This window comes from Aequorivita capsosiphonis DSM 23843, from assembly GCF_000429125.1.
GTDB lineage: Bacteria > Bacteroidota > Bacteroidia > Flavobacteriales > Flavobacteriaceae > Aequorivita > Aequorivita capsosiphonis.
On sequence record NZ_KE386850.1, the window covers coordinates 252626 to 295609 of the forward strand.

Annotated in this window: 36 protein-coding genes (1 of these 36 running past the window's edge); 22 read left to right on the plus strand and 14 right to left on the minus strand. The window is 38.7% G+C overall.

Features of this window, described 5'->3' with window-relative positions; translation table 11 throughout:
- A protein-coding gene (locus tag G440_RS0118520) for a HipA family kinase (RefSeq protein WP_026452659.1) crosses the window boundary here: on the minus strand, positions 1-492 show its 5' portion. It extends 306 nt beyond the left edge of the window; the window shows 492 of its 798 coding nt (coding positions 1-492); it begins with the start codon at positions 490-492; the stop codon falls past the left edge of the window.
- 545 nt (positions 493-1037) lie between these two features.
- On the opposite strand from G440_RS0118520, the gene G440_RS0118525 reads away from it, so the two are divergent.
- The 5 genes from G440_RS0118525 (at position 1038) to G440_RS0118545 (ending at position 7819) form a co-directional block, all read left to right on the plus strand.
- The gene (locus G440_RS0118525) at positions 1038-2513 is read left to right on the plus strand and encodes a potassium/proton antiporter (RefSeq protein ID WP_026452660.1); all 1476 of its coding nucleotides are present in this window, start codon (positions 1038-1040) and stop codon (positions 2511-2513) included.
- 129 nt (positions 2514-2642) lie between these two features.
- Positions 2643-3881 (plus strand): alpha/beta hydrolase-fold protein, encoded by a 1239-nt coding sequence (locus G440_RS0118530; protein WP_169718977.1) that lies wholly within the window; start codon positions 2643-2645, stop codon positions 3879-3881.
- 166 nt (positions 3882-4047) lie between these two features.
- The gene (gene yaaA / locus G440_RS0118535) at positions 4048-4809 is read left to right on the plus strand and encodes a peroxide stress protein YaaA (protein WP_026452662.1); all 762 of its coding nucleotides are present in this window, start codon (positions 4048-4050) and stop codon (positions 4807-4809) included.
- Positions 4810-4892: 83 nt separating this feature from the next.
- Complete coding sequence (locus tag G440_RS0118540; RefSeq protein WP_026452663.1) at positions 4893-5552, plus strand: uracil-DNA glycosylase family protein; 660 nt, start codon at positions 4893-4895, stop codon at positions 5550-5552.
- 140 nt (positions 5553-5692) lie between these two features.
- The gene (locus G440_RS0118545) at positions 5693-7819 is read left to right on the plus strand and encodes a M3 family metallopeptidase (RefSeq protein WP_026452664.1); all 2127 of its coding nucleotides are present in this window, start codon (positions 5693-5695) and stop codon (positions 7817-7819) included.
- Between the two features lie 305 nt (positions 7820-8124).
- Here G440_RS0118545 and G440_RS0118550 read toward each other — a convergent pair whose 3' ends face one another.
- Both G440_RS0118550 and G440_RS0118555 read right to left on the minus strand, forming a co-directional pair.
- A complete protein-coding gene (locus G440_RS0118550; protein ID WP_026452665.1) occupies positions 8125-10293 on the minus strand; it encodes a S46 family peptidase in 2169 nt (722 codons plus the stop codon).
- A gap of 58 nt (positions 10294-10351) precedes the next feature.
- On the minus strand, positions 10352-11194 hold the full coding sequence (locus tag G440_RS0118555; RefSeq protein WP_026452666.1) for an alpha/beta hydrolase: 843 nt from the start codon (positions 11192-11194) through the stop codon (positions 10352-10354).
- A 423-nt stretch (positions 11195-11617) separates the two neighbouring features.
- Between G440_RS0118555 and G440_RS0118560 the strand changes: the two genes are divergently transcribed.
- The gene (locus G440_RS0118560) at positions 11618-12454 is read left to right on the plus strand and encodes a cyclase family protein (protein WP_026452667.1); all 837 of its coding nucleotides are present in this window, start codon (positions 11618-11620) and stop codon (positions 12452-12454) included.
- Between the two features lie 104 nt (positions 12455-12558).
- The gene (locus tag G440_RS0118565) at positions 12559-12996 is read left to right on the plus strand and encodes a nucleoside deaminase (protein WP_026452668.1); all 438 of its coding nucleotides are present in this window, start codon (positions 12559-12561) and stop codon (positions 12994-12996) included.
- Positions 12997-13066: 70 nt separating this feature from the next.
- Here G440_RS0118565 and G440_RS0118570 read toward each other — a convergent pair whose 3' ends face one another.
- The 4 genes from G440_RS0118570 to G440_RS0118590 all read right to left on the minus strand — a co-directional run bounded on the left by G440_RS0118570 (position 13067) and on the right by G440_RS0118590 (position 18534).
- Complete coding sequence (locus G440_RS0118570; protein WP_026452669.1) at positions 13067-13570, minus strand: GreA/GreB family elongation factor; 504 nt, start codon at positions 13568-13570, stop codon at positions 13067-13069.
- A gap of 583 nt (positions 13571-14153) precedes the next feature.
- Positions 14154-16370: a PepSY domain-containing protein gene (locus G440_RS0118580; RefSeq protein ID WP_026452671.1), complete on the minus strand. Its 2217-nt coding sequence runs from the start codon at positions 16368-16370 to the stop codon at positions 14154-14156.
- A gap of 186 nt (positions 16371-16556) precedes the next feature.
- The gene (locus tag G440_RS0118585; protein WP_026452672.1) at positions 16557-17042 is read right to left on the minus strand and encodes a DUF2271 domain-containing protein; all 486 of its coding nucleotides are present in this window, start codon (positions 17040-17042) and stop codon (positions 16557-16559) included.
- 1 nt (position 17043) lies between these two features.
- Positions 17044-18534, minus strand: coding sequence for an ankyrin repeat domain-containing protein (locus tag G440_RS0118590; RefSeq protein WP_026452673.1), 1491 nt, complete (start codon positions 18532-18534; stop codon positions 17044-17046).
- A gap of 478 nt (positions 18535-19012) precedes the next feature.
- On the opposite strand from G440_RS0118590, the gene G440_RS0118595 reads away from it, so the two are divergent.
- The 5 genes from G440_RS0118595 (at position 19013) to G440_RS0118615 (ending at position 22022) form a co-directional block, all read left to right on the plus strand.
- A complete protein-coding gene (locus tag G440_RS0118595; RefSeq protein WP_051285466.1) occupies positions 19013-19996 on the plus strand; it encodes an endonuclease/exonuclease/phosphatase family protein in 984 nt (327 codons plus the stop codon).
- Positions 19989-20291: a DUF6804 family protein gene (locus G440_RS0118600; protein WP_026452675.1), complete on the plus strand. Its 303-nt coding sequence runs from the start codon at positions 19989-19991 to the stop codon at positions 20289-20291. Before G440_RS0118595 ends, G440_RS0118600 begins: the two co-directional genes overlap by 8 nt.
- Before the next feature lies 1 nt (position 20292).
- Positions 20293-20490 carry a hypothetical protein gene (locus G440_RS0118605; RefSeq protein ID WP_026452676.1) on the plus strand — a complete coding sequence of 66 codons (198 nt, stop codon included), beginning with the start codon at positions 20293-20295 and terminating at the stop codon, positions 20488-20490.
- Positions 20487-21101: a CHAP domain-containing protein gene (locus tag G440_RS0118610; RefSeq protein ID WP_034259969.1), complete on the plus strand. Its 615-nt coding sequence runs from the start codon at positions 20487-20489 to the stop codon at positions 21099-21101. Before G440_RS0118605 ends, G440_RS0118610 begins: the two co-directional genes overlap by 4 nt.
- Before the next feature lie 345 nt (positions 21102-21446).
- Entirely contained in the window at positions 21447-22022 is a 576-nt protein-coding gene (locus G440_RS0118615; protein WP_051285467.1) for a DUF4256 domain-containing protein, read from the plus strand.
- A gap of 253 nt (positions 22023-22275) precedes the next feature.
- Here G440_RS0118615 and G440_RS0118620 read toward each other — a convergent pair whose 3' ends face one another.
- From G440_RS0118620 to G440_RS21285, 3 genes are read right to left on the minus strand one after another with little or no spacing between them, the layout of a single operon-like run.
- Positions 22276-22941 carry a response regulator gene (locus tag G440_RS0118620; RefSeq protein WP_026452679.1) on the minus strand — a complete coding sequence of 222 codons (666 nt, stop codon included), beginning with the start codon at positions 22939-22941 and terminating at the stop codon, positions 22276-22278.
- 2 nt (positions 22942-22943) lie between these two features.
- Positions 22944-24593 (minus strand): tetratricopeptide repeat-containing sensor histidine kinase, encoded by a 1650-nt coding sequence (locus G440_RS20850; protein WP_157418067.1) that lies wholly within the window; start codon positions 24591-24593, stop codon positions 22944-22946.
- Positions 24594-24635: 42 nt separating this feature from the next.
- Positions 24636-24779 (minus strand): hypothetical protein, encoded by a 144-nt coding sequence (locus tag G440_RS21285; RefSeq protein WP_157418069.1) that lies wholly within the window; start codon positions 24777-24779, stop codon positions 24636-24638.
- 242 nt (positions 24780-25021) lie between these two features.
- Between G440_RS21285 and G440_RS21625 the strand changes: the two genes are divergently transcribed.
- The 3 genes from G440_RS21625 to G440_RS0118640 all read left to right on the plus strand — a co-directional run bounded on the left by G440_RS21625 (position 25022) and on the right by G440_RS0118640 (position 26890).
- Entirely contained in the window at positions 25022-25150 is a 129-nt protein-coding gene (locus G440_RS21625) for a hypothetical protein (protein ID WP_281170780.1), read from the plus strand.
- Complete coding sequence (locus tag G440_RS0118635; protein WP_157418071.1) at positions 25128-25850, plus strand: hypothetical protein; 723 nt, start codon at positions 25128-25130, stop codon at positions 25848-25850. Before G440_RS21625 ends, G440_RS0118635 begins: the two co-directional genes overlap by 23 nt.
- A gap of 584 nt (positions 25851-26434) precedes the next feature.
- On the plus strand, positions 26435-26890 hold the full coding sequence (locus G440_RS0118640; protein WP_026452681.1) for a flavodoxin: 456 nt from the start codon (positions 26435-26437) through the stop codon (positions 26888-26890).
- A 197-nt stretch (positions 26891-27087) separates the two neighbouring features.
- Here G440_RS0118640 and G440_RS0118645 read toward each other — a convergent pair whose 3' ends face one another.
- Entirely contained in the window at positions 27088-27294 is a 207-nt protein-coding gene (locus G440_RS0118645; RefSeq protein ID WP_026452682.1) for a hypothetical protein, read from the minus strand.
- Positions 27295-27327: 33 nt separating this feature from the next.
- Positions 27328-27468 (minus strand): hypothetical protein, encoded by a 141-nt coding sequence (locus G440_RS21290; RefSeq protein WP_157418073.1) that lies wholly within the window; start codon positions 27466-27468, stop codon positions 27328-27330.
- Between the two features lie 444 nt (positions 27469-27912).
- Between G440_RS21290 and G440_RS0118655 the strand changes: the two genes are divergently transcribed.
- A complete protein-coding gene (locus tag G440_RS0118655) occupies positions 27913-28221 on the plus strand; it encodes a hypothetical protein (protein ID WP_026452683.1) in 309 nt (102 codons plus the stop codon).
- 603 nt (positions 28222-28824) lie between these two features.
- Here G440_RS0118655 and G440_RS0118660 read toward each other — a convergent pair.
- Positions 28825-30213: an MATE family efflux transporter gene (locus G440_RS0118660; protein ID WP_026452684.1), complete on the minus strand. Its 1389-nt coding sequence runs from the start codon at positions 30211-30213 to the stop codon at positions 28825-28827.
- Positions 30214-30931: 718 nt separating this feature from the next.
- Between G440_RS0118660 and G440_RS0118665 the strand changes: the two genes are divergently transcribed.
- Positions 30932-35272, plus strand: coding sequence for a carboxypeptidase regulatory-like domain-containing protein (locus G440_RS0118665; protein ID WP_026452685.1), 4341 nt, complete (start codon positions 30932-30934; stop codon positions 35270-35272).
- Positions 35273-35405: 133 nt separating this feature from the next.
- Here the strand turns inward: G440_RS0118665 and G440_RS0118670 are convergent, their stop codons facing one another.
- Positions 35406-35645 (minus strand): hypothetical protein, encoded by a 240-nt coding sequence (locus G440_RS0118670; RefSeq protein WP_026452686.1) that lies wholly within the window; start codon positions 35643-35645, stop codon positions 35406-35408.
- A 96-nt stretch (positions 35646-35741) separates the two neighbouring features.
- Here G440_RS0118670 and G440_RS0118675 point away from each other — a divergent pair, with 96 nt between their 5' ends.
- The 5 genes from G440_RS0118675 (at position 35742) to G440_RS0118695 (ending at position 42531) form a co-directional block, all read left to right on the plus strand.
- Complete coding sequence (locus G440_RS0118675; protein WP_157418075.1) at positions 35742-36179, plus strand: PepSY-like domain-containing protein; 438 nt, start codon at positions 35742-35744, stop codon at positions 36177-36179.
- Positions 36180-36548: 369 nt separating this feature from the next.
- On the plus strand, positions 36549-36902 hold the full coding sequence (locus G440_RS0118680; RefSeq protein ID WP_026452688.1) for a helix-turn-helix domain-containing protein: 354 nt from the start codon (positions 36549-36551) through the stop codon (positions 36900-36902).
- Entirely contained in the window at positions 36896-38197 is a 1302-nt protein-coding gene (locus tag G440_RS0118685; RefSeq protein WP_026452689.1) for a type II toxin-antitoxin system HipA family toxin, read from the plus strand. The genes G440_RS0118680 and G440_RS0118685 overlap by 7 nt, the downstream gene beginning before the upstream one ends.
- Positions 38198-38981: 784 nt before the next feature.
- Positions 38982-40352 (plus strand): Gfo/Idh/MocA family protein, encoded by a 1371-nt coding sequence (locus G440_RS0118690; RefSeq protein ID WP_026452690.1) that lies wholly within the window; start codon positions 38982-38984, stop codon positions 40350-40352.
- A gap of 337 nt (positions 40353-40689) precedes the next feature.
- Positions 40690-42531: a tetratricopeptide repeat protein gene (locus G440_RS0118695; protein WP_026452691.1), complete on the plus strand. Its 1842-nt coding sequence runs from the start codon at positions 40690-40692 to the stop codon at positions 42529-42531.
- The last annotated feature ends 453 nt before the right edge of the window (positions 42532-42984 follow it).

A 42984-nucleotide genomic window follows, 5' to 3' on the forward strand; every position in this document is an offset into this window, starting at 1 on the left:
ATAGAAGGTGGCGCCGTGATCTATCAACCACAGTTCTTTATGCCAAATAAGCATATTGGTGTTTTTTACGGAGCGGTCTATATTTGTAGTAAACGCATCCAACCATACGATTTTTGAAGCCAGCCTTTCATCTACTTGAGTAACAACGGGATCAAAAGTAAGGGCTCCGGAAAGAAAATGAAGCGCTAAGTTAAGGCCTTGGCTTCCTTTTAAAAGATCTTGAATTTCCTCGTCTCCTTCACTTCGGCCAAAGGCTTTATCTAGGTTGGCGAAAACCAGCTCAGGGATCTTTAGTTTTAAAGTTCGAGCTATTTCGCCGCCCAATAATTCTGCAATTAGAGCTTTTACACCGTGGCCGGCTCCGCGAAATTTTAAAACATATTTAAAATCGTCGTCCGCTTCGGCCAAAGCAGGCAAGGAACCACCTTCCCGAAGTGGGGTGATGTAACGCGTAACATTAACAGTACGAAGTTCTATTTTATTGGTCGTCATTGCCCTTAAGCTATTTGCTTGTAAAATTAGGCTTATTTGTGAATATGCAAACCTATTTAAATACTTGTTTCAATTAATGAATCTTAGTCGTGTCCGAATAAGATATAAGACCTTCATTCGAGTTGGCCTGAGATCACGAACTATATCTAGCTTCGGTAATTGAACCTTCTCTTTATTAAAGCTCTTTTTTCTTTGCGAACCTCTGCGCCTCCGCGGTCAATTTTTACCGCAAAGCCGCAAAGAACGCAGAGTTTAAGAATTTTGAATTTAGTTAGATGATAGACTTGATTTATAAGAAGTTGATGATCAGGTTAAACTGAGTTAGCACACTTTTAATTTGATGTTTCAGAATACCCATTTTTCAAATTAAGTTTCCGATGAGTTATTTACTAATCTTGTAAGTGTCCTAAGTCCTACGTCCTATCGTCCTACGTCATTTTTAGAAATTAATTGTATTTTCATCATCTCAGAAAGCCTTTGATGCTATTTTTAAAACCTTTTAATTCGTATTTTGCGTAAATGCGAAACTTTTAAACTTAGACTTATTGGATATTACAATTGAAAACATTTTGCTTGTAGGTTCTCTCCTACTTTTTATAAGTATTATAGCGGGTAAAACTTCCTATAAATTCGGCGTTCCCACCTTAGTCCTTTTCTTAGGAATTGGGATGTTGGCAGGTGAAGATGGGATAGGTATTAGTTTTAACGATCCGCAAATTGCACAACTAATTGGAATAATTTCCTTAAACTTTATTCTATTTTCCGGTGGACTTGATACCGATTGGAAAGCGGTAAGACCTATTATGAAGGAAGGTTTTGCGCTTTCAACATTAGGGGTATTATTGACAGCAGTCGGCTTGGGAACTTTCGTCTATTTCGTTACCGACTTTACAATTTATGAAAGCTTGCTTTTGGGAAGCATCGTTTCCTCGACAGATGCGGCTGCGGTATTTTCCATTTTACGCTCCAAAAACCTTGCGCTCCGTGCCAATTTGCGGCCAACCTTAGAAATGGAAAGTGGTAGTAACGACCCGATGGCGTATGTACTTACCATTGCATTTCTCGGCTTGGTAATAAATCAGGACAAAGGGATTGCATCTATGATTCCGTTGTTTTTTCAGCAAATGATTGTGGGAACAATCGCTGGATTCGGTTTTGGAAAACTCAGCAAGGTTATCATCAATAGAATAAAACTGGATTTTGAAGGACTCTATCCAGTACTTGTAATTGCATTGATGTTTATCACTTTTTCCGTTACAGATTTTGTGGGAGGAAACGGCTTCCTAGCCATATATATCTGTGCAGTCTTTTTGGGGAATCAATACCTAATTCACAAGAAAACAATCCTTAAAATGTATGATGGTCTAGCGTGGCTGATGCAGATTGTTCTTTTCCTTACTTTGGGACTTTTAGTATTTCCATCGCATATTGTTCCTGTGATTGGCATTGGATTAATAATATCCTTGTTCTTAATCTTTGTGGCTCGTCCTCTTGCTGTTTTTATAAGTTTAATTCCGTTTAAAATGAAAATGCGCAGACGTGTATATATTTCTTGGGTGGGATTAAGAGGTGCTGTTCCAATTGTGTTTGCAACTTATCCATTATTGGCAGGAATAGATAAGGCTGGGATGATTTTTAATATCGTATTTTTCATTTCTCTTACCTCTATTTTAATCCAGGGAACCACACTTTCCATTGTGGCAAAATGGTTGAAAGTGAGTATTCCCAGCGAGGAGAAAATATTATCACCTTCAGAAAAATTTATGGAGGAACACCCTAAGACCGAGATGCGTGAAATAGGAATTGCCTCAGGCAGTAAAGTGGTTGGAAAACAAATTGTCGATATTGAATTTCCTCGAACTGCGATTATTGCAATGATACGTAGAGATGACAAGTATATTACGCCAAATGGAAGTACGGTTATTAATGCCGACGATGTTTTGATCGTCCTATCTGAAAATGAGAAAGGAATTAAAAAGGTGTTCAAAGCGCTTAAAATTAGAGAATTCTCAGCTGCGTAAAAAAAAGAATATCCAGTGGTAGTATTATCAGGCAGTAAGAGATTCTGAATTTTTAATTTATTGCTAGATATTGAGATTTTTATTTAAATTTAATGATTGAAGGTCTAACTCTCGTTTATTTAGATGATTATGAAAAATCCTATCTACCTACTCCTGTTTACATCATTATTCTCATTGAATACTTTTTCCCAAGAAATTTCCATCGGAAAAAGAGATAAGCTGCATTCCGAAATTCTTCAAGAAGACCGGGAGTTTTCAGTCTATTTTCCGCCTTCCTATAACACTACTGTAAAGGAGAAATATCCAGTATTATATATTTTGGACGGGGATTATAACTTTCAGTATGTAGCTGGTTTGTTGGAATTGCAAGGCGCCATAAGTGAAATTATTCCCGAAATGATTTTAGTGGCAATTTCAGGAAAAGGAACCAACGAGTACCGTAAAAATTGCAAACCACAGGTTAAAGGCGTCGCCGATAGCGGTAATGCCGAAGAAATGGCAAGGTTTATTGAAAAGGAATTGATTCCGTATGTCAATAAAAACTACAAAACTGCAGATTATAAAATTTTGGGTGGACACTCTGTTGGCGGGATATTCGTTATTAATACCGCGATAAATCACCCTGATCTTTTCAATAATTATATAGCCATCAGCCCGGCGCTGTATTGGGGGAAGAATGCAATAGAAACCATAATGAAAAATACTTGGGGGAAAACCGAAACCACCACCGCAAACTTATTTATTTCACTTGCGAATGAAAAGGGAATGGATGTGGACAAGTTTCTTAAAAAGGTGCCGAAAAGCATTATGGAGAAGAATATTCATTATAAAGAGTTTCCAGGTGAAATTCACAATTCCGTAGGCCTCCCAACCTATAAATGGGCGTTGACAGATATTTTTAGCACTTGGCACGTCAAGCAAGGCTATTTTGATTCTGCCGAAGCTTTAAAAAAACATTATGCCGAAGTGCAAAAACAATACGGCAGTGTTTTTAATATTCCTTTAGGTGTTCTTGGGTACACGAATTATACAATTCAGAAAAATGATAAGGAGCGTGAAAAAATTCAAACTGCACTTAAGGAAATTAACCCAAATGCCTTCGTTCTTTTTAATACATATCTGGCAGGAAAACTGGTTTCTGATAAAAAATATAAGGAAGCAGAAGAGTTGCTAAACGATGCTCTGGCTATAAATCCAAATAATTTTGACAGTTACAATGTGCTTGCCAAGATAAAAATGGAGCAGGGGAATACTGCCGATGCCACTCTTAATATGGACAAAGCAATTGATTTAGCAAAAGCGCAATATGCAAGGCAATGGCAAATCAATGAATTGTTGGAAACTAAGGAAGTAGTCAGTGGTCAGTAGCAGTGAGCAGTTGGCAGTATGGGAAGCTCCAAGCTCACGGCTCACAACCCATAGCTTATTATTCCGCGGTGGCCGAGTGAATTTGAAGGAGCGATAGCGGATTCAAATTTGTATCGAGACCCCAAATCCCCGATTCTTTTCGTTATTTTTGAAGAAAAGAATTTTAATGAAAATAGTAGTTTCCCCTGCAAAAACGCTGGATTATAAATCCAAACTTCCTACAACTCGTGCTACGCAACCGAAATTTTTAGAAGAAGCTGAATTAATAAACAACAAACTAGAGCGAAAAAGCAAAAAGGCCATTTCGGAACTGATGGACATCAGCGATAAATTGGCCGAGCTAAACTATCAGCGCTACAAAGATTTTAACACGCCGTTTACAAAGGACAACGCACGTCCGGCGGTTTACGCCTTTGCGGGCGATGTTTATACTGGATTGGATGCCTACACAATTCCTTCGGAAAAGTTGGATCTCTTGCAGGATTCACTGCGCATATTATCAGGAATGTTTGGCATGCTTCGTCCATTAGATTTGATGCAGCCTTATCGCTTGGAAATGGGCACCAAGCTTCACGTCGATAGAAAAAAAGATTTATATGCTTTTTGGAAAAAATCGCTTACTGAAACTCTAAATGAAGAGTTAGAAGATGATGAGCTTTTTATAAACCTTGCGAGTGTAGAATACTTTAAAGCAATTGATGAAAAGAACCTAAAAGTTCCCGTAATCGCCCCAGTTTTTAAAGATTTTAAAAATGGTAAACTCAAGATCATTTCGTTTTACGCGAAAAAAGCACGTGGAAGTATGACGCGTTTCGCCATAGATAACAACGTGAAAACATTAGACGATTTAAAAGCCTTTGATATTGACGGCTATGGTTATAGCGAAGAATATACTGAAAAGGAAAATGAGCCTGTTTTTATAAGGTAGTTGAAATGAAGATGAAGACGATTGTAATAAGATAATAAGATTATTTAACCTGAAACTTGAAACCTGCAACCTGCAACCCTAATTTGTTCCATCACATCCACCCATATCCGCCTTATATTCCTGAAACCGCTAGAAAGCTAATTGTTGGAACTTTGCCACCGCCGCGTTTTACAACTGGGGAATTAAAAATTGACGATGTAGATTTTTGCTATGGAAGTCGTGATGGGCAGCTTTGGAAGATCTTGGACAAAATCTTTAGATTAGATTTAAAATTTGAAACCACTGCTGAAGCTATTGCACAGCGCGAACATTTTCTTAAAAGTAGAGGGATTGGGGTTTGCGATATGGTTGCTTCGGCCAAGCGCCAAAAAGTGGATGCTTCGGATATTGGAATGCGGGATGTGGAACTGCGGGATTTGGTTGCCATACTTCAGCAAAACCCTAAAATTGATACCTTACTTTTTACCGGAGGCAATAGCAAAAATGGCCCGGAATATTTCTTCCGAAGAAACCTTAAAGAATATAATCTTTCTCTGAAATTGATTTCTAATACAGTGCCTCGTATCCATCAATTTCAACTCCCTACTAACGAAAGAATAATAAGGACCGTTTCTTTAATTGCTCCCTCTGGAGCAGCAAATAGAGCAGTTGGCAGTCTCAAGGCTTATAAAAAGATGAAAGCCGAATTCCCAGAAAAAACGACCATAGATTTCCGAGTAGAGCAATACAAGCCCTTTTTTTGAGATCATCCTAGGCTCCAGTTTTTCTATTCATTTTGATATGTAAACCACTACATATTCTACGATATAGCTTAGATAACGGATCTAGAATTTTGTTAGGTCGTTTTTGTATCTTTACATTTCCATTAAAAAATCAACAAAAAATGAAAAGAGTAATTCCCATTGTTACCATGGCCCTTCTTCTGGTTGCCTGTAATAATTCAAAAGAAAAAGAAGATCAGAACAAAAGTGAACAAGAAATGAGCAACACTGAAAACCCGTTACTTTCGGAAAGTACATTGCCTTATGGTGCGCCTGATTTTTCAAAAATCAAGGATGACAACTTCAAGCCAGCAATGCTTGAAGGAATGGAACAACAAAAGAAGGCGATTGAGGGAATCGTTAATAACGAAGAGGAACCTACTTTTGATAATACGGTTCTTGCACTTGAAAAAAGTGGAGAGCTTTTGAACAGATCTGCCCAAATATTTTATGGGCTTACAGGATCTAATACAAATGAAAAGCTACAAGCCATTGAAGAAGAAATGGCACCTAAATTCGCGGCTCAAAATGATGAGATCTATTTAAATGAAAAATTATTTCAACGTTTTAAAACACTTTACGATCAAAAGGATTCGCTTGACTTAGATCCAGAATCTTTAAAATTGCTGGAGAATTATTACGAAGACTTTGAAATAGCGGGAGCTAATCTTTCTGCCGATGACAAAACCAAATTGAAAGATTACAATTCAAGATTGGCTACGCTTACCACCAAATTTGGAAAAACCTTATTGGATGCAAACAATGCCGGTGCTGTAACTTTTACCGACAAAGAGGAACTGGCTGGCGTTGATGCAGATTACTTAAAATCAATTGAAAATAAAGATGGTGACGGTTGGACTGTTCCTTTGCTAAACACTACGCAGCAGCCGTTGTTGCAGTCTATGGACAACAGAGATAGTAGGGAGAAGCTTTTTAATGCAGCTTGGATGCGTGCGGATGGTGGGGCGAACGACACCAGAGGACTAATTAAGGACTTAGTTGAATTGCGTGCACAGAAAGCCAAACTTTTAGGCTTTGATAATTATGCTGAATGGAGCCTTCAGAAAACAATGGCAAAAACTCCTGAAACAGTAAACAAATTTTTTGCAGGACTTATTGCAGCCGCCACTGCTAAAGCACAAGTAGAATCTGACGAGATTCAGAAAATGATTAAGTCTAAAGGCGAAGATTTCACTTTAGAACCTTGGGACTGGAACTATTATGCCGAAATGGTTAGAAAAGCAAAATACGACCTCGATGAGGATCAAATAAAGCCTTATTTTGAATTGAATAATGTATTGGAAAACGGTGTTTTCTTCGCAGCAACTAAATTATACGGGATTACCTTTAAAGAAAGAACAGACCTTCCAACCTATCAGGAAGATGTAAAGGTTTATGAATTGTTTGAGGAGAATGGAGATCAGCTCGGACTTTTCTACGCAGACTATTTTGCGCGTCCATCCAAAAGAGGAGGCGCGTGGATGTCTAATTTTGTAACACAATCTAAACTGTACAATAAAAAAGCAGTAATCTATAATGTTTGTAATTTTCCAAAACCTTCTGGTAACGAACCTGCGTTATTGACCTATGACGAAGTAGAAACCATGTTCCACGAATTTGGCCATGCGCTTCACGGATTTTTCGCAAACCAGCAATACCCTTCTCTTTCCGGTACTGCAGTGGCACGTGATTTTGTGGAATTCCCTTCACAGTTCAACGAAAACTGGGCGTTATACCCAGAGGTGTTGAAAAACTATGCAGTTCATTATAAAACAGGTGAAAAAATTCCTCAGGAATTAATTGATAAAATTAAGAAGTCGGGAACTTTCAACCAGGGTTATAGTCTTACTGAAAATTTAGCCGCTTCCAATTTAGATATGCAATGGCATACTATCTCAGCAGATAAGAAAATAGACGATGTTGATGCTTTTGAAAAAGAAGCCTTGCATAAAACAAAACTTGATGTGGTGCATGCAGTACCACCAAGATATCGCTCCACATACTTTGCCCACATTTTTGCGGGTGGTTATGCTGCGGGATACTATTCTTACTCTTGGACAGAAATGCTCGATCACGATGCCTACAATTGGTTCGAAACCCACGGCGGACTTACCCGTGAAAACGGACAGCGTTTCCGTGATATGGTGCTTTCCAAAGGAAATACCCTAAATCTTGAGAAAATGTATAAAGACTGGCGTGGTAGCGATCCAAAAATCGGACCAATGCTGAAGGCTAGAGGCTTGAAATAGAGATTAAAAAATTTGGCCACGAATACACGAATGTTTGTGTAAATGTGAGATATAATGCAAAAGCCCCAACGAAAGTTGAGGGCTTTTTTTGATAATATTATTCGTGCATTAGTGGCAAACCCGCCAAAACTCAAGGTCGAGACTTGAAGTAGAAATATAGTGATTAATATAACCACGAATTCACGAATGTATTTGTGTAACTGTGTAGTCATAATGCAAAAGCCCCCAACGAAAGTTGAGGGCTTTTTTTTAAATAACATTCGTGCACCAACCTACGGCAGGCAGGTTCGTGGCAACCTACACCACTATTTTTTCTTCTTAGATTTTTTATTCCCTTTTTTAGGATGAACCAACTTCATTTCTTCAATCAAGTTCTTTGCTCCTGCATATTTATCTATAATAAACAGTACATAACGAGCATCTACCATAATGTTGCGCGATAGAGCAGGATCATAGTAATAATCGCTCATTGTACCTTCCCAAACGCGGTCAAAATTTAAACCTACTAAGTTTCCGTAAGCGTCAATAGCTGGGCTTCCGCTATTTCCTCCTGTGGTATGGTTGGTACCTATAAAGTTAACGGGCATTCTTCCATCTTCGGCATATTCGCCATAATCTTTAGCGTTATAAAGATCGATTAGTTTCTGTGGGACATCAAATTCATAATCGCCTGGCACGTATTTCTGAATTACACCTTCAAGGTGGGTTACAGGTTCATAATAAACAGCATCGGCAGGTGAATAGCCAGCAACTTTTCCGTAGGTAACACGAAGCGTGCTGTTGGCATTCGGAAAAATACGCGCGTCTTTTGGACTTAATTCCAACAAAGCTTTCATATAATCGCGTTCCAAGCCAGAGATGTTTAATTGCAATTCTTCATATTTTGGAGCGACCTTTTCAAAATAGGCGTCGGCCATATCTTTCACCACTTGATAGCCAGGATCGTTCTTCAAATTTGTTATTACGGTTTCGGCATCACCATCCATTAAGGTTTTAAAGGAATTATAACTTACAAAAGCAGAATTGCCATAAACGTTTTTAGTGAGCGCTTCTACATTCATGTCTTTAAAGGAATCGGGTAGAAATTGGGCAGGTACTTTTTCAGCATAAAAGGCGATCAAGGCATCAAAAACCTCTTCATCTACTTTTTTACTGTAGTTTTTATATTGGCTTGACATTCTATCCACCATATTATCTCTTCTATCTTCAAAAGATTGCTCTCCACGATTTTCGTAAACTTGAACCAATTGATATGCTTGATAAGCAGTACGAAGTAATTCAACATTTCGCAAAGCAGTTTCAAGGAAGTATTCTCTCGCTAAAGCATAAGGTTCTCTTTGCGTATAATAGGTTTCAAACTGAGGAAGAAGTTGCCCGTATTCTTGTTGCTTTCCTTTTTTGTTGATTTGTGCGGTAAGAGCACTTTCTTGTTGCTTTTTAATCCCTACAGCATTCGATTTTTTAAGGCCGAGCGTTTCTCCTCTCCACTTTTTCCAGTAGTTGGCGATACTTGCAAACTTGGAAGCATACTGAATTTTAATCTGCGGATCGGCACGCATATATTTATCCTGAACCGCCAAAGCTTTATCGCGAATAGCAATTCGAGCAGGGTTTAGCGTGTTGATTACTTGCTCGATGGCAACGGCTGGTAGATATTCATCTGTAGTTCCTGGAAAACCAAATACTAAGGTGAAATCATTTTCAGCTACGCCGTCCAAGGAAATTGGTAAAAAGTGTTTTGGTGTGTATGGCACGTTGTCTTCAGAATATTCAGCAGGACGATTATTTTTATCAGCATAGATTCTGAAAAGTGAAAAGTCGCCCGTATGTCTAGGCCAAATCCAGTTATCGGAATCACTTCCAAACTTTCCTATTGAGGAAGGCGGCGCACCCACTAAACGAATATCCTTATACGTTTCAACTACAAAAAGCATATATTGGTTTCCTTCGTAAAAAGTACGAACGCGGTTTTCCTGCCAAGCTTCTTTCACGGAAGATTGTGAAACGGCAGCGATATTGGTTTCTATTTTTGCCTTTTTATCGGCTTCGCTCATTGCATCAGTAATGCCCGCCATAATTTTGGTGGTAACATCTTCAATACGAACAATAAAAGTAGCAGTCACACCGGGATTCGGGAGTTCTTCTTTCTTACTCATGGCCCAAAATCCATCGGCCAAATAATCATTTTCTAAGGTAGAATGGCTCTGTATCTGTGAATAACCACAGTGATGGTTGGTAAGTAAAAGACCTTGATCGCTGATTACTTCGGAAGTACAGCCCCCGTTAAAATGTGGAATAGCATCTTTTAAACTTGCGTTGTTTACATCATAGATATCCTTGGCGGACATTTTCATACCGAGGTTTTTCATTTCGGTTTCGTTCATTCCTTCCAACAAAGATGGAATCCACATCCCGCCTTGCTGAGCAAATAAAGGAACTGATAGAAAGATAAAAAGTAGGCGTAGTAATTTCATAGTAAATTTTTATAATGATAGCGTGCAAGATAACAATATAGGGGGAATTTCAAGAATATTACTTTGCGTTATGGGTATTGATAAAGCTTTTTATCTCATCAAAAGGCTTGCTACACGGGAAAAAATATTGAATAATCATGGAAATGTGTTTTTTAGGAAGTACAATAGGCTCCATATTCGGTTGAAAATCCTTTAACGCATTTATAAATCTGCGGTTGCTGGACTTTATGGAAGTATAGGATTTAGAACCCATATATAGCATTATTGGTGGGGTTTTGTCGTTTATAAAATAAATAGGCGAGGCAGCTTTCCAAGTTTCGGGATCGTCCGTCCAGGTTGTGAGATAATTGTCTTCAGTTGTTGGTGGATCTTTTTGAAGGTAGTTGTACATATCTAGTCCGCCGGCGTCATTAAGAATGATACCGGATATATTCGCAGGATCGATTCCATATTTTGGATTCATAACTACCAATGCCACTAGATGTCCGCCAGCAGAATGTCCTGTTAAATAGATTTGCTTTGGATCTCCATTAAATTCTTCAATGTGCGCTTTAGTCCATTTAATTGCTTGGGCAGTTTGTTGCGCCATATCATCATAATTAGCTTCGGGACTTAAAGTGTAGTCAGGAATAACCGTAATGACACCTTTTTTGGCAAAATTTCTTCCGAAGAAACCATAAGTATCCTTGCTTCCACTGTTCCAATTGCCGCCATACATAAAGATTAAAACGGGTAGTTTTTCTTCAGAATTTTTCCTTGGCGTGAAAACATTGAGTTTGGGAGTTACTGCAATTTTCGGATTGTTTTTTTCAATATAGGAGAGATCCTTATATTTTTTAGCGGCACAACCCGTAAAAAGAATTCCCATAAAAGCAATAATAAGACTGATGGTTAATCGCATTTGTTTTTTTGTGAGGAAGATACTGTTTTGAGGGATTTTATGATAAGAAGGGAATGTTAAACAATGATTGGATCTTCAATATTACACATATTTAATGCCTAACAACATATTGCCATTTGTGGCGGACAAGTTTTTATAATCGAGAAAATACCATTAATAAATGTTAAATAGCATTGGGCGAAGTTTAAAGGGACATTATGTAATTTTTAATCTGAAAACGCTGCTTTTTAATTTATCTACCTCCCTCGAGATTCAAGAATGTTTGGAAAAATCGTAACGTTTTCATTAGCGATAAATGCTTTAAATGATTATTTTTTTTCGTATTTATCAATAAATTCGAATTATCAAGTATTTTAATGCTATTATTTTAGCTTATCTTCCAGTATTCCTTTTAACTTTGAAAAGAACCATAAACCGAAGCACATGAAAATATTGCTAACTTTATCTGCCGTATGTTTACTATTCACGGGATGTAATACTAAGGTAGAAAAAACCTTGCAAGTTCAAACGTCCTCCAGCGAAACCAAACTTCTTGATGGAGATATTATAGACCTTACCCATACTTTTTCAAAGGAAAGTATTTATTGGGTTACAGCGAAGGAATTTAAACTAGACACCGTTGCTTTTGGCGAAACCGAGAAAGGATATTTTTATTCAGCCAATAATTTTGAAACTGCTGAACACGGAGGGACCCATATAGATGCGCCAATCCATTTTGTTGCAAATGGTGAATCCGTAGATGAAATTCCGTTAACACAATTAATTGGAAAAGGGATTAAAATAGACGTTTCAGAAAAAGCGCAGGCGAACCGTGATTATCAAATTTCAATAGAAGATTTCACTAATTGGGAAGCAGGAAACGGTACTATTCCAGATAATGCTATTGTTTTATTGGAAACAGGCTTTTCGAAATTGTATCCAGACAAAAAAGAATATTTGGGCACCGATGAGCGTGGTGATGCAGCTGTGCAAAAGTTACATTTTCCAGGTTTATCGCCAGAAGCGGCTACATGGTTGGTTAAAAATAGAAATATAAGTAGCATTGGGTTGGATACAGCCAGTATAGATTATGGACAATCAACTCACTTTCAGAGTCACGTTATTTTACTTTCGGGGAATATTCCAGCATTTGAAAATGTTGCCAATCTAGACAAACTACCCGTTAAAGGATTTCAGGTAATTGCATTGCCAATGAAGATAAAAGGTGGAAGTGGAGGACCTTTGCGCATTATTGCTATCGTTCCAAATAGCGATAAATGACAGGATTCTATTTTTAGGGACGTAAGACTAAAGGACGTAAGATGTAGGATTTTTTCAAATTAAATAAAGCATTATTCAAATAACATTTAATACAACTTAACATCATGGATACATTTTTTTTAGAAGCCGTAAAGGAAGCAGAGAATGGCATGGAAGAAGGGGGAATTCCCATTGGTTCTGTTTTGGTGCATAATGGTAAAATTATTGGTCGCGGCCATAATAGAAGGGTGCAAAAAGACAGTGTGATACTCCACGGCGAAATGGATGCCTTGGAAAATGCTGGCAGACAACCTGCTTCCGTTTATAAGGAATGTGTTCTCTACACAACCTTGTCGCCGTGCCCCATGTGCTCGGGTACCATCTTACTATACGGCATCCCTAAGGTTATTATAGGTGAAAATAAAACCTTTATGGGTCATGAAAATTTATTGAAGGAAAACGGTGTTGAGATCATTGTCCTTGATGATAAAAGATGTAAAGAACTCATGGACACCTTTATTGCAGAAAAACCTAAATTGTGGAATGAGGATATTGGGGTTTAATTTGCTTTGAAGCAAAAAAGGAATTCCTCTATCAAACGATACAAATGTTCTATTTCTAAAGAAGAAATAATTACTCATAGCGAATTGCCACTACCTCAATTATTCTTTTTTCTCCACCTAAGTTAAAAGAAACCTCGTCATCTACTTTATGGCCAGTAAGTGCCACGGCAATGGGTGCAACAAAAGCAATTTTCATTTTGGCGATATCCGCTTCGTCAACTCCTACAATTTGAAAAGTAAGTGGTGACTTCGCAGTTGTTATTTTATAGGTAACTGTAGCTCCAAAACGAACTACATCCTTTGGTTGGCTTGCAGGGTCTAAAACTCTAGCAGAAGCTATGCGTTCATTCAGCAGATCTAATTTGCCGTTGATAACAGCCAACTCTATTCGTCGTTGTTGTTCGTGGGTAGTTTCTAGATTTGCCCGTTCGCTTTCTATTTGTTCCCGCTCTGATAAAAGCTGCTTCATTCCATTTGGGGTAACATAATTGGTTGTTCCTTCCGGCAATGCTGCGCGTGGCGGAATTATAGGAGTTTCCTCCTGATCTTCTTCTTTTACAAAACCTCTACTCATTGTATATCTATTAATCGGTAAGTTATGAATATTTATGCAATTCAACGGTGTGTTCCCTTGTCCCGATTCAGAGGTCAGTTTAGACTATTTATAGATTCCCTTTCATCTTAGTTGAACTTGTTTTTCTTTGGGAGGAACGAGTTTTTCGGAAAAGTGTGGCTAAAGCCGAATTTGATATGGTCTTTTCCCCACGGGCTAAAGCACCGTGGTAATTATAAATAGCTCGTGCTTTATCTCGGGGAAAAGTATTGTGGAAGATTTTGGCTAAAGCCGGATTTGATATTATCTTTTTTTCCATGGGCTAAAGCACCTTGGTAATTCAAAATAGCCAGTGCTTTATCTCGGGGAAAAGTATTGTGGAAGATTTTGGCTAAAGCCGAATTGGATATGGTCTTTTTCCCCACGGGCTAAATCGCCGTGGTAATTATAAATAGCCCCGTGCTTTAGCTCGGGGTTAAATAATGGAAACGTCTCTTGGCTTTAGCCAAAAATAATCTAATCCTGATTCTAAATCCGACATTGCAGGCAGTCCTACGTCTTTATCGTCTTGGTTCCAACAGTCGTGCTTTCAACCCCGTCCAGATCAATAACAATCCAACCGCAATTGCTGCTTATGTAACAGCATATCTAAGCTAATGCCTGATTTTTCCCTAAGTACTTTTTCCAAAATATCCAGAACGTCGTGTTGCATAGAAAGGGAGCCGCAGATCATCAAAGTGCCGTTTTCTTCGAGACTTTGAATTATGGCATCTTGATGCTGTCTTACTAAATCCTGTACGTATAGTCTATTTTCTTCTCGGGAAAAACATCTATGGATTTTTAGTAGCGGATCTGGGTTTCCGTTCTTTTTGGACTTGGAAATATTATTTTCAAAATACCCATCGTAGAGATGTGAAGATTGCTGGGTGCGGCTTCCCCAAATTAGATTAATGGGCGTATTTTTGTTTTTATCCATCATCCCTAAAAATGGGGCGATGCCTGTTCCGTTAGCTATTAAAATTGCGGAAGAAGTCTTTTTTGGAAAGTGAAAATGCGGGTTGGGTTCTATTGCAGCAGTTAAAATATCTCCTTTGTTTAAGGTTGAAAGGTATGGGGAGACTTTCCCGAATTCGTGTTTCTTTACACTTAGCAAAATTTCCTTTCCGATTTTAGCAATGGAATATTGACGCGCATTACCAGTTTCATTTGGGAAAATAGAAAGCAAATCGCCTGAGGTAAACTTAGTCCGTCGTTTGGGTTTTAGCCGAAGCAAAAAAGTGTCGTCTTGGTTTATTTCCGTGCGTTCCACTACTTCAAAAGCAATCTGTTTTAGTTTTTTTCGCTTTTTGTGTGGCCGTTCAATGATTAAAGGTAATTCGATGGCCTCGCCCCATTTCTTTGTCCACTTTTCAAAATCGGTAAAGTTTTCATCGTTAATTCTGTAAAGTGGTAAAAGACGATCAAACTCTTTTTGCTTTGCTAAAAGCGAATCTACATCTACTGCAAACTGGCAGTAATCTGGATACTCCAAAGAACCAAAACCAACTACTGCATATTGAAATGTATTAGGTTGTTGAACTTCTGGGAAGTCATCAATAAAATTCCAGGCGTTTGTAGGAGCTTCACCTTCGCCGTAAGTTGAGGTTAAAACAACAATATGTTTTGCTTGAGCGTAAGTTGAGTATTTGTTAAGTTCAGAGAGATAGACTTTCTTTCCAGCATTGGTGAGGGCATTGAAAAGTCGGGAGGCAAATTCATAGGTAGCGCCAGTTTCAGAACCTACTAAAAGGATAAATTCACTTTCGTCTTTATCTGGGATAGAAGATTTAACCCCAACCTTTTTACGTCTTTTAAAAAACATTACAAAGCCGGAATACATAAAGAAAATAAGCGATGCGCTTGCTATTAGCAATACAATGGACCATAACACGCTGCCTTCACCGGTATGTAACACCAAACTGAGTTGGGAAGCAAGTTTTACAAGAGGGTAGGAGGCGCTGCTTTCAATGACTCCAGTTGCTTGGTTTACCTTGATTTCTTTATTCTTTAAAGCAATATGAAATAACTCTTCGGGATCATCGGAAAAGGGGAAATCTACTTTTCGTACTTCAGTAAGTGCTGTTTCTTGAAAGAATGGGATTTCGCTAATGTTCTCATAAGTCTTGGTTTCTTCTAAAGTGATATTATTGCGATATTCAACTTTAGAATCCGGTAAAAGTTCAAATTTTTCAAGAGAAAGATAAACGCCTGTAAGTGCTATAATCACAATGGGAATAAACAACCAGCGGCTTAATATAACGTGGTAGCGCATTTCGAAATACTCTTTCTGTACTTTGGAAAACAGCTTTTTTATCCCGCCTTGTCTCTTGGCCAATAAAAACATTCCTGTAACCGCAATCAGAAACAATAGTAATGAAACTAGACCGACGAAAAATCTACCGATGCTTTTTAAGAAAAGGGAGCGATGTAGGTTTGTGGCGAAACTATAAATAGCAGGTCTCTTTCCCACTTCTCCCAATTGTTCCCCAGTTTTTGGATCGATATAAATATCTAATGTTTCAAAATCTTCGGTAAGCACGGAGGCTTTTACAAAACCAGAGGATTCCACTTCCAAGGAAAAGACTTCGTCATAATTATCTTTTAGTCCATCAATCGCAGTTGCCAACGAAACTTTATCCAAATCCTGTACGGCATAGCCTTCAGCTTGATGTGAAATTGGTTCCACCGCCAAAATACCTCCGGTTATGGAAGCCATTAATAAAAATAAAGATGAAACAGCGGCCAGCACTAAATGACTGTATCGCCAGATGGAAATGGTCATATGTTAGGTTTGAGATATTAGATTTGAGACTTGAGACGTGAGACGTGAGACGTGAGATGTGAGAGGTCAGTCCAGATAGCTATGGGGATTGACGTATGACCAAAGGACGTATGACGTAGGTCTAAAAAATCCTTTGGTGAAAAATCTTACGCCTTCTTTATTATCTACCAACTAAAGTCTACCGACTCACTTTGACAGCATTCGTACGTACCGAATAAAGCCTTTACCTTCTTTTTTGCTTTTTAGATTTTCAGTGGTTAATGGGAATTGAAGATCATCCTTAAAATAATCTTTGTCTTCTACCGAAGTTTCGAAGCGCAGACTATAGCCTGTATCAATTTTATCGGCTGGAATTTGTAAAATGGCTACGGTACGTTCGCCGCCACTTATTGTTTCCCCAGAAATGGCATCAATGTTTGATTTAGTTTTTCCGTAGAATTTCCACCACTCCGTAATCTCGCTATACCATTCGGGATCTTTGCCTTGTACGTAGAGCGTTTCTTCATATTCGCTTTCTGGGTTCAATAATGAAACAATTACATAAGCACCTTCGCCGGTATAGTTTGTCATTTGTATCAAACATTTAACGGGCTTGGTTTCCGCTTTGGAAAATCCGGTTATCAGAAACCCAACGATTAATAATGCCGGAATTATTTTTATAAGATGTTTCATTTTATTTCAAAAAGTTTAATTGGACGTTATTCTTTTGCAAAAGCTCATTTTCGCTTGCAAGGTCATAAGGTGTTTCTTCAAAGTCTGTTTTGGCAGTTTTATCGGCGCCAAGACTGATTAGATATTTCATTGTTTCGGTATCCTTTGCTTTCATAGCTGCTTGGTGAAGAGCCGTCATTCCTTCATCATTGGTTGCATTTACGTCCATATCAAAACCAGCTAGACGTTTTAACAGGTCTAGATCATTTGCTTTTGCCGCAAGATGATAAAGGCTATTGCCTTCAGCTTGTACCGTGTTTAATTGAATATCATTTTTCTGAATAATTTTCAATTTTGTTTCAAAATCTTCAGGCTTTTTTGCGTTGAAAGATTCAAGCAAATAGTACCCTATGCTATTGCCATCGGCATCTTTTAATGAGAGATTGGCATCATTTTTCAAAAGAAATTCTACTACTTCCGGACTATTACCTCCATACGCAAGCATTAGAGCGGTTTGTCCGTTGTTATTGGTGGCGTCCATGTCTTTTACATTTTTAGAAAGCAATTTCACTATTTCCAAATCATTTTTGGAAGCGGCGTTTAAAAAGGGAGTGTTGCCATCAGCATCCTTTTGATTGACGTTCGCTCCGGCTTTAAGAAAAAGATTAAAAATAGCTGGATCGGTATTGCTGTAAGCTAGTCGGTGTAAAGGCGTGCTGCCATCTTTTGTAACGATATTTGGCTCTAAGCCAATACTTTTTAAGTACTCATAAACGGGTAGCGAATTGCTAAAACCACGCGTGCCTTGCGCTGCAAACATAAAGGCATTTCCACCATCTTTGTTTAAAATTTTATAATCGACACCTTTTTTTACAAGTTGCTCTAGGAAGCGGACATTTCCTTTTCGAGCCGCATAATTGAAGATGCCATTTCCGTCTTTATCGATACTTTTTAAGTCAATTCCCTTGCTAGTAAAGTAGTCTAATTGCTTTTCGTCTTCCAAAAATGGAGCGACAAGTAAAAGGACATTGGCATCCTCTTGATTTGTTTCTTCTGAAAGCTTTAATCCGTTGGCAATAAAAACATCATAAACGGCGGAATCCGTCTGTCCAGAATTAGCAGCATAAGTTATGGGAGAATTACCTCGACTATCCAAAGCAGTAACGGATGCTCCTTTTTCCAGTAGATATTTCATTATTTCTGTTTTCCCCCTAAGGGCAGCCCAGTGTAAATAAATACGGCTATCGTGGGTGCGTTTATCAACGGAATTCCCTTTAAGAGATAAAAGATATTTTATAACAGCATCATCGGCTTTCGCGAGAATGGCGTTTGTAGTGGCGTCAAAACCGTTGTTGTTAAAAGCTACTGGGTCGTTGCCTTCAACAATTTTCTGTTTTACGACCTCTTTAGTGGGGTTATCCTGCCAAAAAGATCTGTCGTGGAATATGTTTTCTTCTTGAGCAAAAGCAGTGAAGCAGATAAGGAAAACAAATATTTTGATTAGGTGTTTCATTGTTTATTGATTTATATAAATATTCTTATTACTAATCTGAACGTTCTTCCTTAAAGGAAATTAAAATAAGCCTCTTATAGATTCCGACGCCTTCAGATTGGCGGCAAAATTAGGTTTTATTGTTATTTAGAACAAATAAAAATAGCAGAAATTTTTATAATTCATTAATAAAGAAACTATGCATATCTTTCTTGCAGATTAAACTGGTAGAACAAAGGTTTTGAATTTAAGCGAAATAGATATTTTTAATAGTCTTGTTTTTAAATTACAGAATATTGAGATGGTTTGGATGAAAGATCCGTTTTAAGAAATATTATCTAATTAAATCAGCCCACTACGGTATTCTACAAAATTTATATCTGAGGATATTTTACTTTTGCTTTCTTTGTACAATCATTATTTACTTTAAAATTAACCTAGTTCCTGTAGAATAGGTTTTTAGTCCGGATTATGATTTATAACAAAGTATCCATTCCTAATGATTTCAAAATTTATAAGCCCTTTCAAAAATTTATCAAAATTTGCAATTTCAGTCCTGCTGGTTTTCCTAGGTTTTCTCAGCTGTAACTCAAACCTGAACCCAGCTAATGAAATTGAAGTATCAACTTTTCTTTCTGAAAAAACTTCTTCATTAGATAAAGTTGCAAAAGCTGAATTTCCAAAATCTTTAAAACCTTCAAAAAGCCAAGACCTCAGCCTAGCCTCCTGGAACATCCGCCACCTAGGAAGAACAAAAACTTCAGAAGATATTTACGAGATCGCCAATATTCTGCGCGATTTTGATATTGTGGCCATTCAGGAAGTGGTGGCAAAAGATCCCGCAGGAGCGCAGGCGGTGGCAAAAATAGCAGACGAGCTCAACCGAATGGGTGCTAAATGGGATTATCAGCTTAGCGATCCTACCAAAAGTCCTTCGGTATATATCAGTGAGCGTTATGCTTTTTTATGGAAGACTTCAAAAGTGAGTTTGATGCATCGAGCGTATTTAGATAAGGTATTGGAAGATTTTTGTTATCGGGAGCCTTTTGTGGCTGCTTTTAAGAAAAAGGGAAGTTCGGAGCCATTTTATGTGGTGAATTATCATTCGCGAAAGTACAATGATAGGCCAGAGGAGGAGATTATTCATTTTATAGAATACCCACAAAGGTTGGATTCAAATAGAATTCTTATTGCAGGCGATTTCAATCTTAGCGAAACGCATGAGGTATGGAAGCCATTTTATAGAAGAGGTTTTAAAAGTGCCTTGCAGAATCAGCGAACCACTTTAAAAACAAAATGCAAGAAAGGCGATTATCTTAGCCATCCTATCGATAATGTTTATTTCACTCCTGGAATTGAGATGGTGCAAGGAGGAAGCCTGGATTTTATTGGTACTTGTGAAAACCTAGCACGGGCTAGGGAGATTTCAGATCATTTACCCGTTTATCTCGAATTTAAAATAAGTGACGATAATGATTTCTAAAGCTATAAAAATCGGGTTGGCAGCGCTGTTTTTTCTCTGTCTCTGGAAAATGCCCTACGGATTTTATGAGTTAGTTAGGTTTTTAGCTTTGGTGGGGTTTGCTTTCTTGGCATATCAAGCCAATCAGCAAAATAATACTACGGCTACATTCATATATATCGCGCTCGCATTATTGTTCCAACCATTTTTTAAAATCGCCCTCGGGCGTGATCTTTGGAATGTTGTGGATGTGGTTGTGGGCATTGGCCTTCTGTTAAGCATCTTTAAAAATAAATCATTACCCAAAACAAAATAATATGGATACGGTTTTTTGGATCTGCGTAGAATTAATGAAAAAAGGAGCTGCCATGCTAGGCATTACCTATGAGGAATTTAATGTAATCCTCTTCGTTTTAATACATCCGGCCATTACGCTCTTTTTTATTTTTGGATATAGGAAGTATAAAAAGCTATATTTAAGACAAAGAAAATCACTTGCAAATGCTGATGGATGATTATTAAAGTATTTAGAATAAAACGAATATTGACCTTCTCCTTACTACTCTTTTTTGGAATTTCTTTGCTCACTTCCTGCGAGCATATCTGTAGAAAGTGGAAGATGAAATCTATGGAAGTAGGTGATAAGGTGGATAGCCTAAATGGGGTTTATGTGTATTACAATAATTCTGTGGGAAATGTCTTAGGAAGAAATACCACGGCTGATGGCTATAACCTCGGACTTAAATACCAGTGCGTAGAATTTGTAAAGCGCTATTATTACGAGCATCTCGATCATAAAATGCCTGACAGCTACGGGCACGCAAAAGACTTTTTTGTACAAGGTGTGGCAGATGGAAAAAGGGTAAAGAGTAGGAATCTTGTTCAGTACACCAATCCCAGTAGTTCAATGCCTAAAGTAAAGGATCTCTTGGTTTATGACGGCACCACTTTCAATAAATATGGACACGTAGCCATTGTTTCAAAGGTGAGTGATAAAAAGATTGAAATCATTCAACAGAATCCCGGAGCCTCAGGACCATCACGCGAAACCTATAAACTGATTGAAGTGGCTGGAAGATGGAAAATTGAACAAGACAAAATTTTGGGGTGGCTGCGGAAGGAATAAATTGGAGTTCTGTGATTAATTCGAGACGGATTGGAAGTAGATAAAGATGACTCTTATAATCGAGAAGATTTCGACTCTGGTGGTCTCATCCTACGGTAAAGTTATTGAGAGTAAACCTTCCTATGCTCAAGCTTTGGAGGGCGAAGGAATCATGATAGATTGAGTATTATATCTCAAAAATGATTAATTTTAAATATACTAACGTAATCTTTTTATAAAGAAGAAAAAAACAAATGTGTAACGATCTAGTCTTACGTCTTACGTCCTAAAGTGAAGCGGCTTGCCCACCGTAGGAGGGTCTTAAGTCTTCTCCAGCCATGCCTGATTTTAAATTATCTAAGAATCATGAAAGCCAAAACCAATACTATCAACAACCTCCCCCAAGAACGCATCGACGAACTTTTTAATATTTTAAAATCCCGTTTTGAAAAGAATATGAACAGGCATAAAGAGATGCAGTGGGATGCGGTACAAAACCGACTTGAATCCAATTCAGAAAATCTTTGGTCGTTAAATGAAATGGAGGAAACAGGAGGGGAGCCGGATGTAGTCGATTTTGATAAGGAAACAGGAGAATATGTTTTCTTTGACTGCGCTGCCGAAAGTCCGAAGGAGCGGAGAGGCGTTTGTTATGACCAAGAAGCTCTAGATTCTAGAAAGAAATTTAAACCTGCTCATAGCGCTGTAGGAATGGCTGAAGAAATGGGAGCCGAGCTTTTGACTGAAGAACAATACCATCGCTTACATGAATTAGGCGAATTCGATAAAAAAACATCCAGCTGGCTTTTTACGCCTCCCGCAATTCGGAAACTAGGAGGTGCCATTTTTGGCGATTTGCGTTTTGGACGGGTCTTCATCTATCACAATGGTGCCGAATCTTATTATGGAGGAAGAGGATTTCGGTGTTCACTGAAAGTTTAATAATACGATGGAACTTCTTAATAAGAATTAAACGAATTTAGTTTCTGCTCCTTTAAAAATAAAAAAAGCCGCCTTACCCCAACGATAAGACGGCTATGGGAAACATTCAAAACAATTCTCCCCAGAATTATAAATTGTCTATTCCCACTACAAAGAAAAGACACTTGTTTCACTTCTCTTTGCGGGATTCCGTAAAGGGAGTATTTATTTTTAGTTTTTAAAGTTAAATCACTGATCTGTAGTTGTATAAAATCTAAATTAATCCTAAATCTTTTACCATGGCCACAAGATGGATGGCATTTTTGGCTTTAAAGTGAACGCAAAGTTTTCCAACTCGCTTTTCAATAGAACTCAAACTATTGGGTTGAATGTTTTGATCTCTAAAATAATCGCTTATTTCTTTTTGGGAGGAACCCTTTGCAAGCTGCTCCATTAAGGAAATATCATAGTCCGCTATCAAAGGTGTAGTTTTTTTGGAGAGTGCATTTTCAACCTGGGGCGAGAGATAGTTTTCATCATTAAATACTTCGGTTATTGCAGTGTTCAGTTGCTCAAGTCCCTTTCTACCTTTACAGACGTAGGCATTTAGTTTATGGTCCTGAACAAGACTTCGCACCCGTTGCAATCGGTCTTCTACGGAATAGGCTATAATGGGAAGTTCGGGATATTTGCTTTTTAATGCCGCTATAAGTTCATCTCCAGAGGTAAAGGTTTGTTCCCTATGATCTGGGGCGTAGGAGAGGTCTGTGATCAACAAATCGAACGGGGCTTTGTCTAAAATCGCTCTTTCCACTTTTAGGAAAGCATCATCGCAATAGACAACTTCTGTAATGTTTTCAATCCCTAAGGAATGTAATACGGCTAAAACGCCTTGGTTGATACAATCAAGATCGTCTGAAATAAGAACTTTTTTAAACATGATCAAATAATTATAGTTGCTTTAAACCCTTTGTTTGGTTCAGACTCAAAAGTAATAGTTCCGTTAATTGCTTTTATGCGGGATTCCGCATTTTGAAGCCCATTTTTGCTTTTTATTTTACAACCCTTGCCATTATCGGCATATTTAACCGAAATTTTCTTTCCTTTTTGCTCAAAGTTTAGCACAACAGTAGAGGCTTCACTGTGTTTAGCCATATTGGTCATCAATTCCTGTAATACCCTAAAGAGATTGGTCTTTTTAATATCAGAAACTGTTTTCCAATCGATATTGTTGGCATCTCGTCTAACTACAGAAACATCCTTGTTTTCATACCCCAACAACAGATCTGATACTACTTCTTGAAAATTTTCTACATCAATGCTGCTATTTTCTTTGGAAATATCCCGGCTCTTATTGTATATAGATTCCAAATCGTCCAAAATCTCATCATTTTCCGCGGGCTTGCTTTGAAGTTTTGCCATAAGTCTATAAACATCGTTCGCAACTTCGTCATGTACTTTTTTTGAAATGCGCTTTTCAGTAGTATAAACTTGTGTAATTTTTTCCTGCCTGTGTTTGTATCGAATTGCAAAATAAAAAATTATAGCCAACACCAAACTCACTAATGCCACGGCTACAATAAATATATTCCAGGTTTTCTGTTTCTCGTTTTCCAATTGAGCAGCCTCCGTATTTTTGCGCTCCTTCGCTACATTGTACTTTATAAAAGCGTTTTTATTTTGTGCCAATTGCTTCTCGATGGCAATACTATCCGTTATTTTTTCATAGCGAACCATTTTGGGATCCTCGTTCATTATTGCAGAAAGCGAAAGAGCATCTTCTATAAAATAGATGCCGTTTAGCGTGTTGGCTACTTGATAGGCTTGTTCTGAAAATTTTAAAGCCTGCGTAGTGTCTTTATTATCAAAATAATAGAGCGCCAAATTCCGATAACTGGAATACATTCCCATTAAATCTTTTTCACGCTCTCTAATTGTTAGTGCCTTTTGCATATTTCTCAATGCTTCGGGACTGCCAAGTTTGGCTTGCACTACACCTTTATTGTCTAGTAATCTGGCATAGGCTTTGGAATTCTTTTCAACATCATTTTTTGTCAATGCTATGTCAAACTGCTCTAAAGCAAATTTAAAGCGCTTCATATCTTTATAAATGTTGCCTCTATTGTTTAAAACAACCAGACTGTCATTTTGATTTTTAGAGAATTGCAGCGCATTTCCATAGGCTTTTAAGGCTTCATTATATTTATGGATCGATCGATAACACCTTCCCAACTGATTGTAAAGTCCTTTCCGTGCCTCAATTAATGTATCAGAATAAACTGCCGCATCCACTTGTTCCAAAGCTTCCACAGTTGCGCTTTCACTGTCAAAAATATTCCCGATTTCAAACTCCCCAATGGCGATCATTCGTAAGTTTTTGATAGCCTCATACGTATTATTGGCCTTCAGATTCTTTTCCTTTAAAAGAGTGTAATAATTAATGGCTTGGGGAATATCTGAACTGCTCTGCGGATTTAACAGGATTTTGTAATAATAATTCACGCTGTCCACTTCCTGTTGCGCCGTCACTTTAAAAGTACATATGAAGAACATAAACCAAAAAAAGAGGAATGAAAATAGGGGTTTTTCCATTCCTCAAAAATAGGAACAAATTTTAAGGAAATGTTAATTTCCTTATCCAAATGGTGGCGGTGGAAGATTGCCATCATCACCGCAACAGTTTTGCGGTTGTTCTTGGTCGGCGGTCGCTTCAGGGGTACAAGAGCTTATTGCCATTATAAATAATAGCGCACAGAATAATGTTATTTTTTTTTTCATTGTATATAAATATTTAGGTGAAAGAATAGGTTGGCCCTTCCAAAAAATCCAGTAGATTCTTCGGAAATGAATAGCTGAAAAACAGCGAATTAGCGCTGCTTTGTAAATAGGGAAGAAGGAGAGTTTGAGTAATGCGGAAGATTTATTTCCCCACTTCATCTACTGGCATTACGCAATGCCTCCTTGCTGGTATTAAAATCTTTTAGTTTCTAGATTTTCAATGATGAAGCAAATAAAGGAAGATGTTTAGTAAGGTCTTGGAAATCAAATGGAAAGACTTTGGAAAAGAACTTCCGAAGAATTTCCAAGTGAATTATGTAGTTTTAAGCTTTGGAAAAACAGACACAGGTGCACAACAGATTAATAACTGAAAGCTTTGAAAAGGCTTTAAAACAGGAAGAAGAACGAGGGAATATAAACCCCTCTAAATCCCGTTTGGCAACTGTTTTGTCCTATTATATTGAAGAAAATCAGGATTTTCAATTTGGAGAGAGAAGGTTAAGAGATTATTATAATGAGGCATTGGCAGCTACTCAAGTGGAGATAAAGCAGCCTGCAGTTTTAAACGGTCTATCTTCTTTCTTGGGCTATAGTGATTATACCGATTTTGTGATAAGGATTAAAGGGGATAAAAAGGATCTCATTCAAAATGGGTCTGATGACACTATTACCTACAATCTCAGAATAACGGATTTTGTAAAGCATCATAAAGTATCACTAGCAATAGCAATAGTTTCCGCGATGGTAATCCTGTTTCTAATGGTGTCCAAACAACAACGATGGATGAAGTGGGATGGCACTAATTACATAGAAGCTTCCTTTGATGCCGACAAGTTGAGCAAAGGAGAGCTTAAAGCCTATAAAGAAGATCGAATAGCAAATTTCACACGACTAAACCCCCAATGCGAAACCCAGTTTTTTAATGCAGATGGCAGTGTTCGGGTATGGTATAGTAAGAACAAAAACGGTAGCCTCGATTTCTTTTCAAGCTACGGTCTGCATCCTATCACAGGGAAAACATTGAAGCCGGTAACAAGGTATATTATTGATAAGTATGTTTGTGAGAGATGAGTGGTGAGTTTTTGAGGGACGAGTTACGAGCGACGAACGACGAAAGGGGTTCTCGGCACAAATTTGAATCCGCTGTCGCTACTTCAAATTCACTCGAACACCTTTGATTTCGATTTTGATTTCAGTTTCGATTTCAACGTGTTCCTTTCCCTAATAATTATTTATAATTTAGACGCTAAATTATTTTTTAAGGGGAAGGTGCTTTGCTTTCTATAGCTTTTTAGCGTCGGAGCGGCGGCCGGAACTATTGTAATTCAAACTTTCAAATGCCCATTCGGCGGACGGAAGGGGTGAGGCATAAGCCATTACTTCTTTTAATATTCAAGCCGAAAGAACCCACCCCACCCGCCGGAATACTAATCTTTTTTGAAAAATTAAACATTTGTCTCGGCGGGCACCCCTCCCTGAAAAAGGGAGGGGAACTGGTTTTGGTTTTTTAAAATAGAATGATGTCTTTTCTATTTGGAAATTTACTTCGTTTCCTGATGGTTTTGCCCCTTAGGCGCATTGTATCGAAGAGCATTGGCATCTTTTGACTAATTTTGTTTACATCAACTAAAGAAGTAGGATCTAAAACAAGGAAAATGGCAAAGGCATTAATTGTTTATGCAAGTTTAACGGGAACCACCAAAGGGATAGCTGAACTTTTGGCCGAAGAGCTTCGTGATTTGAAAGTTGAGGTATTGGTGGAAGAATGTACAGAAGTTTATCCTAAAGAGTTTATAGAAAACGATATCTGTGTAATGGCAACTTATACCTACGGCTCTGATGGCTCTCTGCCAGAAGAAGCCGAAGATTTCTTTTATGAACTAGAAGAAGTGAATTTAAAAGGAAAGGTTTTTGGAGTTTTGGGATCGGGGGATTTAATTTATGAGAAATTCTGCCCATCCGTGAACGATTTTGATAAACAATTTGAAAAAACGAACGCTATTCGTGGCACAGAGAATTTAAAAATAAATCTTGATCCAGACGAAGCGGATAAGCAAAAAATAAAGCAATTTGCCAAAAACCTAGTAAACGCTTATTCTAAAAACAAATGACGAGCGACGAATGATGAGGGTTCTCGATACAAATTTGAATCCGTTGTCGCAACTTCAAATTCACTCGAACACCTTGAACTTCGATCTCACATGCTAATTCACCTGTCAAAAAAAAACTTTCAAGAATGCGAAATATAATTCGCAATCTGAAAGTTTTAATTTAGAATGATTTTTCAATGCCTACCTATATAAAAGGCTTATTTCTTTTTATAAGGTGACTTCTTAATGTTATCTGGTTCACTATAACCTGCGGGATCGTTAGATTCTGGAATTTTGTCCGGATCTTCTTTTTCAGGCTTTTTTATAGTGTCTGGTTTAGAATTTGGCTCGCCAGGATAATCCTGGTCCTCTATATTCTGTTCATTTTTCTTTTTGGGATCGAGCATTGGTGTTTTTTTGTCCATAAATTAAGGCTTTTTAGGTGTTAATCAATTTAATTACTCTTCCTCTGTCTGTCCTTTTTTTACACCTTTTCCATCGGTTTGGGACTTTGGATTCAAGTTATCGTCCTTAGCGATTCCTTTTGCATGAGGAATGGGATGTTTTCCTTCTTTATCACTGTAGTTTGGCGTTTTCATAGAATTTTATTTTTAAGTTAATATGCTGTTTTAGCAATTCCGTATCAAGCTATTGAAATTTAATGCTATTTTCATACTTGCTAACATTGTTTAACACTTCTTTTATTTCAAAAGTTAAAAATATGCTGATACTTGGACAGGTGACTAAGGTTTGAGATTGTGTTTTCTTGTTAGCTGAATTCAAGTGAACATCTTAAATTTCGCTATCGACTTCGATTTCGATTTCAATTTCATCTTCATCTTCCCCTTCTCCTGCATCTCACCTCATATCTCAAATTTAATTTCTATTCAACAACTAACTCAAAACCTTTCAAACCTAACACAATCAATTTTTTTAGTTAAGCTTTTGAAAATTAAGTATTAAGAAATTGTTATTTGGGAATATTTAATTCCAATAGCGATCTAAATTTATGGAAAGAAAAATTAACTTAAAAAATAATTGTTATGAACTCAAACGAAAGAAATCAGGAAAACTCAGGACGTCAGGAAAACAGTCAAGGACGTTCAAATCAACCAACTTCCCAGACCAAACAAAATCCTACTTCTCAAACCAACCAGCAGAAGCAGTGGGATACAAAGCCAGGACAAAAAGAATCAGATCCTCGTAAGCAGCAACAAAACCGAGAATGGGAAGAAGCACAAAAACAGCAACAGCAAAACGCTCAAAATCCTGGAGTAGGTGGAGGAAATCAAGCTGAAAATGATCGCAACCAAGATCCAACTAGAAGAGTAGAAAGACAGGAAGAAGAATAGGAGCTTCTGGTTATTATAAATCATTTACAGCTATTTTAAAGCCTTCACGATGTGGAGGCTTTATTATTTAAATTATGCCAGTTTGGTTTCCTTTTGAGGACAAGCAATATATATATGTAAATACCTGATGTGGATGCAATGTTTTTATTAAAACAAAAAATATTCGATCCCAGAATGTTCTACCATAGGCATAATGTATCAAAGGCTTGTTTTCGATTTCAATGCACGTTCCTTCTCCTAATAATTAATTTAAATGCTAAATTGTTTTTTAAGGGGAAAGTGCTTTGCTCTCTATAGCTTTTTAGCGTCGGAGCGGCTGCCGCCTAGATTATTATTTAAACGTTTAAATGTCCATTTGGCAGACCGAAGGGAGCACAAGCCTGTGCTTCTATTTAATATTCAGGCCGATAGAACCCACACCACCCACCGTGAAGATATTTCTTTATATAAAATTAAACTTTTGTCTCGGCGGACACCCTTCTCTGAAAAAGGGAGGGGAACTCTTTTTCATTTCTTAAATGGAATGATGTCTTTTCTATTTGGAATTATACTGCGTTTCCTGAGTGTTTCGCCCCTTCGGCGAAATGTATCGAAGGACAAACTTCACTTCGGCGCCGTCAAAAAACTCCTATCCCGAAGTACTCTTTTCTTCCAATACCCGGTTTTAAAATAGCCAAAGGCGGCAATACTTGCAATAATGTTTGATATTGGGAAAGCCCACCAAATACCCACTGGTCCCATTTCAAAAGTATAAGCTAGCAGGTATGCCAATGGAAAGCGCACTACCCAAAGGCTCATAATGGAAATAAACATAGAGGCTTTGGTAAATCCCGCCCCATTAAAGGTGCCGTTCATTACCTGTTGTAGGCCAAGAAACCCAAAGCTAAACGCCATAATCTTAATAAACAAAGCCCCATCTTGAATTACTTCGGGATCGTCGGGGATAAAGAAGGCGGTTAAGGGTTCGGCCACCAAAAACATAATCAGCCCCAAGCCAGTAAATCCAAAGAATGCCACCTTGGCACTTAATATGGCTACCTTTTCAGCTCTTTTAATTTTTAAGGCCCCAATGTTTTGCCCCACTAAAGAAGTGGTGGCAATTCCCAACCCCAAAGCGGGAATCACTATAAAGCTTAACATGCGTGCGCCAATCCCGTAGGCGGCAACAATTTCGCTACCAAAGCTGGTCACGAGCACCATCATGAACGTCATCCCCAAGGCGCGGGTAGATTGTTCAACACTTGCAGGAAAGCCTAGATTAAAGGTTCTTTTGAGGTTTTCCATATTAAAGTGCATGGACGAAAGGGAGATTTTAATTCCTTGCTTTCCCCGAAAGAGAATATACAGGCCGATTGCAGATGCAATAGCTTGGGTAACCACACTCGCTACGGCAGCCCCAGCCACTCCATATCCTGGAATTGGGCCATAGCCATAGATAAACAGCGGATCCAGCACCGCGTTTAGAATAACGGTAAACAGCACAATATATACAGGGAGCATCACATTCCCAATACCTCGCATTAGCGATTGGAAAATAAAGAAAAGAAATAGAAACACGAAGCCCACTGAAGAAACCTTAAAGTACCGGACTGAATCTGTGATAATATCAGGACCGGCGCCAATGATTCTCATTAAGGGCCCAGCGGCAAAATAACTGAAGAAGGCTAAAACGATGGAAGTCAAAAAGATAAGGAAGACGCTTTGTGAAGAACTGAAATTGACCAGCTTTTGGTTATTGGCGCCTTCGTAGCGCGCCACCATCACAGTGCCAGCCAAGGTAAGCCCCGCGCCAAGCGAAAGTACTAGAAAGAGCAAGGGAAAACTAAGGCTAACAGCGGCAACGGCATTGGCGCCGAGCCTTCCCAACCAAAAGGTATCTATAAGTTGATAAGCAGATTGGAGAATATTGGCAAAAATAATCGGGAGTGCTAGACTGATTAGGGAACTGAGTATTTTCCCTTCAGTAAACTTGTTTTTCTTTGTGGCAGTCATTTCGGCAAAATTATAACAAGCTTTTCGATGTGATACCTAAATTCCTCTTAATACTCAAAGTTTTATTGTATATCCGTTTTTTGTCATCCGAGTAAAAAGTCTGCGAATATCTGCGATCCGAGCGTTTGCGAACTGGCGAAGCAAATCATCGGGAAACAAAAATCTGAGAATGCGAAAGATATCCCGCCGATCACGCGGATTAACACAGAATAAATGGAAATATTTCCTATTAGAGACTTCATAAAAAAGTTACTATAATGTCACTATTCATGGCTTTCTGATATTTTGCGAACAATCAAAAAAATAATTATATGACTAAACAATTATTTACAAATGCTACAAGCATTAAAAACAGACTGAAAGTCCGTTACATCTGCCTGCCGGCCAGGCAGGTTCGTGAAACTAAAGCTGTGGTGATTACATATCTGATTTCAATAGTTGGAGATAACTGCGTAAATCTGCACGTTGGCAAACGGGTTAGTGTCATTCGTGGCAGTACTTTAATCTCAGGTTAGATAAAGTTCGTGATCTCGGGTCGTTCCCAAGTGAAGAACTGATGTAAATAGGGATTTAACAATTGAAGTATTTTTTCTTGTAACTAGATGATGAAATTTAAATTCTTTAATTGTCTCCAAATTCACTACTTTAGTTCGCAATTATTTCAGCAAGAGGACTTACAGCTCCTTCCTGCAACCAAACACCATTAAAAACCTTCAATATGAAAAAATCCTACTTAATCTTTCTCCTTAGCCTTCTTTTTACATTTTCAGGATGGGCACAGGGACAACTTCAAGCCTTTAAGGACGATGTAGAACTACAAGCTGATTTTACCCAAAATGACTTAATAGGATGGACTTCCCTAGATCTGGATGGTCTGAATACCGCCGGGCCTTTTCAGAATTTTCCAGGGAAAGGTGGTCCCTTGGGCTTTATTGTTTATAACCCTTCCCAAACCGATCCAGTAAACACATTGGAAGCGTATATTCCGTATTCTGGGGAAAAGTACTTTGCGAGCGTTTCATCTTATGATGGACCGTCAAACGACTGGCTGATTTCTGATGAACTGGCAGACCATCCCGGAGGCGTATTATCATTTTATGTGAAAAGCTCCTTTGACTATTCAGGCCCGGATGCGTTTAAAGTAGCCTACTCAAACACCAGCGCAGAGCCGGATGACTTTATTTTCTTTAATGGCGGAAACACCACTGCTCCGTCAACCAACTGGGCTAAGTTTGAATACGTAATCCCTGCAGGTGCAAAGCATCTCGCTATAAATTGCGTCTCGGAAGCCGTGATGATGCTGGTAGATGATATTCAGTTTGTTCACAACGTAGAACCACTAGCACCAGACACTATTACCGATTTTTCAATGAATACTGTGCTGGGTAGTGATATTGAGGTTACCTTGGATTGGGTAAATCCTACTCTAGATAAGGCTGGCAACCCTCTTAGCAATATGACGGGCATAAAGATATACAGAGGTACCCACCCTATGAACCTTACTGAAATTGACGATCTCCCTTCCGCAGCAGGCCAAAGCATGCAATATGTTGACGTTTTACCTGAAGGAGGTTCCTATATATACAGGTTCGTCCCTTATAACACCTCTGGCAACGGAAATGTTTATACCACGCCACTCACGTTTTTTGGTTATGAAACAATCCCCGGAGCTCCAAAAAATATAACTTTCACCCAAAACGGAAGCTTACAGACCGTGATTTCTTGGGATGAGGTAGATTATGGGGTCTTGGGTGGCACTCTTGAAAACCCTGTGGTAGGTTATACGTTAACCCGCAGTTTGGGAAGTGTAACAGAAACCTTGGCCGAAATGCACCCAAGCATTACCTATACAGAAACAACAATTCCTGACTTCAATTTATATACCTATGAAATAGTGGCGCAAACCAGTCCTACTGATTTTGGTATTCCTGCAGTAGTTTCAGCCTATTCTGGTATGAATGCAGATCAGGAGTCGGTAACCAGTGGTAATAAGGCTTCAGATCAGGCCTTTGAACTTAGCAGGTCTTCAATCATTTCGCAGAGTATCTATAAAGCCGATGAAATTGGCAGCAGTGGTCTTATTACGGCTCTTTCCTATTTCGGAAATCTGGGAACTACCTCCACATCTCGCTACAAAATATATATGAGCACCACGGATCGCGATGTTTTTGGAACCAATCTCGACAATGCAGTTTGGGAATATTTTGGAGATCAAAAACTATTATTTGATGGCGATATTGAATTTCCTGCAGGTCGCAATGCGATTACCATTGACCTGGATCAACCCTTTTATTATGACGATGCCAACAACGAAAACGTGATTATTACCATTGTAAAACCATTGTTGGCGAATCCTCCTTCGGTCGATCCGAGAGAGTTTTACAATACTTCGGTAGATGATATGCGCACCTATTATGCCATTGGTTATTCTGTTGACCTTAGCTTAGCGAGCACCCAACCCCCAGCTTGGTCCACAGAAGAAGTGCCCACCATTCCAAGTATAGTTTCCGAAAAAAGAATGGATTATGGCAGTATGGCGGGAGTGGTTACGCAGCTTATAGATGGCGAACCTTTGGAAGGTGTAATGGTTAAAATTACTCCTGAAGACGCAGCTACCTATCAAACCGAAACCACTACAACAGATGCAACTGGAGCCTATCTTTTTCCAGCTCTGTTACCCGGCAATTATTTGGCCACTTATAGCAAAGACAGCTTTGATACGTATGAAACAAGCATAGTTATTGAATCCAATGAACAGCTAAGCTTGGATGTAGCAATGATGAGTTCCGTTCCTATCTTAATTTCGGGAACCGTAGTTGATGCTGCAGGAAACGCAATTGAAGGCGTAAGCCTAAATTTAACAGGGTTTTCTGACTTCACCACTCAAAGTGATGCAACCGGAAACTTTACCTTGGAAGCTTTTGCTGAAAAAGAATATGACCTTGAAGTTTTCCATCCGTTATATGATGCTGAATCTTTGTCTTTTACAAGTGAGGACGATGATTACACACTTGCTACTTTTACCCTAAGTCTTACCCCGCATAAACCTGGTGATGTTGTGGCTGTTAACAATGATGGTGTAGGAGAAGTAAACTGGAGAATACCTGTTGGGCATTACAATGAAATGGAGATAGGTTGGGGTAGCTTTGACACCGCTGGAGATTCCTACGGTAACGGTGGCGATCCATTTATTGCTGGAATCAGATTTGAAACTTCCGATCTGCAAACGCAAATAGCCCAAGATGCGGAGCTTACGCATGTAAAAGCTTATATAGCCAACAATGCCGAAATTATCATCAAAGTATTTGAAGGGGAGGACGCTGCGGAACTTATTCATTCGCAACCTGCTTCCATCACCGAGGAAGGTTGGTATGTCTTCGAACTTACTACATCTTTACCGATTGATGTTTCCAAAGAACTTTGGATAGGAATAGAATTTCTTGCCGGACAATATGGCGCCTACCCAATAGGTTTGGACGACGGACCAAACGCTCCGGGCAGAAAGGGAAGTATGAAATATGAAAATGGCGTATGGACTGGCTTAAACCTTACCAATAAAAACTGGAATATTTACGGAATCGTCAACAATACGATGGATGCCGATCCAACAGGCTATAAGGTTTACCGGAGTCCTGCGGCAGCAAATGATTGGACAGAGCTAACGCCAACGCCTATAACTGAAACATCTTTCGACGATACCACGCTCGCCAATGCCGCCCAAAACTTCTATAAATATGGAATTACTGCAGAATACGAAGATAACCTAACCTCTGAAAAAGCGATTTCGAATGAAATTCAACATAATATGTTCTTTGACTTTACCTTAGATGTAGCTACCGATTTCGGAAGTGCAGCAGGCGCTTATATTTCCATTTGGAATGACGATAACTTTGCCGAGGCTTTTGTTCCTGCTTCCGCATCTACGGTTACTTTCAATGAATTATTACACGGAGATTATAATATAAGAGTAGAGCTGGAAAACTATGAAATTGTAAGTCTTTCAGAAGTTGAGGTTGAAGAAAATGGTACCCTCACCGTACCATTAAACCTGCTAAAAGTGCAGCCTTCCAATCTAACGGCTACCATTGAATCGGCCTCATCAGCAAGACTTGATTGGACGCTTCACAGTACTTTTACCGATCAAATGGAGCGATACGAAGATTTTGAACGCGAAAGTATAGGGGATTATGTATTGAAAGATTTAGATGGTCTGGAGACCTATACCTACACTAATTTCACCTGGCCCAATGCTGGAGTGCCTATGTCGTTTATGGTCTTTAATCCGTATTCAACTACTCCGGCAGTAGATTTTGATGCTGTTTCCGGACGTAGGTTTCTAACCGGCTTTGCGGGACCCAATGGTGTTAACAACGATTGGTTGATTATTCCGGCCGGATCTGGAGATTTCGCCTTTATGGCCGCTTCGCTGGTGGGGACAGATCCAGAAAAAATGCAAGTATTTTATTCCACTACTGGAAGCGAAGTTTCAGACTTTACAGCGTTCGGTGATATAATAAGTGTGCCAGAAGCTTGGACGGAATATTCCTATGAAGCACCCGAAGATACCAAGTTTGTAGCTATAAATTACGTAAGCTACGATACCTATATTCTGAAAATTGACGATGTAACTTATGAAAAAAAATACGATCACGCCCTTTCTTACAATATATATCTTGATGGGGAATTGGTTTCTGAAGACTTAACGGAAACAACTTTTACCCTGCAAAACCTCACCAACGGAACCCATATTGCTGAGGTTGAAGCGGTCTATGAAACAGGAGTCTCAGAAAAAACAGAAGTTATTATAAACCTTTTAGGCGTAGAAAGTCACCAAACTGCAGATTTCCAGATATATCCAAACCCTTCCAAGGGTAGATTCTCTTTGGTGCTTGAGAATAGAGCTCAAGTAAGCATTATCGATATGCACGGAAGAGTGATGAATTCTACTGAAAAGGAAGCTGGTACATCTGTAATGGATTACAATCTCGCCGCTGGAACCTATATTATTCAGGTGAAAACAGAAGAAGGAACTTCTTTTAAAAAGCTGGTCGTTTACTAATTGGAGCATAAATCAATTAATCTAGATAACCGTCTCATTTGCCTAAAATGAGACGGTTATTTTTTTTCTAATATTGAAGAGATCTCTTGGGCAACCGAAAGATTATCTCGATAGGGGCAAGTATTGTCAGGTATCAATTGCCAGTGGTGTGATGTGAAAAGTGAGTTTCAGAATCACAGCTTTCTTTATTTTTCTTTCTGAAGAGATTTCCAATTCTTTTAAAGATATTATTTCTGACGATAACCACTTCACCCATTAAAAAATCTGCTTCAGTGAGGTCAATATTTAGAAATCCGGTATTCTGATCTATCGGTATTTCTTGGGATTCATAGCCAATAAATGAAACTATTAGCACGGGGTTTATAATCGACATCTATCTGATTTACCAAAGATTAACAACTTCTTAATAGAGAGTCTTTCGGCATTGGAATATATTGTAGGAAAAAGTATCCAACTAAAAAATGAAACTATGAAAACTGTCAAGACTTTAATGTTATTACTATTTGTCACTACTATAGCCGTGGCGCAAGACCTAAACCCCTCAGAACTTCCCGAGACGGTTAAAAATGCCTTTCTAAAAGATTACTCCAAAGCCACCGATGTGGAGTGGGAACGAGATATGGAAAATTACAAAGTGGAATTTGATATGGAGCGAATGGAACAAGAGATATGGTACACGGCTTCCGGAGAAGTGATTAAAAAGGAACAGGATATCACTGAAGCGGATCTTCCACAAGGGATACGGGATGCCATTAAATCAAAATACCCAGATTACCGCGTTGACGATGTAGAAATGACATGGCAAGATGGAAAAACCACTTATGAAGTAGAGCTTGAAAAAGGAAAAGAAGAATGGAAAATCGTTTATGACTCCAACGGAAATGTTCTTCAAGAACGTAGAGATTAGTGAAGGGAGGGTGGGCAAGAGTGAATAGTATCGTTTAAAACAAGCCGTCTTAAGTCTTACCCTTGCCTGCCGGCAGGTCCTATGCCTTTCCAAAAGTAGCTCTAACTCCTGCTTCCATTTCGTGAAAGCGTCAAATAGTTTTATTTCCATACATTCTATAAAACACTTCAGAAATATGTCAAATTTAAAGGTGCTGTTATCAATTTTATATTAAATGATATCATTTGTTTTGTTGGTATATACTCGCATTAACTCATTATATAGGCATTAACGTTGGTTAATGCCAACAGTGCTTTAGTGTTCAGCTTAAAGAATTTCCCTATATTTGTTGGGAAATACCAACGTTAAGCATTAAAATCACACATAAAGATGGGAAATACTAACATAGATTGGGTTCAAATGACAGATATAGCTATCGTAGCGCAAATAGGCAGTTTTATAAAACAAACTCGTTTGGGCATAAATAAATCCCAAGCCCAACTGGCTATAGACGCTGGGTTAAACCGATGGACTATCAGTCAGATAGAGCGTGGTGAGTCGGTATCACTATCAAGCTTGATTCAAATATTGAGGGCATTAGATGCTTTGTTTGTACTAAATAGCTTTGAGGTTAACGAAACCATCAGTCCATTGGCATACGCTAAACTAAAAAGGGAGCAACGGGAGCGAGCGGGTAGAAGCGAGAGCAAATCCACCAATAAAGAAGACGATTTAGGATGGTAGATGCAGCCGAAATAAAATTATGGGGGCAGCTGGTAGGGGCTGTTCGTTGGGATGCACAAACCCAATTGGCAAGTTTTCAATACAGCCCCAACTTCCTTAGAAGGGAATGGGATATTTCACCTATAAAAATGCCTATATCTGAAGGATCTCGTATTTTTTCATTTCCCGAATTACGCCGAGATAAAAACGATAGCGTAGATACCTTTAAAGGCTTACCGGGCTTATTGGCAGACGCTTTGCCAGATCGATATGGAAATCAGTTAATCAACCTGTGGTTGGCAAAAAACGGACGTCCAGCAAATAGTATGAATCCTGTAGAGCAACTTTGTTTTATAGGTACACGATCTATGGGAGCTTTGGAATTTGAACCAGCTCAAATAGCTGCTCAAAATATATTTGATATAGAAATAAGCAGTTTGGTAACGGCAGCACAGCACATGCTGTCTAAAAAAGTACAGCTAAGCACCAATTTAGATGCCGATGAAGAAAAAGCCTTATCTGAAGTATTAAAAGTTGGAACTTCGGCAGGTGGTGCACGCCCAAAAGCGGTGATTGCTTACAACGAAAAAACAGGAGCTGTAAAATCCGGGCAAACAGATGTACCAAAGGGTTTTGAACATTGGCTGTTAAAATTGGATGGCGTGAGCGATGCCCAGTTTGGCGAAACCCACGGATGGGGCCGTGTAGAATACGCCTATTATCTTATGGCAAAAGATGCGGGTATCATTATGATGGACAGCGAGTTATTAGAAGAAAATGGCCGAGCTCATTTTATGACTAAACGTTTCGATAGGGAAGGAAAGCTTAAACATCATATTCAAACTTGGTGCGGATTACAACATTACGACTACAACAACTTATACGGCTATAGTTATGAACAGCTGTTCCAGACCATGCGTGTCTTGAGATTGACCTATCCCGAGGCAGAAGAGATGTTTAAGCGTATGGTGTTTAACGTTTTGGCTACTAATTATGACGATCACACTAAAAACTTTTCATTTAGATTAAAACAAGGAAAATCATGGGAATTGGCGCCAGCTTATGACGTGTGTTATGCTTACGATCCTACAAATATTTGGGTAAGCCAGCATACATTAAGCATTAATGGGAAGCACAAGGGCATCACACTAAACGATTTAATGAGCATTGCAAAAGCTAATAACATTAAAAAAGGGGAAGCTATTATTAAAGAGATAAGTAAAGTGGTTGCGAATTGGCCTACTTATGCCAAAAAAGTAAACCTAGCACAAGGATTAACCACAGCCATAGCGAAAACGCATTTAAAAATGCATTAGCGCAAAGTGATGATAGAAAAATTTATAACACCCATTAGCCATACTCAAAGGTGACTCATAAAAAAAGCAGCTATTGTTGAGATTGTAGTGAGCAGTAGCTCCACCTACGCAGAAAAAGCTTGTGCCTCCGCTAGAATACTACATCGAATTGGCTACGAAGGCCTTAAACCTGCCCGTCCAGTAGGCGGGGCTTCGGCGACACGCGGTCGGTGGACAGGAGTAAGCAGTAGAGCCTCTTAACAATACACATTTTCATCGTTTGAAACAAGCCGTCCTAGGTCTATCATCTAACTACTTTTGTAATAAACTGACGCTTTATAGCTTAGATCTATATGGAGAAAGATATGGCTAAACCATTCTTTACAAATTTTATAGGGCACTCAAAACAGACTGAAAGTCTGTTCCACCTGTCTGCCGGCAGGCAGGTTCGTGAAATCTAAAGCGTCCTGTTTGCGCCATCATTTTAAAGAATGAATGAATATTCGTGTATATTAGTGCTATTCATAGCAGTACTTTGGGCCCAAGATAGATAAAGTTTGTGATCTCGGGCGCGCTCGAGTGAGGGACTTACGGCTTCCTGTCCTACGTCTTACCGCCTGCCTGCCGGCAGGCAGGTCCAATGTCTTTTCGAAAATAGTCCTGTTTCAACAATCGTGGTTCAAACCGTCATGGTTCAAACTTTCTCGGTTCAAGCCGTCCATTTAAATCCCTCTTCTTCCAAAGTACCCCATGTTTTTCTTCACAATTCTATATATTTGAAAAACATATCCCCAAATTACAAACCATGGACAGAAGAAACTTTATTAGAACCAACAGTATAGTAGGCCTTGGCGCCTTAATTTTACCCAGTTCAGTGTTTAGCGGAACACTTTTTAATAAAAAAGTAAGAATTGGCCTAATTGCAATAGGCTATCGCGGGCAGGTTCACCTAAACGAATTGCTACGTCGCAATGACGTTGAGGTTACGGCAATTGCCGATCCCGATCCGCGAATGTTGGAAATGGCTTTAAAGATTTTTGAAAAACACGATAAGCCAAAGCCGAAAGTATTTGACAATGGCGATTACGATTATAAAAACTTATTAAAACGCGAAGATGTAGATGCTGTTATAATTTCCACGCCTTGGGAATGGCATTCCACGCAGACCATAGAAGCTATGCGAGCCGGTAAAATAGTTGGCTTAGAAGTTTGTGGCGCCATGAATATGGAGGAATGTTGGGAATATGTTAAGGTTTCAGAGGAAACTAAAATCCCTGTGTTTATGATGGAAAACGTATGCTATCGTCGCGATATTATGGCGGTATTCAATATGGTGCGACAAGGAAAGTTTGGCGAAATAGTCCACGGACAAGGAGGCTATCAGCACGATTTACGGAATGTATTATTCAATGACGGCATACACGCTTATGGTCATGGGGCAGAGTTTGGCGAAAAAGGCTTTTCCGAGGCCAAATGGCGCACCAATCATTATAAGAATAGAAATGCAGAGCTATACCCAACCCATGGTATAGGGCCAGTAGCGACAATGATGGACGTGAATCGCGGCAATAGAATTACGCATCTTACTTCTATGGCAAGCAAACAAGCTGGCCTCACCAAGTACATTAAGAAAATAGGAGGGGAGGATCATCCTAATGCAAAGGTGAATTTTAAGCAAGGTGATATTGTACAAACCATGCTTCAATGTGAAAACGGTGAGACGGTTTTGCTTACGCATGACACTTCTTTACAACGTCCGTATAACCTAGGTTTTCGAGTACAAGGCACTGATGGCATCTGGCAGGATATCGGTTCCGGTGGTTTTGACCAAGGCTTTTTATATTTTGAGGAGGAAATGGACCATTCACATAAATGGGCAAACTCCAAGGAATATATGGAAAAATACGATCACCCATTATGGAAAAAGCACGAAACAAAAGCCGAAGGTGCCGGCCACGGCGGCATGGATTACTTTCTGATAAATGATTTTATTGAGTGTATAAAAGCCAATAAAGAGTTCCCATTTGATGTGTACGACCTTGCTACTTGGTATGCAATAACGCCACTTAGCGAAAAATCCATTGCTGGAAATGGTGCTTCCCAAGAAATGCCGGACTTCACCAGAGGAAAATATAAAACTAGAAAGCCGGTGTTTGGGTTTGATTATTATGAATAGTAACTTCAGTGTTGGCTCTTTGACCAAGTTTATCCTAAGCCCAGCTGCCAAGCTTAGGATAAATACCGACTTAATATTCGAAAAAAAAATATAGTTGAACGCACTTTTGGGAGTCAGAGAAGGTTCAGATAAATTCGCTTACCTGCAAAACTCCCAATTAGCAAATCCACACCTTGTCTTCATTGGTGAAATCAGCAATTAGTCCTTTATTAGTGAAATCAGAGGAACTAAAATCTACTTGATCTCAGGTGGATTACCAAATCCCCAGTTAACAAATCACAAAAACGTTCTTAAATATTTTGAATTATTTATACATTTACCCACCCCATTCCAACCTATGAAACAGCTTTACTTTTCCTTCCTATTTATTTTATTTTTAAATCCCCTAATCGCTCAAACCGATGCTATAGAGCAGTTACAAGCTCAGATAAACGACGCTGTTTTCAAGAAACCTGATTCTGCAAAAGTGTATTTATTTAAACTTTTGGAACACGCATCCCAATTGCCTGATACAACTATTGCCAAAGCATACAGTAAGTTGGGGATTACTTACAATCAACTTGCAGTTTATGACTCCGCCGCGTTCTATTTAAAAAAGGGAATAGGATTCACCGAAAAACATCCTCTTATTCAGGCTCAATTATATTCAAACCTTGCTATAAACTACCGCACCAATGCCCAGTATGACGAATCTATGGCGGCCTTGGAAACTGCCATGGGTATTTATAAAAAATTGGATAATCTAAATGGAGAGGGTTTGGTATATGGCGAAATGGCTTCCAATTTTAGTTATATGCTCCAAAAGGAGAAAGCCATCAAATATCTGAAAAAGGCGATAGAAATATTTGAAAAGACCAAAGATCCGCGAATTCATATCCTGCAACAAAAACTGGCAAACATTTATTTTAATAACGGGAATTATGAATTTGCAGTTGATTTATACGAACAGGTTCTTCCCAAGTTCGCTGAGAATAAAGGGGCTGCATACTATTTTACGCTCTTGGCCTATGGGGAGAGCTTGGTGAAATTAGATAAGATAGCGGAGGGGGAAAAGCGATTGCTTGAGGCCAAAAACGGGCTAACGCAAATAAATAACATGGAGTATATGCATGTAGCTATGGGGAAATTAGGGAAAATTTATAAAGTTACCCATAGACCCGAACTTGCTGCCAAAGCCTTTAGCGAATCCTTCAACTTTCTGCTACAGATGCAGTCCACCCGTTTTCTGGAAATTGCAATTGAATATCTGGATTTCCTGAATCTTCAAGGCGATTATAATAAAGGACTGGCAATAATAGATAAAGTCCAGGTTGCCACGGATGATTTTCAACGTACTATGAATGCAGGGGATGAGATTAACTTTTTGATTGGAGCGCGTGAGACGTATAGAAACAAACAAAATTATAAAAAGGCCCTCGCTCTGTTTGACCGCATCGATTTTTTACAGGATTCCCTACGTAGTTCCGAAGATAGGATAAAAATAAAGGAACTGGAGGAAACCTACCAAAACCAGATACAGCGCGAAAAGAATATTGTACTGGCCCAGAACAATACGTTGCTTAAAGACAATAACCGTAGGCAAGGATATATTACCGTTCTCATTATTATTCTGGCAGTAGTATTGTTGTTTCTAGGTGCACTTATATACAAATATCAACGGAAAAAAATTAAGCTTCAAAAAAGCGAGTTTGCAAACCTAGAGAAATCGAACTCCGCACTAAAAGTAACGCAGGAGTTGGAGCACGAACTGATGCTGGAAAAAGAGGAACGCCTTGCCGATAAAGAGCGGGAATTGGTTAACATGGCCTTGGAAGTGGCAGATATTCAAAATAAAATCAGGGATTTGCTCGACTCCAGTAATAAGGAAGAAATATCAGAGCCACTGGCAACCAAAATTATCGGTATTGTGGATCAAAAAAATTATTGGAAACATTTCAAGTCAAAATTTGTAGAAGTACAACCCGAGTTCAGTTATAGTCTTTCTGAAATGTTTCCCAAGCTTTCTGAGAACGACGTCGCTTTCTGTTGTCTTTTAAAGCTACAGCTTACCGACCAAGAAATCACCTCACTTTTAGGAATAAGTAAAAAGGCAGTTATTTCTGAAAAAGATAAGATCAAGGTGATAATGGGGCTTGAGGATGACAATGAAGGTTTTGAAAAGCTCATGTGCGATTTATAGAAAAAGCAGTGTCTTCCTAAAAAAGAAACACGTCTTCGCTACAGTTGCAGTTTTCAATTGGAGTAGCAATGAGAGTAGCAGGGAGCAGTGGCAGTTTTCAGTATAATAGTTTGGGCTTGAGAAGTCTTGCAATAATTTTTAATAAAGGCCTTTAGTCCTACGTCTTTATTTCAGTGGTAGTTTTCAGTAGAATAGTTTGGGCTTGAGAAATCTTGCAATTTCCTCGTTCCTCGTTCGTCGTTCGTCGCTCCTTGTTCGTATTTCCGCTTTCTAATTTCAAATTTCGTCCTACGTCTTCATTTCAGTAGCAGTTTTACGGTGCAAGCGTATTCGACCTTTGGCTTTAATCGAAATGTGAGATGTTCAGTGCTCTCGTTGTTGGTTGTTCGTCGCTCGTCGTTCGTCGCTCCTTGTTCGAATTTCCCCTTTCTAATTTCAAATTTCGTCCTAGGC

Excerpts from the sequence above, each read along its gene's own strand:
- G440_RS0118585 (WP_026452672.1), bottom strand. The coding sequence starts at position 17,042 with ATGAAACATCTTATAAAAATAATTCCGGCATTATTAATCGTTGGGTTT.
- G440_RS0118530 (WP_169718977.1), top strand. The coding sequence starts at position 2,643 with ATGAAAAATCCTATCTACCTACTCCTGTTTACATCATTATTCTCATTG.
- G440_RS0118645 (WP_026452682.1), bottom strand. The coding sequence starts at position 27,294 with ATGGACAAAAAAACACCAATGCTCGATCCCAAAAAGAAAAATGAACAG.
- G440_RS0118615 (WP_051285467.1), top strand. The coding sequence starts at position 21,447 with ATGAAAGCCAAAACCAATACTATCAACAACCTCCCCCAAGAACGCATC.
- G440_RS0118690 (WP_026452690.1), top strand. The coding sequence starts at position 38,982 with ATGGACAGAAGAAACTTTATTAGAACCAACAGTATAGTAGGCCTTGGC.
- G440_RS0118620 (WP_026452679.1), bottom strand. The coding sequence starts at position 22,941 with ATGTTTAAAAAAGTTCTTATTTCAGACGATCTTGATTGTATCAACCAA.
- G440_RS20850 (WP_157418067.1), bottom strand. The coding sequence starts at position 24,593 with ATGGAAAAACCCCTATTTTCATTCCTCTTTTTTTGGTTTATGTTCTTC.
- G440_RS0118565 (WP_026452668.1), top strand. The coding sequence starts at position 12,559 with ATGGATACATTTTTTTTAGAAGCCGTAAAGGAAGCAGAGAATGGCATG.
- G440_RS0118610 (WP_034259969.1), top strand. The coding sequence starts at position 20,487 with ATGATTATTAAAGTATTTAGAATAAAACGAATATTGACCTTCTCCTTA.
- G440_RS0118665 (WP_026452685.1), top strand. The coding sequence starts at position 30,932 with ATGAAAAAATCCTACTTAATCTTTCTCCTTAGCCTTCTTTTTACATTT.
- G440_RS0118580 (WP_026452671.1), bottom strand. The coding sequence starts at position 16,370 with ATGACCATTTCCATCTGGCGATACAGTCATTTAGTGCTGGCCGCTGTT.
- G440_RS0118550 (WP_026452665.1), bottom strand. The coding sequence starts at position 10,293 with ATGAAATTACTACGCCTACTTTTTATCTTTCTATCAGTTCCTTTATTT.
- G440_RS0118670 (WP_026452686.1), bottom strand. The coding sequence starts at position 35,645 with ATGTCGATTATAAACCCCGTGCTAATAGTTTCATTTATTGGCTATGAA.
- G440_RS0118640 (WP_026452681.1), top strand. The coding sequence starts at position 26,435 with ATGGCAAAGGCATTAATTGTTTATGCAAGTTTAACGGGAACCACCAAA.
- G440_RS0118605 (WP_026452676.1), top strand. The coding sequence starts at position 20,293 with ATGGATACGGTTTTTTGGATCTGCGTAGAATTAATGAAAAAAGGAGCT.
- G440_RS0118695 (WP_026452691.1), top strand. The coding sequence starts at position 40,690 with ATGAAACAGCTTTACTTTTCCTTCCTATTTATTTTATTTTTAAATCCC.
- G440_RS0118560 (WP_026452667.1), top strand. The coding sequence starts at position 11,618 with ATGAAAATATTGCTAACTTTATCTGCCGTATGTTTACTATTCACGGGA.
- G440_RS0118590 (WP_026452673.1), bottom strand. The coding sequence starts at position 18,534 with ATGAAACACCTAATCAAAATATTTGTTTTCCTTATCTGCTTCACTGCT.
- G440_RS21625 (WP_281170780.1), top strand. The coding sequence starts at position 25,022 with ATGTTTAGTAAGGTCTTGGAAATCAAATGGAAAGACTTTGGAAAAGAA.
- G440_RS0118660 (WP_026452684.1), bottom strand. The coding sequence starts at position 30,213 with ATGACTGCCACAAAGAAAAACAAGTTTACTGAAGGGAAAATACTCAGT.
- G440_RS0118595 (WP_051285466.1), top strand. The coding sequence starts at position 19,013 with ATGATTTCAAAATTTATAAGCCCTTTCAAAAATTTATCAAAATTTGCA.
- G440_RS21290 (WP_157418073.1), bottom strand. The coding sequence starts at position 27,468 with ATGAAAACGCCAAACTACAGTGATAAAGAAGGAAAACATCCCATTCCT.
- G440_RS21285 (WP_157418069.1), bottom strand. The coding sequence starts at position 24,779 with ATGAAAAAAAAAATAACATTATTCTGTGCGCTATTATTTATAATGGCA.
- G440_RS0118680 (WP_026452688.1), top strand. The coding sequence starts at position 36,549 with ATGGGAAATACTAACATAGATTGGGTTCAAATGACAGATATAGCTATC.
- G440_RS0118655 (WP_026452683.1), top strand. The coding sequence starts at position 27,913 with ATGAACTCAAACGAAAGAAATCAGGAAAACTCAGGACGTCAGGAAAAC.
- G440_RS0118555 (WP_026452666.1), bottom strand. The coding sequence starts at position 11,194 with ATGCGATTAACCATCAGTCTTATTATTGCTTTTATGGGAATTCTTTTT.
- G440_RS0118685 (WP_026452689.1), top strand. The coding sequence starts at position 36,896 with ATGGTAGATGCAGCCGAAATAAAATTATGGGGGCAGCTGGTAGGGGCT.
- yaaA (WP_026452662.1), top strand. The coding sequence starts at position 4,048 with ATGAAAATAGTAGTTTCCCCTGCAAAAACGCTGGATTATAAATCCAAA.
- G440_RS0118545 (WP_026452664.1), top strand. The coding sequence starts at position 5,693 with ATGAAAAGAGTAATTCCCATTGTTACCATGGCCCTTCTTCTGGTTGCC.
- G440_RS0118570 (WP_026452669.1), bottom strand. The coding sequence starts at position 13,570 with ATGAGTAGAGGTTTTGTAAAAGAAGAAGATCAGGAGGAAACTCCTATA.
- G440_RS0118675 (WP_157418075.1), top strand. The coding sequence starts at position 35,742 with ATGAAAACTGTCAAGACTTTAATGTTATTACTATTTGTCACTACTATA.